Origin of the sequence: Pseudomonas sp. NPDC086251 (assembly GCF_044746405.1) — a bacterium.
Classification (GTDB): Bacteria; Pseudomonadota; Gammaproteobacteria; order Pseudomonadales; family Pseudomonadaceae; genus Aquipseudomonas.
Map to the genome: position 1 here is coordinate 115343 of NZ_JBIVBY010000015.1, position 56792 is coordinate 172134.

The 56792-nt window shown below is 58.4% G+C and carries 51 protein-coding genes and 3 pseudogenes (2 of these 54 running past the window's edge); 20 read left to right on the forward strand and 34 right to left on the reverse strand.

From position 1 onward, the window contains the following. Nucleotides 1–228 carry the start of a LysR family transcriptional regulator gene (locus tag ACIPL2_RS19075; protein WP_401358568.1) on the reverse strand. 687 nt of this gene lie to the left of the window's left edge, so 228 of the gene's 915 nt are visible here — the first part of the coding sequence; it begins with the start codon at nucleotides 226–228; the stop codon falls past the left edge of the window. A gap of 158 nt (nucleotides 229–386) precedes the next feature. On the opposite strand from ACIPL2_RS19075, the gene ACIPL2_RS19080 reads away from it, so the two are divergent. Continuing rightward, on the forward strand, nucleotides 387–1400 hold the full coding sequence (locus ACIPL2_RS19080; protein ID WP_401358570.1) for an NAD(P)-dependent alcohol dehydrogenase: 1014 nt from the start codon (nucleotides 387–389) through the stop codon (nucleotides 1398–1400). A 224-nt stretch (nucleotides 1401–1624) separates the two neighbouring features. Further along, nucleotides 1625–2425: an aspartate/glutamate racemase family protein gene (locus ACIPL2_RS19085; protein WP_401358571.1), complete on the forward strand. Its 801-nt coding sequence runs from the start codon at nucleotides 1625–1627 to the stop codon at nucleotides 2423–2425. Between the two features lie 159 nt (nucleotides 2426–2584). Here the strand turns inward: ACIPL2_RS19085 and ACIPL2_RS19090 are convergent, their stop codons facing one another. From ACIPL2_RS19090 to ACIPL2_RS19115, 6 genes are all read right to left on the reverse strand, one after another. Then, nucleotides 2585–4228: an acetolactate synthase large subunit gene (locus ACIPL2_RS19090; protein ID WP_401358572.1), complete on the reverse strand. Its 1644-nt coding sequence runs from the start codon at nucleotides 4226–4228 to the stop codon at nucleotides 2585–2587. 71 nt (nucleotides 4229–4299) lie between these two features. Beyond that, nucleotides 4300–4692, reverse strand: coding sequence for a Rid family hydrolase (locus tag ACIPL2_RS19095; RefSeq protein WP_008062571.1), 393 nt, complete (start codon nucleotides 4690–4692; stop codon nucleotides 4300–4302). An 8-nt stretch (nucleotides 4693–4700) separates the two neighbouring features. Then, on the reverse strand, nucleotides 4701–6050 hold the full coding sequence (locus ACIPL2_RS19100) for an MFS transporter (RefSeq protein WP_401358573.1): 1350 nt from the start codon (nucleotides 6048–6050) through the stop codon (nucleotides 4701–4703). An 86-nt stretch (nucleotides 6051–6136) separates the two neighbouring features. Then, nucleotides 6137–6850 (reverse strand): SDR family NAD(P)-dependent oxidoreductase, encoded by a 714-nt coding sequence (locus tag ACIPL2_RS19105; protein WP_401358575.1) that lies wholly within the window; start codon nucleotides 6848–6850, stop codon nucleotides 6137–6139. A gap of 13 nt (nucleotides 6851–6863) precedes the next feature. Continuing rightward, nucleotides 6864–8144 carry a flavin-containing monooxygenase gene (locus ACIPL2_RS19110; RefSeq protein WP_401358577.1) on the reverse strand — a complete coding sequence of 427 codons (1281 nt, stop codon included), beginning with the start codon at nucleotides 8142–8144 and terminating at the stop codon, nucleotides 6864–6866. Between the two features lie 124 nt (nucleotides 8145–8268). Next, nucleotides 8269–9195 carry a LysR family transcriptional regulator gene (locus ACIPL2_RS19115; RefSeq protein ID WP_401358578.1) on the reverse strand — a complete coding sequence of 309 codons (927 nt, stop codon included), beginning with the start codon at nucleotides 9193–9195 and terminating at the stop codon, nucleotides 8269–8271. A gap of 476 nt (nucleotides 9196–9671) precedes the next feature. Here ACIPL2_RS19115 and ACIPL2_RS19120 point away from each other — a divergent pair, with 476 nt between their 5' ends. From ACIPL2_RS19120 to ACIPL2_RS19145, 6 genes are all read left to right on the forward strand, one after another. Next, nucleotides 9672–10922: an OprD family outer membrane porin gene (locus tag ACIPL2_RS19120; RefSeq protein ID WP_401358579.1), complete on the forward strand. Its 1251-nt coding sequence runs from the start codon at nucleotides 9672–9674 to the stop codon at nucleotides 10920–10922. A 148-nt stretch (nucleotides 10923–11070) separates the two neighbouring features. Next, nucleotides 11071–12426 carry a spinster family MFS transporter gene (locus tag ACIPL2_RS19125; protein ID WP_401358581.1) on the forward strand — a complete coding sequence of 452 codons (1356 nt, stop codon included), beginning with the start codon at nucleotides 11071–11073 and terminating at the stop codon, nucleotides 12424–12426. An 84-nt stretch (nucleotides 12427–12510) separates the two neighbouring features. Next, the gene (locus ACIPL2_RS19130) at nucleotides 12511–13485 is read left to right on the forward strand and encodes a helix-turn-helix domain-containing protein (protein WP_401358583.1); all 975 of its coding nucleotides are present in this window, start codon (nucleotides 12511–12513) and stop codon (nucleotides 13483–13485) included. Between the two features lie 95 nt (nucleotides 13486–13580). Further along, nucleotides 13581–14864 (forward strand): NAD/NADP octopine/nopaline dehydrogenase family protein, encoded by a 1284-nt coding sequence (locus tag ACIPL2_RS19135; RefSeq protein WP_401358585.1) that lies wholly within the window; start codon nucleotides 13581–13583, stop codon nucleotides 14862–14864. A gap of 37 nt (nucleotides 14865–14901) precedes the next feature. Further along, nucleotides 14902–17664 carry an AAA family ATPase gene (locus ACIPL2_RS19140; RefSeq protein ID WP_401358586.1) on the forward strand — a complete coding sequence of 921 codons (2763 nt, stop codon included), beginning with the start codon at nucleotides 14902–14904 and terminating at the stop codon, nucleotides 17662–17664. A gap of 192 nt (nucleotides 17665–17856) precedes the next feature. Beyond that, nucleotides 17857–18291, forward strand: coding sequence for a phosphate-starvation-inducible PsiE family protein (locus ACIPL2_RS19145; protein ID WP_401358644.1), 435 nt, complete (start codon nucleotides 17857–17859; stop codon nucleotides 18289–18291). A 210-nt stretch (nucleotides 18292–18501) separates the two neighbouring features. Here ACIPL2_RS19145 and ACIPL2_RS19150 read toward each other — a convergent pair whose 3' ends face one another. The 4 genes and pseudogenes from ACIPL2_RS19150 to ACIPL2_RS19165 form a co-directional block, all read right to left on the reverse strand. Next, a complete protein-coding gene (locus ACIPL2_RS19150; RefSeq protein ID WP_401358587.1) occupies nucleotides 18502–19467 on the reverse strand; it encodes an LLM class oxidoreductase in 966 nt (321 codons plus the stop codon). Nucleotides 19468–19531: 64 nt separating this feature from the next. Beyond that, a pseudogene (locus ACIPL2_RS19155) lies at nucleotides 19532–19695 on the reverse strand (alkene reductase); the annotation flags it as partial. Between the two features lie 128 nt (nucleotides 19696–19823). Next, nucleotides 19824–20591, reverse strand: a complete 768-nt coding sequence (locus tag ACIPL2_RS19160; RefSeq protein WP_401358588.1) for a sulfite exporter TauE/SafE family protein — start codon at nucleotides 20589–20591, stop codon at nucleotides 19824–19826. Then, nucleotides 20573–20734 carry an FMN-binding negative transcriptional regulator gene (locus ACIPL2_RS19165; RefSeq protein WP_401358589.1) on the reverse strand — a complete coding sequence of 54 codons (162 nt, stop codon included), beginning with the start codon at nucleotides 20732–20734 and terminating at the stop codon, nucleotides 20573–20575. The genes ACIPL2_RS19160 and ACIPL2_RS19165 overlap by 19 nt, the downstream gene beginning before the upstream one ends. Nucleotides 20735–20817: 83 nt before the next feature. On the opposite strand from ACIPL2_RS19165, the gene ACIPL2_RS19170 reads away from it, so the two are divergent. After that, entirely contained in the window at nucleotides 20818–22314 is a 1497-nt protein-coding gene (locus ACIPL2_RS19170; protein ID WP_401358590.1) for a PLP-dependent aminotransferase family protein, read from the forward strand. A 155-nt stretch (nucleotides 22315–22469) separates the two neighbouring features. Here ACIPL2_RS19170 and ACIPL2_RS19175 read toward each other — a convergent pair whose 3' ends face one another. Further along, nucleotides 22470–22925, reverse strand: coding sequence for a DUF6130 family protein (locus tag ACIPL2_RS19175; RefSeq protein ID WP_401358591.1), 456 nt, complete (start codon nucleotides 22923–22925; stop codon nucleotides 22470–22472). 111 nt (nucleotides 22926–23036) lie between these two features. After that, entirely contained in the window at nucleotides 23037–23510 is a 474-nt protein-coding gene (locus ACIPL2_RS19180; protein WP_059405656.1) for an Lrp/AsnC family transcriptional regulator, read from the reverse strand. Between the two features lie 120 nt (nucleotides 23511–23630). Between ACIPL2_RS19180 and mdeB the strand changes: the two genes are divergently transcribed. Beyond that, nucleotides 23631–26339, forward strand: a complete 2709-nt coding sequence (gene mdeB, locus ACIPL2_RS19185; RefSeq protein ID WP_401358592.1) for an alpha-ketoglutarate dehydrogenase — start codon at nucleotides 23631–23633, stop codon at nucleotides 26337–26339. A gap of 323 nt (nucleotides 26340–26662) precedes the next feature. Here mdeB and ACIPL2_RS19190 read toward each other — a convergent pair whose 3' ends face one another. Further along, entirely contained in the window at nucleotides 26663–27763 is a 1101-nt protein-coding gene (locus tag ACIPL2_RS19190; protein WP_401358594.1) for a polyamine ABC transporter substrate-binding protein, read from the reverse strand. A gap of 125 nt (nucleotides 27764–27888) precedes the next feature. Next, nucleotides 27889–28704, reverse strand: coding sequence for a carbon-nitrogen hydrolase family protein (locus tag ACIPL2_RS19195; protein WP_401358596.1), 816 nt, complete (start codon nucleotides 28702–28704; stop codon nucleotides 27889–27891). 122 nt (nucleotides 28705–28826) lie between these two features. Here ACIPL2_RS19195 and ACIPL2_RS19200 point away from each other — a divergent pair, with 122 nt between their 5' ends. Further along, complete coding sequence (locus tag ACIPL2_RS19200) at nucleotides 28827–29624, forward strand: response regulator transcription factor (RefSeq protein WP_401358598.1); 798 nt, start codon at nucleotides 28827–28829, stop codon at nucleotides 29622–29624. 356 nt (nucleotides 29625–29980) lie between these two features. Here ACIPL2_RS19200 and ACIPL2_RS19205 read toward each other — a convergent pair whose 3' ends face one another. Both ACIPL2_RS19205 and ACIPL2_RS19210 read right to left on the reverse strand, forming a co-directional pair. Beyond that, nucleotides 29981–30922 carry an AEC family transporter gene (locus tag ACIPL2_RS19205; RefSeq protein ID WP_401358600.1) on the reverse strand — a complete coding sequence of 314 codons (942 nt, stop codon included), beginning with the start codon at nucleotides 30920–30922 and terminating at the stop codon, nucleotides 29981–29983. 104 nt (nucleotides 30923–31026) lie between these two features. After that, nucleotides 31027–32133, reverse strand: a complete 1107-nt coding sequence (locus ACIPL2_RS19210) for a mandelate racemase/muconate lactonizing enzyme family protein (protein ID WP_401358601.1) — start codon at nucleotides 32131–32133, stop codon at nucleotides 31027–31029. Nucleotides 32134–32395: 262 nt separating this feature from the next. On the opposite strand from ACIPL2_RS19210, the gene ACIPL2_RS19215 reads away from it, so the two are divergent. Next, a complete protein-coding gene (locus ACIPL2_RS19215; protein ID WP_401358602.1) occupies nucleotides 32396–33130 on the forward strand; it encodes a FadR/GntR family transcriptional regulator in 735 nt (244 codons plus the stop codon). Between the two features lie 84 nt (nucleotides 33131–33214). On the opposite strand, the gene ACIPL2_RS19220 is transcribed toward ACIPL2_RS19215, so the two are convergent. The 3 genes from ACIPL2_RS19220 to ACIPL2_RS19230 all read right to left on the reverse strand — a co-directional run bounded on the left by ACIPL2_RS19220 (nucleotide 33215) and on the right by ACIPL2_RS19230 (nucleotide 35702). Then, nucleotides 33215–33652 carry a hypothetical protein gene (locus ACIPL2_RS19220; protein ID WP_401358604.1) on the reverse strand — a complete coding sequence of 146 codons (438 nt, stop codon included), beginning with the start codon at nucleotides 33650–33652 and terminating at the stop codon, nucleotides 33215–33217. An 11-nt stretch (nucleotides 33653–33663) separates the two neighbouring features. Next, on the reverse strand, nucleotides 33664–34686 hold the full coding sequence (locus ACIPL2_RS19225; protein WP_401358606.1) for an LLM class flavin-dependent oxidoreductase: 1023 nt from the start codon (nucleotides 34684–34686) through the stop codon (nucleotides 33664–33666). Nucleotides 34687–34793: 107 nt separating this feature from the next. Then, nucleotides 34794–35702 (reverse strand): LysR substrate-binding domain-containing protein, encoded by a 909-nt coding sequence (locus ACIPL2_RS19230; protein WP_401358608.1) that lies wholly within the window; start codon nucleotides 35700–35702, stop codon nucleotides 34794–34796. 508 nt (nucleotides 35703–36210) lie between these two features. Between ACIPL2_RS19230 and ACIPL2_RS19235 the strand changes: the two genes are divergently transcribed. Then, the gene (locus ACIPL2_RS19235) at nucleotides 36211–37161 is read left to right on the forward strand and encodes an enoyl-CoA hydratase/isomerase family protein (RefSeq protein ID WP_401358610.1); all 951 of its coding nucleotides are present in this window, start codon (nucleotides 36211–36213) and stop codon (nucleotides 37159–37161) included. A 371-nt stretch (nucleotides 37162–37532) separates the two neighbouring features. On the opposite strand, the gene ACIPL2_RS19240 is transcribed toward ACIPL2_RS19235, so the two are convergent. The 4 genes and pseudogenes from ACIPL2_RS19240 to ACIPL2_RS19255 all read right to left on the reverse strand — a co-directional run bounded on the left by ACIPL2_RS19240 (nucleotide 37533) and on the right by ACIPL2_RS19255 (nucleotide 41756). Next, a complete protein-coding gene (locus ACIPL2_RS19240) occupies nucleotides 37533–38363 on the reverse strand; it encodes a type 1 glutamine amidotransferase domain-containing protein (RefSeq protein ID WP_401358611.1) in 831 nt (276 codons plus the stop codon). Between the two features lie 188 nt (nucleotides 38364–38551). After that, a complete protein-coding gene (locus tag ACIPL2_RS19245) occupies nucleotides 38552–39493 on the reverse strand; it encodes an AraC family transcriptional regulator N-terminal domain-containing protein (RefSeq protein WP_401358612.1) in 942 nt (313 codons plus the stop codon). A 26-nt stretch (nucleotides 39494–39519) separates the two neighbouring features. Beyond that, nucleotides 39520–40352, reverse strand: a pseudogene (locus ACIPL2_RS19250) (oxidoreductase). 270 nt (nucleotides 40353–40622) lie between these two features. Continuing rightward, complete coding sequence (locus ACIPL2_RS19255) at nucleotides 40623–41756, reverse strand: alanine--glyoxylate aminotransferase family protein (RefSeq protein ID WP_401358613.1); 1134 nt, start codon at nucleotides 41754–41756, stop codon at nucleotides 40623–40625. 123 nt (nucleotides 41757–41879) lie between these two features. Here ACIPL2_RS19255 and ACIPL2_RS19260 point away from each other — a divergent pair, with 123 nt between their 5' ends. Next, complete coding sequence (locus ACIPL2_RS19260; protein ID WP_401358614.1) at nucleotides 41880–42335, forward strand: hypothetical protein; 456 nt, start codon at nucleotides 41880–41882, stop codon at nucleotides 42333–42335. A gap of 86 nt (nucleotides 42336–42421) precedes the next feature. Here ACIPL2_RS19260 and ACIPL2_RS19265 read toward each other — a convergent pair. Beyond that, nucleotides 42422–42496, reverse strand: a pseudogene (locus ACIPL2_RS19265) (MerR family transcriptional regulator); the annotation flags it as partial. A 230-nt stretch (nucleotides 42497–42726) separates the two neighbouring features. Between ACIPL2_RS19265 and ACIPL2_RS19270 the strand changes: the two are divergent. Continuing rightward, on the forward strand, nucleotides 42727–43557 hold the full coding sequence (locus tag ACIPL2_RS19270; protein ID WP_401358615.1) for an alpha/beta fold hydrolase: 831 nt from the start codon (nucleotides 42727–42729) through the stop codon (nucleotides 43555–43557). Between the two features lie 102 nt (nucleotides 43558–43659). Here ACIPL2_RS19270 and ACIPL2_RS19275 read toward each other — a convergent pair whose 3' ends face one another. The 3 genes from ACIPL2_RS19275 to ACIPL2_RS19285 form a co-directional block, all read right to left on the reverse strand. Then, nucleotides 43660–44577 carry a GNAT family N-acetyltransferase gene (locus ACIPL2_RS19275; RefSeq protein ID WP_401358617.1) on the reverse strand — a complete coding sequence of 306 codons (918 nt, stop codon included), beginning with the start codon at nucleotides 44575–44577 and terminating at the stop codon, nucleotides 43660–43662. Between the two features lie 157 nt (nucleotides 44578–44734). Next, nucleotides 44735–45112, reverse strand: a complete 378-nt coding sequence (locus ACIPL2_RS19280) for a GFA family protein (RefSeq protein ID WP_401358645.1) — start codon at nucleotides 45110–45112, stop codon at nucleotides 44735–44737. A 115-nt stretch (nucleotides 45113–45227) separates the two neighbouring features. Further along, the gene (locus ACIPL2_RS19285) at nucleotides 45228–45512 is read right to left on the reverse strand and encodes a DUF1652 domain-containing protein (RefSeq protein WP_401358619.1); all 285 of its coding nucleotides are present in this window, start codon (nucleotides 45510–45512) and stop codon (nucleotides 45228–45230) included. A gap of 311 nt (nucleotides 45513–45823) precedes the next feature. On the opposite strand from ACIPL2_RS19285, the gene ACIPL2_RS19290 reads away from it, so the two are divergent. Then, nucleotides 45824–46135, forward strand: coding sequence for a hypothetical protein (locus ACIPL2_RS19290; RefSeq protein WP_401358621.1), 312 nt, complete (start codon nucleotides 45824–45826; stop codon nucleotides 46133–46135). Between the two features lie 138 nt (nucleotides 46136–46273). Here the strand turns inward: ACIPL2_RS19290 and ACIPL2_RS19295 are convergent, their stop codons facing one another. From ACIPL2_RS19295 to ACIPL2_RS19305, 3 genes are read right to left on the reverse strand one after another with little or no spacing between them, the layout of a single operon-like run. Next, nucleotides 46274–47197, reverse strand: coding sequence for a sugar ABC transporter substrate-binding protein (locus ACIPL2_RS19295; RefSeq protein WP_401358622.1), 924 nt, complete (start codon nucleotides 47195–47197; stop codon nucleotides 46274–46276). A gap of 49 nt (nucleotides 47198–47246) precedes the next feature. Then, on the reverse strand, nucleotides 47247–48389 hold the full coding sequence (locus tag ACIPL2_RS19300) for a phytanoyl-CoA dioxygenase family protein (RefSeq protein ID WP_401358647.1): 1143 nt from the start codon (nucleotides 48387–48389) through the stop codon (nucleotides 47247–47249). A gap of 8 nt (nucleotides 48390–48397) precedes the next feature. Next, on the reverse strand, nucleotides 48398–49246 hold the full coding sequence (locus ACIPL2_RS19305) for an SDR family oxidoreductase (protein WP_401358623.1): 849 nt from the start codon (nucleotides 49244–49246) through the stop codon (nucleotides 48398–48400). 136 nt (nucleotides 49247–49382) lie between these two features. On the opposite strand from ACIPL2_RS19305, the gene ACIPL2_RS19310 reads away from it, so the two are divergent. Beyond that, nucleotides 49383–50408, forward strand: a complete 1026-nt coding sequence (locus ACIPL2_RS19310; RefSeq protein WP_401358624.1) for a LacI family DNA-binding transcriptional regulator — start codon at nucleotides 49383–49385, stop codon at nucleotides 50406–50408. Between the two features lie 9 nt (nucleotides 50409–50417). On the opposite strand, the gene ACIPL2_RS19315 is transcribed toward ACIPL2_RS19310, so the two are convergent. Genes ACIPL2_RS19315 through ACIPL2_RS19325 form a run of 3 tightly spaced genes read right to left on the reverse strand, consistent with a single transcriptional unit; the run spans nucleotide 50418 to nucleotide 52784 of the window. Then, complete coding sequence (locus ACIPL2_RS19315) at nucleotides 50418–51485, reverse strand: maleylacetate reductase (protein ID WP_401358626.1); 1068 nt, start codon at nucleotides 51483–51485, stop codon at nucleotides 50418–50420. A 31-nt stretch (nucleotides 51486–51516) separates the two neighbouring features. Then, complete coding sequence (locus ACIPL2_RS19320; RefSeq protein ID WP_401358627.1) at nucleotides 51517–51903, reverse strand: nuclear transport factor 2 family protein; 387 nt, start codon at nucleotides 51901–51903, stop codon at nucleotides 51517–51519. 38 nt (nucleotides 51904–51941) lie between these two features. Further along, complete coding sequence (locus ACIPL2_RS19325) at nucleotides 51942–52784, reverse strand: dioxygenase (RefSeq protein ID WP_401358628.1); 843 nt, start codon at nucleotides 52782–52784, stop codon at nucleotides 51942–51944. 172 nt (nucleotides 52785–52956) lie between these two features. On the opposite strand from ACIPL2_RS19325, the gene ACIPL2_RS19330 reads away from it, so the two are divergent. The 3 genes from ACIPL2_RS19330 to ACIPL2_RS19340 all read left to right on the forward strand — a co-directional run. Continuing rightward, nucleotides 52957–53871 carry a LysR substrate-binding domain-containing protein gene (locus ACIPL2_RS19330; RefSeq protein WP_401358629.1) on the forward strand — a complete coding sequence of 305 codons (915 nt, stop codon included), beginning with the start codon at nucleotides 52957–52959 and terminating at the stop codon, nucleotides 53869–53871. Nucleotides 53872–54090: 219 nt separating this feature from the next. Then, complete coding sequence (locus ACIPL2_RS19335; protein WP_401358631.1) at nucleotides 54091–55428, forward strand: carbohydrate porin; 1338 nt, start codon at nucleotides 54091–54093, stop codon at nucleotides 55426–55428. 165 nt (nucleotides 55429–55593) lie between these two features. Further along, nucleotides 55594–56792 carry the 5' portion of a sugar porter family MFS transporter gene (locus ACIPL2_RS19340; protein WP_401358633.1) on the forward strand. The gene runs 238 nt beyond the window's last position, so the window shows 1199 of its 1437 coding nt (coding positions 1–1199); the start codon lies at nucleotides 55594–55596; the stop codon falls past the right edge of the window.

The following is a 56792-nucleotide window of genomic DNA, read 5'->3' on the forward strand; positions in this document are numbered from 1 at the left end:
GATGCTGCCGAGAATGTCCTGCACCCGTTCGTAGAATCGCTCGCCCTCCGGTGTGAGCGTCACCTTCCTGGTGGTGCGCTGGAACAAACGCACGCCCAATGACGACTCCAGTTCCTGAATGTACCGGGTGACTTGGGGGCGCCCGATGGCCAGCGATTCAGCGGCTTTAGTGAAGCTTCCGAGTTCGGCGAGCCTGGCGAAGAGTCGCATCGATTGCAGCAGTTCCATGACCTTTTCCTCTGCGTACTCAGGCGATTGTTGCCTGCTGAAACAACAATTATGTCCTTTTATACGCATTTATTGCGTCCCGCCAATCGCCAAAGATGCGTACCGGTACTGCCCAGCTTTGGACGTGCCGCCCACTTACACTGTTTTGGAGATGCGCAATGAAGGCTTGGTTACTCAAAGATTTTGGACTCGACAATCTGCAACTGGGTGAAGTACCGACCCCTGATCCGAAGCCCGGCGAGTTGCTGGTCAAGGTCGGCGCCGTCTCGCTGAACTTTCGAGACAAGGCCATCGTCGACGGCATCTACGAGCCGCACACGGTGCCGAAAAACCTGATTCCGGTCAGTGACGCCGCCGGCACGGTGGTGGCGGTCGGCGCTGGCGTCACGCGCTATAAGGTGGGTGATCGCGTCAACTCGCACCTGTATTCGCGATGGCTGGAGGGTGAGCCTGGGCCGCTTGAGCCGGATTACTGTTTCGGCTCTCCGCTGCCGGGTGGATTGGCTGAGTTCATGATCATCCACGAGGACAGCGCCGTGCGTGCGCCTGATAACATGAGTGACGAAGAGGCGGCCACATTGCCCATTGCCGCACTCACGGCGTGGTACTCGCTGGTCGATTTCGGGCAGGTCCAGCCAGGGCAAACCGTGCTGGTTCAGGGCACGGGTGGCGTCTCCATCTTCGCCGTGCAGATCGCTACGGCGCTGGGGGCGAAGGTCATTGCAACCTCCAGCAGCGACCGGAACCTGCAAACGGTAATGAGCCTGGGAGCCGTGGCAGGGATCAACTACCGAAGCACGCCGAACTGGGAGGACGAAGTGCTCAAGCTGACCGATGGCAAAGGCGTCGATCTGCTGCTGGATGTGGCAGGCGGAAATGGCATCAATCAGTCTGTCGCCGCCACCAAGGCCGCCGGGCGTATTGCACAGATTGGTTTTTTGACCGGGCAGACGGTCCAGCTGAACCTGATGCCGCTGATCTTTCGCCAGACGACCCTTCGCGGCATCGCCGTCGCTCCGCGCTCGTCGTTCGACCGGATGAATGCATTCCTGAACGAGCAGCACATTCGACCTGTCATCGATCAGGTCTATCCGTTCGAAAAGGCTCGCGAAGCCTACGAGCATCTGGCCAAGGGTGCGTTCGGGAAAGTGGTCATCAAGATCGCCGAATGAAAGGCAAGGCGCCGAAATGGCGCTTTTTTTTAACACGCGGCGACCTGACACATTCAGGTATAGGCATCGCCTATGCAACGTACTGGAAACGTCCTGTTCATCCCTGCACATGAAGAGCGCAACAATGCCCCTCGGGGCTCGGTATCCGATGCCCTGAGCATTGTTGACTCTTCCAACCGGCGACCCGTTTCGCCGGTTTTTCCGTCCAACAGGAATACCCCTCCATGAAACTTTGCTGGATTCATCCCACGGGCCGTAATCCGGTCCTTGAACCTCTGTGGAACACCATTCACGACACGGTCGGCGGCGCGTTGGCGAAGGGCACGCAGCTTGATTTTCGCTTCCTCGACAACAGCGGTGGTTTTACTCGTTCGCTGTACGCCGAACACTTGAACTCGGTGTTGATGGTGGAGGCGGCGATCAAGGCACAGGCCGACGGCTACGATGGCGTTTTCCTCGGTTGCTGGAATGACCCACTGTGGGAAACAAGGGAAATGCTCGACATCCCGGTGGCCTCGGTGGGGGAGCAGTCGATGCTGGCGGCGCTCGCCATGGGGCAGCGCTTTGCGGTCATCACCGTGTCGGATAAAACCGCCGTGGCCATCGAACGCGACATCATTGGCTATGGCTTAACCGAGCGTTGCATCCGTCAACCGGTGCGCTCGATCCAGCCGTTTTCCGATGCACAGTTGCTGCTGGAAGCCATACATTCGCCGGCCGAGCGCTTTATTCCGAGGCTGGAAGCTGTGGCGCGGCAATGCATCGCCGACGGTGCGGACGTGATTCTGGTGGGCTGTGCTTATTATGGGCCGCTGTTGCGCCGTGCCGGTTATCGGCAGGTGCAGGGCACGCTAGTTCCGGTGGTGGATTCGTCGACGGTGGCGCTCAAGTATCTGGAGGCCATGGTGGGGATTGCCCAGTGCACCGGGCTGGTGAAAAGCAGCGCAAACCTGTTTTCCGGGATCGCGCCGGCGTCGATTGACCAGGCGCGCAAGGCGTTGGGGCTGTTGCCTGCCGGGGATTAAAATGAGATCCCTGTAGGAGCGAAGCTTGCTCGCGAAAGCGCTGGGTCAGTCAATATTGATGTTGGCAGACCCGGCGCTTTCGCGAGCAAGCTTCGCTCCTACAGGTACCCGTAAATCCCTGTAGGAGCTGTCGAGTGAAGCGAGGCTGCGATCTTTTGGTCAGATGCTGGCACTCAGGGTCTTGATGTCATGCAGCAAAATGCGTTCGTTGTCCGAGTAGTCCACGGGGCAGTCGATCACATGCACGCCAGGGATCTGCAGGCACTCTGAGACCAGCGGGGCGAAACTCTCTGCGCTTTCGACCCGGTGGCCGTGGGCACCGTAGCTCTGGGCATAACGCACGAAGTCCGGGTTGCCGTAGTCCAGACCGAAGTCGTCGAAGCCCATCTGTTGCTGCTTCCAGCGGATCATGCCGTAGCCGTCGTCACGCAGGATGATGACGACCAGGTTCATGTTGAGTCGTACGGCGGTTTCGATTTCCTGGCTGTTCATCATGAATCCGCCGTCGCCGCAGACCGCCACGATCGGCGTGTCGGGATACACCAGGCGTGCGGCCATCGCCGAGGGCAGGCCGGCGCCCATGGTCGCCAGGGCGTTGTCCAACAACACGGTGTTGGGCATGTAGGCCTTGTAGTTGCGGGCAAACCATATTTTGTAGATGCCGTTGTCCAGCGCCACGATGCCTTCGGACGGCATCACGCTGCGCAGGTCTGCAACGAGGCGTTGCGGGTACACCGGGAAGCGTGCGTCGTCGCTGCCTTCAGCGACATGGGCCTCGTTGGCTTCACGAATGGTCAGCAGGCGTTCGAAGTCCCAAGTGGGCTGCACTTCGATATTTTCCTTGATTTGCCAGACCGCATTGGCGATGTCGCCGACCACTTCGATCTGCGGGAAGTACACCGGGTCGACCTCAGCGGAACGGAAGCTGATGTGCACCACTTCAGTTCCGCCGCGAACCATGAAGAAGGGTGGCTTCTCGATGACGTCGTGGCCGATGTTGACGATCAGGTCGGCGGACTCCAGCGCACGATGAACGAAGTCACCCGAGGACAGTGCGGCGTTACCCAGGAAGCGCGAATGACGCTCGTCCACCACACCTTTGCCCATCTGCGTGGTGATGAACGGGATGCCGGTTTTTTCGATCAGCTGGCGCAAGACCCGCGCGGTCATCTTGCGGTTGGCGCCGGCACCGATCACCAGCACCGGGCTGCGTGCCGCTTCGAGTTTGGCCACGGCGGCACGGATCGCCTTGTGTTCGGCCACCGGGCGGCGGCTCAGGCTTGGGGCGATGGGCGTGCTCTCGGTGTACTCGGCGGCAATGTCTTCGGGAAGCTCCAGGTGCACTGAACCCGGTTTCTCTTCTTCGGCCAGACGAATCGCTTCGCGGATGCGCGAAGGGATGTTATCTGCCGAAGCAAGCTGGTGGGTGTACTTGGTCAGCGGCGCCATCATGGCGCACACGTCGAGAATCTGGAAACGCCCCTGCTTGGATTTCTTGATCGGCTTCTGGCCGGTGATCATCATCATCGGCATGCCGCCCAGATAGGCGTAGGCACTGGCCGTCACCAGGTTGGTGGCGCCGGGGCCGAGGGTGGACAGGCACACGCCGGTCTTGCCGGTGAGGCGGCCATACGTGGCGGCCATGAAGCCCGCAGGTTGCTCGTGACGGGTCAGGACCAGCTTGATGGACGAGCGCGAAAGTGAGTCCAGCAGGTCCAGGTTTTCTTCACCGGGAATACCGAACACGTATTCCACCCCTTCGTTTTCCAGGCACTTCACAACTAACTCGGCAGCTTTGATCATGATGGGTCAGCCTTTTTACGGTCAAAAAAAGGCCGCGACAGGGTCGCGGCCTCTGTGGTGAATCGCGAACGTCAGTCTGCGACGATGGCGTAGGTTTCGATTTCGACTTTCTGCCAAGGGCGCAGCATCGAATCCACCTGGATCAGGCTGCTGGCCGGACGGATCCCGTCGAACACTTCGCTGTGCGCCTTGGCCACAATCGCGGCATCGTTGATGTCGCGCAGGTAAACCACAGTGCGTACCACGTCCTCAACGCTCATCTCGGCTTCGGCCAGGACCTTTTTCACCGTGCCGAGAATCGCTTGTGCCTGTTCATAGGCATTGCTGTGCTCGTAATCGGGCGAGGCGCACGTGCCGGAGATGTGCAGGTGGTTGCCGACGCGTACGGCACGGGAGTAACCGAACACCGATTCGTACTGGCCGCCCGAAGAAATGTTTTGCCGCGATGCAGTTTTGCTGGTCATGTCATGTCTCATTTTGGGAGGGGTTTACCGGTGGAATCCTTGACGAACAGGATCGATATCAGGCCGACCACGGCACCGGCGATCAGGTACCAGGCCGGTATCATCTGATTGCCGGTGGTGGAGATCAGCCAAGTGTTGATCAGCGGGGCGGTGCCGCCGAAGAGCGACACGGCAATGTTGTAGCTGATGGCCAGAGCGCTGTAGCGCACACGGGCACCGAACAGTGAAGTCAGGGTCGCCGGCATCGCCCCTTCAAAAAACAGTTGCGACAGGGTCAGCGTCAATAAAGCTGCGAAGAGGAAACCGACCTGTCCGGTATGCAGCAGCATGAAGCAGGGGAACGCCATCACGATCAGCAACACGCAGCCGCAAATGATCATGCGGTTGCGACCGAAACGGTCCGCCATGTGGCCGGACACCGGTATCAGCACCAGCATGAACAAGGTCGCGGCCAGACCCAGGGAAAGGCTGAAACTGTTGCTGTAGCCGAGCACGTTTTCCAGGTAGCCGGGGATGTAGCCAAGCACGATGTAGTAGGTGACGTTGAACACGGTCACCAACCCCATGCATTTGAGCATCTGAGGCCACTCGTTAATCATCAGACTGAAGAGGCTGGTTTTCTCGCCAGTGGACGATTTGTGCAGTGCTTCGTTCTTCTGGATTTCCTTGAAAACCGGCGTTTCTTCCAGGCCAAGACGCAGGTAAAGCGCAATCAGGCCAAGCAAGCCGCCGATGGCGAAAGGCACACGCCAGCCCCATTCGCTCATGGCTTGTTCACCCAGCGCGAGGGTAAACAGGCTGACCACGGCACCGCCAATCAGGAAGCCTGAAATGTTGCCGAATTCCAGCCAGCTGGTGAAATAACCACGACGTTTGTCCGGAGCGTGTTCAGCAATGAACGTGCAGGAGCCGCCGTATTCGCCACCGGTGGAAAGGCCCTGCAGCAACCTCATCAGTACCAGCAGGATGGGCGCGAATATGCCGATGCTGGCATAGCCAGGAATCAAGGCAATGGTGAAAGTCGCGATGGCCATCAGCGAAATGCTCAGGGACAACGCGGTACGACGCCCGTATTTGTCGCCAATGGGGCCAAAGATCAAGCTGCCCAGCGGGCGGATCAAAAAGCCGGCGGCGAACGTCGCGTAAATCGCCATCAATTGAGTGGCGTGATTTTCAGAGTGGAAGAACGTTTTGCCGATGATCCCTGCCAAGGAGGAGTACAGCGCAAAGTCGAACCATTCGACCATGTTGCCGAGGGTCACGCCGATGACGGCTTTTGACAGGCGTTTGCGCGATTGCTCGGCTGGCGCATCATTGCTGGAAAACTCAGGAATCGCGGTAGCGTGTAATTCGCCCATGATATTGCCCTCTGGAATAATTGTAGTGAGGCAGCAGTCAATAGGAGGAGCAGGCCCACGTCTGACGCGTGGGGCCTGCGCTCAGGTCAGCGCATGAACACACCACCGGCGATGCACAGCGATTCGCCAGTGATGTAGGAAGGTTTGGCGCTCAACTGCCAGACCCAATCGGCGATCTCTTCAACGCGTGCCGCGCGTTTCAACGGGATGGACTCGATGGCGGCTTCGATACGCCCGCCGGCACGGGTTCCTTCAGTGTCGACCCAGCCAGGTGCAAGAGCGTTCACCACAATGTTGTGGTCGGCGAGTTCGATGGCCAGCGAGCGGGTCATCGCTACCACCGCGGCTTTTGAGGCGCTGTACAGCAGCTGGTTTTTGGAGACGGTGAACGCATCGACCGAGGCGAAAAACACGATGGCGCCACCACCGGCTGCTTTCAGGTGACGGGTGCCAATGCGGGCGATGTTCAATGAGCCTAGTACGTTGATGTCGAAAATTTTCCGGTACAACGACTCGCTGTAGCTTTCCAGCGACGAGGTGGGGAAGATCCCCGCCGCGTTGACGATGGCGCGCAGCGGCGCCTTGCCGTCCAGGGCGGCGTCGATGGCACTGGTCAGCGCTTCTTCGCGAGTAATGTCGCCGACGACTGGCGAGAACACGGCGCTGGCAGCTTGCTTGCTGGGCGTCACGTCGACGGCGACGACGTGCCAGCCTTCATCCTGAAAACGTTGTGCGACGGCCTGGCCCATGCCGGAAGAGGTACCGGTCACGATGACGCTGGAGTGAGGTGCATTGTTCATAGTGGTCTTCCGATCAGGCGGTTTCAGGGAGGGAGTGGGGCAGCAGGGCAAGTTCCATGACGTCCAGTTGGCTCTGGGTGTCCTGGTAGTTGCTCAGCCATTCGCGTTTGACGATATCGATGCGCGACTCGGCCGGTTGCAGCTTGGCGAACTTGGCGGCCAGGCCTTTGATGCCGGCGGCACGCAGCTTGAGAAAGCGCATGACCAATTTGGTCTGGTCGCAGTACACCGGCCATTGCGGGCCACGCGGGGCACCCAGGCCTATGTAGAACAGACCTTCCAGGTTGGTCGGCAAGGTCATCGCCGCGGTGCGCAGCGGGACGCCGTCACGCCAGTGCAGCAGGCTCTCATCGAGGAACGGCAAGCGAGTGTTGAAACCGGTGGCCCAGACGATGGTGTCGTAGTCACCCTGGCTGCCATCGGTGAAGGTGACGGTCTTGCCTTCGATGTTCTCGATGCCCGGAGCGACCTTGATGCGGCCATGCTGAATCCAGTACAGCAACAGGGTGTTGACCACCGGTGGTTGTGCGTCCAGGTCATAGGTGTCCGGCGCGGGCATGCCGGGGTAATTCCTGTGGGTGCCAACGGTGGCCATGATCAGCATGTTCATGACCATGTTCTGCTGCTCGGGCGGGAGTTGCCCGAGGAACGGCAGCTCGCCACGGGGTACGCCGAAAATGGTCTTGGGCTGGAACAGTTGGCCGCGACGGATGACGATGGTGGTGTCCAGTCGTGCCTGCGCCGCATCCACCGCCAGGTCGCAACCGGAGTTGCCGAAGCCGACGACCAATACTTTGCCTTTCACTTGCTGGACGTTGCGGTATTCACCGGAATGAATCGACACACCGGTAAAGCGCTGACCGACTTGCGGGATCTTGCAATCCCACAAGTGGCCGTTGGCAACCAGCACGCCGGCGTAGTGCTTGCTGGTGCCGTCGGTGAGGGTGACTTGCCAACCGGCTTCGCCGTTTTCGCCCAGCGGGACAAGGCTGCGCACTTCGGTGTTGAAGGTGATTTTCTCGCGCAGGCCGAACGTGTCGGCGTAGTCGTTCATGTACGCCTTGACCTGATCGCGGCTCGGATAAACCGGATAGTCCGCAGGCATGGGGAAGCCGTCGAAGCAGGAGCTGCTTTTCGGGGTAATCAGATGCAGGGCATCGTAGTCGGTGTTCCAGTGACCGCCGATGTTCCCGGACTTCTCGAAACAGTCCACGTGGAAGCCGGCGTCGGTCATGGTCTTCAGTGCGGCAAGGCCAGCGGCCCCGGCACCAATGATGCAATAGTGATTGGACATTATGACTCCCCATTCCTCGAACGTTGGAAGCGCCTGTTGTTGGCGTCCGTGGTTTGAGTATCCGTCCGCGCAAAGCGCGGATGAATGGGCTAAGCCATGTGTGTCCTATAGGTATTGCCTATGGCTAGAGCGATTCCAGATGGGCGTACAGATTCTGGATACGGCTCAGGTGGCTGCGCATCAGGTTGATCAGCACCCGAGTGGGCGGCGATATCGGCGTGTCGTGGCGATGGATGAAGCCAAAAACCTCGAAGATCGGCGGGTTGATCGGCACCCAGCCCAGGCGGTCGTTGAAGCCCAGTTGGTGCAGGATCGGGCGGGTGGCAATCACATCGCCCAACCCGCGCGCCGCCAGCTCGAACCCGGTGATTTGGTGCTCGACCTCGATGATCGGGTCCAGCACCTCGCCGCCCTTGGCCGCCAGTTGCGCCAATAGCCGGCGAATGGGATCTCCGGTACTCCAGCGCGCCTCGGTCAATATCAATGGTGCGACAGCCAGGTCACTGATGGTTTTCGGACCCTTGAGTCGCTCCGGGTCGGCGCTGATGTATCCCACCTGGGCCGACCATACCGGTTCGCTCACGGCGAGATTCTGCTGCTTGATGGGCAGCATGACCAAGCCTGCTTCAATCTCGCCCTGGCTCACCAACTCGGCAATTTCCGAAGAGTTGTAGCCGACGATCTTGATGCGCATGTCCGGATGCTGCGTGCGGAACTGCTCGATCAGGTCAGTGAGAAAGTAGTGATGCGCCGTACCGAAGGTGCCAAAACTGGCCACGCCACCGGACAACTCCCGCACCGCCTGCACCGCTTCATAACCCTGGCGCGCCGAGGTCACCATGCCCTGGGCAAACGGCTGCAAACGCCGCCCGGCCTCGGTGAGCACCAGTCGGCGATTGGTGCGGATGAACACATGCGTGCCCAAGTGCTCTTCCAGTCGCAGGATCTGCTCGGAAAGCGAGGGTTGTGAGATGTGCAAGCTCTCGGCTGCCTTGGAAAACGTACCGTGCTCGATGGCGGCGAGAAAGTAGTGGAGTTGTTGCAGTGTCATAGAGCAGATCCATCATCAATGATGAAGTCAACATGACACAGTTTCGCTGTATCGCGAAGCCGGTCAAATCCGTGACAGCGGCTCACTCCACTTCGTTAAATCAATCAGATCGGGACAGGCGCGACTAAGAGAAACCTTTAGCCGCGTTGGAGATTTCCCCCTTTCAGATGCTGTTCGTCTTGATACCGGCGCAGCGTTTACTGACTTACCTTGAGCAGACAAGAGGCGTGTCGCCGTGGCGGACTGTTCCATTGAGTCTGCGTGGCGTTTTACCCCATAACAATAAGAGGCCTGATCATGCTCGAACCCTTTGTCCTTCGCATCTGCCCCGCAACTTCCCAGTCGTCAACTTGTAAACCGTCGACCGACGCGCCGCGCGCGTGAGCGGTCGCTCTGACGAGCGCCCAGGCGGTTTTCAGTGGTGATGCTGCTCCTATAAATACAGTGCCGGGCACTGACAGATGTGGAGATGTTGGATGTATCAGGTAAAGCAATCTTGCCGTGGGCTCGGTATGGCCAGCGTGTTGGGGATGATCTGTTCGCCCGTGGTGGCTCATGCCGATGTGATTGATGACAGTCACTTCAAAGTGGACACGCGTAACTTCTACTTGCACCGTAACTACACCAATACCAATGCAGCGGATTCTGAAGTGCACAGTTGGTCGCAGGGTTTCGATGCGCAGTTCACCTCCGGTTACACCGACACCGCCTTGGCCATCGGCCTGGATGTGGACGCGCAATATGCCGTGCGCCTGGACTCGTCGGGCAATGACGGTTCGCTGCCGTACAGCGTCCGCGACGGGCAAACGGCCGATGACTACAGTCGCGCCGGTGCAACCTTCAAGATGCGCTACAGCAAGACCGAGTTGAAGGTCGGTGACCTGCGCCCCCAATTGCCGGTGGCATTCGATGACCCCAGTCGGCAGTTGGACACCATCTATCAGGGAGCCGTGGTTGAGTCCAAGGAGATCGATGGGTTGACGCTGACCGGTGGGCGTTTCTGGTCTGCCGTGACCCGCGAGTCTTCCAACCACGAGAAGCTGTACAAGTATGGCTCCACCGATAATCTCGACAGTGACGGCCTGGACTTCGGCGGCGCCACGTACGACATCAGCAAAAACCTGCAAGCCAGCTACTTCTATGGCGTGTTGCACGATATCTATCAGCAACACTATTTCGGCCTGATGCACATGGCTGATTTGGGCAACGGCTACAAACTCAAAACCGACTTGCGCTACTTCAATAACAATGAAGATGGCAACGCGCTAAACGGTGAAATCGACAACCGTGCCTACGGTGCGTTGTTCACCTTGCTCAAGGGCGCGCACATGGTCGGCGTCAGTTACCAGCGCATGCTCGGGGACAGTGTGTTCCCGACAATGAACGGCTATATCCCGCAACCTTACCTGGTGCACTGGTCGTCCCTGGGGTTTGTCCGCCCGGGTGAAAGGTCCTGGTCGGCGCGCTACGGCTATGACTTCGCCGGGATGGGCATGCCGGGGCTGAAGTTCTACACCCGCTACACCAAAGGTACGCAATGGGACCGTGGCGCCAACCTGAGCGACAACCAGGAAAGCGAACGCTACCTGGGGCTCAACTACGTGGTGCAGAGCGGGGCGTTGCAAGGCTTGGGGCTGGACCTGCGCAACATCGATGTGAAGCAGAAGTACGGCTACGACTACAACGAATTCCGCGTCGCCACCACCTACACCTGGAAGTTCTGGTAGGCGAGTTTTCCCCCATAACAATAAGAGGTCTGACCATGTTCGAACCCTTCGTCCTTTACATCTGCCCCGCAACTTCCCAGGCGGTGTCCTGTGCACCGTCACCCGGCGCGCTGCGCGCATGAGCGGATTTCAAAAGGAGCAAACACTAGTGAATATTCAGGTCGATAACGCGGTCCTGCAGAAAAACAAAACCTACGTCTACGAGTGGTACGTGGTGGGCCTGTGCATGATTGCCTACATCTTTTCATTCGTGGATCGGCAGATCCTGGCGTTGATGATCGAGCCGATCAAAGCCGACTTGCAGATCAGCGACACCCAGTTCAGCTTGCTGCACGGGCTGGCGTTTTCGCTGTTCTACGCCTTCATGGGCATGCCCATCGCCTATCTGGCCGACCGCTTCTCCCGACCGAAGATCATCGCCGTCGGCATCGTGTTCTGGAGCCTGGCGACTGCCGCGTGCGGCATGAGCAAGAGCTTCCTGCACATGTTCCTCGCGCGCATTGGTGTCGGTGTCGGCGAAGCGGCCCTGTCGCCCTCGGCGTACTCGATGTTCAGCGACATGTTCCCCAAGGAAAAACTCGGCCGCGCAGTGGGCGTGTACTCGATCGGCTCGTTCGTGGGCGGCGGGTTGGCCTTCCTGGTGGGCGGCTATGTGATCGCCATGCTCAAGGACATGAACACCATCGAGGTCGCCTTTCTCGGGGCGATGAAGGCCTGGCAACTGGCGTTCTTCATCGTCGGGCTGCCCGGCATCCTGGTCGGCCTGCTGATCTGGCTCACCGTGCGCGACCCGGCGCGCAAAGGCCTGCAGGTCGATGCGCAGGGCCGGGCGAAGAAGGTGGCGCTGACCGATGGCCTGCGCTTCCTCGGGCGTCATCGCGGCACGTTCACCTGCCATTACCTGGGCTTTTCGTTCTACGCCATGGCCCTGTTCTGCATGATGAGCTGGAGCCCGGCGCTGTACATCCGCAAGTTCGGCCTGTCGCCGATGGAGGCGGGCTACATGCTCGGTACGGTGCTGTTGCTGGCCAACACCGCCGGGGTGCTGTGCGGTGGCTGGCTTACCGACTATCTGGCGAAAAAAGGTCATCAGGACGCCGCCATGCGCACCGGCGTCATCGGTGCCCTCGGCATGGCGGTGCCGGCGGTGCTGTTCCCGCAAGCCGATCAACTGTGGCTGTCGGTGACCCTGTTGGTGCCGGCGATGTTCTTCGCCTCGTTCCCGATGCCGGCGTCCACGGCCGCGATGCAGATCCTCGCGCCGAACCAGGTGCGCGCACAAGTTTCGGCGGTGTTTCTGCTGATCAGCAATCTGTTGGGGTTGGGCCTGGGAACTACGCTGGTCGCGCTGTTGACCGACCGCTACTTCGGATCGCCCGCAGCGGTCGGTTCGTCGATGTCGCTGGTGATGGGCGGTGCGTCGGCATTGACCGTGCTGTTGCTATGGCGTGGTTGCCGGCGTTTTTGCGAAAGCTATGCCCGGGAATATCCGACCCGGGCATGATGGGTCATCGTCCATGATCGGCGTCTCGGCCTCGCTCCTTTTGCAGGGAGTGGGGCCGAGACGCTTCAGTCCGGAGAACCGTTGATGTTGAATGATGTCTATCTGCTGGAACGGCACAGCTTGCTCAGCTCCACCGATTACCGTGAGATCAAGGACAAGGTCAGCCATTACCTGTGCCCGCACAGCTTCAATGTGCTGCGTGACGAGCCGATGTACACCCGGCTCAACGGCGTATTCTTCGGCGATTCGGCACTGCTCGACTTGCGCTATGGCGCGCCGGTGGAGATCACCATCGGCGACATGGCCGATCAGTACCTGTTTCGCATTACCTTGCAGGGGCATTGCGAAGTGGCCCACGGACGACGCAGCGCGGTGATGCAGTCGGGCTACCTGAGCGTGTCTTCGCCGTTCGCGCAAAGCCGCATTGTTACCGATGGCGAATGCCGCAATCTGATCCTGCGCGTCGACCGCGATGCCCTGGAAACGCAACTGCAACGCCTGCTCGGACGCAGCCTGCGGCAGTCGGTGATCTTTGATGTCAGCGTCGATCATCTGGGCGCCGGCGTCGTCAGCCTCTATCACACCCTGGATTACATCTGCCGGCTTTACGGCAGTGGCGTGGACGGTTCGCGCATCGCCAGCGGCCTGTCCGACTACCTGATGCAACTGCTGCTGACGCAGTTGCCGCACAACTACTCCGCCGACCTCCGGGTCGATTCGCGCGCACCGCTGCCGCACCACGTGAAGAAAGCCCGTGACTACATCGAGGCGCACCTCGACGAACCGATCAGCCTGACGACCCTGAGCGAGCTCTGTGGCGTCTCGGTGCGCACTTTGCAGAACGGCTTCAAGCAGTTTCTCCAGCAGGCACCGGTCGAGTACATCCGCGACCGGCGCCTGGCGGTGATCCACGAATCACTGAAGCAGGGCAGGGACGGTGAAACCGTCACCGATATCCTGTTGCGTCACGGCATCAACAGCTTCGGGCATTTTTCCAGTGCCTATCGGCAACGCTATGGCTGCCCGCCGTCGGACACCCTGCGCCAACACAAGCATTGAGACGGCTGCGTAATCCGTCACTCGGCTGCGCAATCGGATAAGTGCGTGGCGGTTCGGCCCGATAGCATCGAGTCTCTTACAAGAGGAGCAACTCGATGAATATTACGGTGCTGGGTGGTGGACACGGCTGTTACGCGGCGGCGGTCGAAATGGCTGAAAAGGGGCATCCGACGCACCTGTGGCGTCGTGACTCGGCAGCGCTCAAGGAGCTGCTGGCCATCGGTAGCCTGACCATCAAGGACTACCGGGGCACTCGTCAGTTGTCCGTCGGCCGGCAGGGCGACAAGCTGTCGCTGACCGACGACCTGGCCGAAGCCCTGGCCGACGCGCAACTGGTCATCATCCCGTTGCCGTCGACGTCCCACGAAGACTTGGCCAAACACGTGGCGCCGCACTTGCACGACGGTCAGGTGGTGTTCCTGCCGCCGGGCACGTTCGGCAGCTACGTGTTCGCCAAGGCCATGGCCGACGCGGGCAACCAAAGCAAGGTCGCCTTTGCCGAAACCGGTACGCTGCCGTACCTGGTCCGCAAGCATGGCGCCAGTGACCTGGTGATCAGCGGCTACGCGACTCGCCTGCCGACTGGCGTCTTTCCCAGCAAACTGTCCGGTCACGCCTTCGCGGTGTTGCGCGAGGCCTACCCGAGTGTTGAACCGATTGAAGATGCCCTGAGCGGCGCGTTGATGAACGCAGGCCCCATCATTCACCCGCCGCTGATCATGATGAACGCAGGTCCGCTGGAGCATTTCGAGGCCTGGGACATTCACAACGAAGGCACCCAACCGTCGATTCGCCGTGTGACCAACCAGCTCGATGCCGAGCGCATGGCGGTGCGCGAAGCACTGACCTATGGCGCGCCGCACTTTCCCCTGGCCGATCACTACAACACCACTGAAGGCGAGGAGTGGATGTACGGTCGCGGCGCCCATGGCAAGCTGACCGACAGCGGCGACTGGCGCGAGGACATCGACCTGCAGACACATCGCTACATGCTCGAAGACACCCGTCTGGGCCTGTCCTTGCTGGTTTCCGTCGGCCGTTGGGCCGGTGTGCCAACCCCGGTGGCGCAGGGCCTGCTGAGCATTGCCTCGGTGGTTGCCGAGCGTGATCTCTACGCCGAGGGCCGCACCCTGGAAAACCTCGGGCTGGCCACGCTGAGCCGGGCATTTTTGAGCACGAATTTATCAGACGTCGTTCGTCGGTATCCTGGGTCGCCCATAGCGTGTTTTGATGAGATCCGACTATCTTTAATGGATGGCGTCGTCTGCCGAGTCTGCCATTCCCTTCCACGTAATCGTCTTCCTGACCAAGGTCAGCGTACTGCGGATCTCATGCCCCTATTTCTTGAGCACCGTTTGCGGGTACGTAGATCCATCTGAATGAGTCCGTGTTATCCATCTTTGGAGACAACTCATCATGGCTACTCTCTGTGAAATATGTAATGCGAGACCAGCGGTCGCGCGAGTGACCGTATCGCAAAATGGCCAAGCCAGGACAATGTCCATTTGCGACCACGATTACCGTCAACTCTTACGCCATCAAAGCATGTTGAATCCATTCGACTCTCTGCTGGGCGGTGGAGTGTCCCGCTTTTTCGACAGCATGGGCGGAGCAAAGGATCAGGCGGGCGATGACTTCAGGCTCTCTGGGCAAGTGCCTCGAGAATCTGTCGATGCAACCGATGCATTCAGTTCCCAGACCCTGGAAATTCTGCAGCGCGCTGGAGAGAAAGCCCATGAGCTCAACCGTAGCGAGCTCGATACCGAGCATTTGTTGTATGTGCTTGCGGATACCGATGTGGGTACGGCATTGCTCAAGGAGCTGAAGCTTTCTGCGGACGAGATCAAAGGCTACATCGATCAACATGCTCAAAGGGGCACAGCGGAGGCCCAGTCCCCGGTGGATCAGATGAGCATTTCGCCCCGTCTAAAGAAAGTTTTCAATTTTGCGTTCCAGGCGTCTCGTGATTTGGGACACTCGTACGTTGGCCCGGAGCATTTGTTGATCGGACTTGCCTCTGTACCCGACAGTATTGCCGGGACATTGCTTAAAAAATACGGCGTAACGCCTGAAGCCTTGCGGCAGAAGGTGGTCAAGGTAGTGGGTAAGGGCGCTGAGGATGGGCGAGTCGACACCCCGACGGGAACACCGACACTCGACAAGTTCGGTCGCGACCTGACGTCACTGGCTCGTGAGGGCAAACTGGATCCCGTACTGGGGCGCGCGCAGGAAATCGAAAATACCATCGAGGTGCTGGCGCGGCGCAGAAAGAACAATCCGGTGCTTATCGGCGAACCCGGCGTCGGTAAGACAGCCATCGTTGAAGGGCTTGCACAACGAATAGTAAAGGGCGATGTCCCTGAGATTTTGCGTGGCAGACGGCTGGTTGAAGTCAATCTGAACTCAATGGTTGCGGGCTCCAAATATCGTGGTGAATTTGAGGAGCGAGCCAAGCAACTGCTTGATGAAGTCGCCGCAAAAAGCTCGGAGCTTATTCTGTTCATCGACGAGTTACATACGATCGTTGGCGCGGGGCAGGGTGGTGAGGAGGGCGGCCTGGACATTGCCAACGTGCTGAAACCCGCACTGGCACGCGGGGAACTTAGTTTGATCGGTGCGACGACACTCAATGAGTATCAAAAGCACATCGAAAAAGACGCAGCGCTTGAACGACGTTTTCAGCCTGTGCTGATATCCGAGCCCACCGTAGAACAGACCATCATTATCCTGCGTGGGCTGCGCGACAAGCTTGAGGCTCACCATCAGGTCACATTCGCCGATGAAGCATTTGTGGCGGCAGCAGAGCTGTCGGATCGTTACATCACCTCACGCTATCTGCCGGATAAAGCCATTGACCTGATCGATCAGGCAGCGGCCCGCGTTCGAATCAGTGCGTCCTCAAGGCCGGCTGGCATTCAGGAGCTGGAAGCCGAAATCACCCAACTCAAACGTGAACAGGACTATGCATCCTCCCGTAAACGTTTTGATGAATCCAAAGGCTTCGAAGAGCGCATTGGTCAAAAGCAAGCACAACTGGGAGAGGAAACAGAAGCCTGGCAGCGCAAGACAGGCTCCGAAACCCTTGAGGTGACCCTGGAGTCAATTGCCGAGGTGCTGTCCCGTCTCACCGGCATTCCTGTGACCGAGCTTACGCAGGAAGAGCGTCAAAAACTGTTGAATATGGAAGACACGTTGCGTGAGCGGCTGGTCGGGCAGGAAGATGCTGTTCTCGCGGTCAGCGATGCCGTTCGTTTGTCTCGAGCCGGCCTTGGCCAAGCCAACAGACCTATTGCCACGTTTCTCTTTCTTGGCCCTACGGGCGTCGGCAAAACTGAACTTGCCAAAGCGTTGGCGGAAACGGTGTTTGGTGACGAGCAATCGATCATTCGTATTGATATGTCGGAGTACATGGAGCGTCATGCGGTTGCCCGGTTGATCGGTGCGCCACCCGGCTATGTGGGATACGACGAAGGCGGCCAGTTGACAGAGCGTGTCCGCCGCAAGCCCTACAGTGTGATTCTGCTCGACGAGATCGAGAAGGCGCATCCCGATGTGAGCAACGTATTGCTGCAGGTATTCGACGATGGGCGTCTCACGGACGGCAAGGGACGTGTTGTGGACTTCAGCAATACGATCATCATTGCCACCAGCAACCTGGGCTCGCCCGTGATCATGGAGAATCTTGAGCGCCCCGAAGATGAACGCCTTACGGATAAAGCATTACGAGATGAATTAATGGGCGTCCTGAAAGGGCATTTTCGTCCCGAGTTCCTCAACCGTATTGATGACATCATCGTGTTCCATGCCCTGACCCGTGACAACATCCGATCGATTGTGAGCATTCAGCTTGATCGGGTCATTCGAACCGCAGCTGCACAGAACATCACAGTTAAAATTGATGGCTCACTCATCGATCATCTGGCGGATGTCGGTTATCAGCCTGAGTTTGGCGCGCGCGAGTTGAAACGTCAGATTCGCCAGGCCGTCGAAACGCGGCTTGCGAAGGAAATGCTCGCTGACAAGCTGCAAGCCGGCGACAGCGTTGAGTTGGGTTACGACAAGGAGCGTAGCGAAGTGGTCTTCAATAAGGTGGAGGTGGATGCGCCAAAGACCTCCGGAAAGAGTAGTCCGCCAGACCAGCCAGATGATCTGGCACCTACTGCGCAGACTGGGACTTAGCCTCAACACACTCACGTAACCTGGGAGCGGGCCTGTTGATCACGATGTGCAATGGTGTACTGGATCCTCAAATGCCTGGACGAGCCCGGGGGACTGAAGACGCAAGTGTGGAGGGTTATCGTGTCAAAGCCTGATTCTGAAAGGCGTGAGCGCAACTCGACGCTGAAAAATTTCAGACTTCAGTGGGCGCTGATGAATGCTTACGAACGTTTCGAACAATTGGTTGTTCTTGCGCTCAGTCTCATCATCGCGTCTGTGATTTTGATGGCGCTACTGCAGCTCTGTCGCAGGGTCGTGCCGTTGTTGATCGGTGGTGCGATTGATCCTCTGGACCACGATGTTTTCCAGGCCCTCTTTGGCTCAATTTTCACCGTTCTGATAGCCCTGGAGTTCAAGCATTCGATTGTGCGCCCCGCCCTGCGACGCAACAGCATCGTTCAGGTTCGCACGGTGCTGTTGATCGCCTTGCTGGCGCTCAGCCGGAAGTTCGTTATTCTCGATTCCGCCGCGACTCCTGCGCTCACCATTGCCGCACTGGGATTTGCCACCCTGGTGCTCGGCATCGTCTGCTGGCTCTTACGGGAGCGTGATAAGGATGACTTGCGAGAGTGTGATAAGGATGAATAGCTACAAGGGTTTCGCAATGCCGACAATTTTCCGGCGAGAGCACCCGGGATTCAAGCCATGCCTACGCGCTGGGTACAACTGAAAGGATTGTTAGCTGGCCCTTTGCGGTACGCACAGGGAGGAAACAGCGGGCGGCCTGTTTGCCGGGCGAGCGTTGGTACTGGGGAATATTGAGCGCATTGATCCGCCGAACCATGAAGCGCGGGATACTCAGTGAGGTCCGAATTGCGGAACGATGTGAGTGCCCAGCTCCTCGATGACTTGTGCAGCAGGACGCTTCCCGTATTTGAGATTCAGGATAACGTGGTCCACTCCGATTTCCTGAAGCAACTCCAGCAAGGCCCGGAGATGATCGCGTCCAAGCCTGAACCCCAAATGAATGCGAGTGGGCGGCGTGGACGGGTTCTCATCGAGGTCGATGTAAAGCGACTGAATGAAGGGCTTATAGACGGAACCACATTGCTTCATGACCTCCAGCCGCCAATCTTCCACGATCAGTCGCTGCATGTTCGGTGGGCGTGGATAGTTGATCCATCCGATGCTTTCGCGCGCGATCCAATCCAGTGACTGGCGGCTATTGCCGGTCACGAGCATCGGAATGACTTGGGTGGTGGGTTTCGGAATGAGGTCTGCGCCCCGCATCTCACCACCGCTCCAGCGGATGGGTTCAAAGCTGGTGCTGTGGGCCCGGCGAATCACCTCGTAGTGCTCTCGAAAGATCTCTGCGCGCCTTTCGGGATCGACGTAAAAGGCCGAAAACTCCACTGGGCGATCGCCGGAGGCTACCCCCAGAATCAATCGACCTGCGCTCAACTGATCGACGCTGGCTGATGCCTTGGCCGTGTGCAGGGGATGGTGTAACGGGATGGCAATGGATGCGGTGCCAAGCGCTATCTCTGACGTATGAGCGGCCATGAAGCCCAGGTAAACCCAGGGATCGAAGACTTGGCCGACATCACCGAAATCAGGGTCCCGAAGCGGCACGTCGCGAAACCAGAGCGCGGAGAAGCCCAGCGCCTCTGCTCGTTTGGCCAATTCGACCTGGTTGAGCATGCTCGGAGTGTCCCCATCGAAGGCCTCCAAGGGAAAGAACAATCCCAGGCTCAAATGACCCGGAGTGAAGGTTCGCCTGAACCCTCGATGTTCCTGATAAGGCACCGTGCTTGGTCGGTACATATTATCTTCCTCAATGGGAGATAGTGAGCCGCGTGCCTATGTTCAGAGGCGCGGCATCGTTCGCTTAGGGGCGATAAGCGGGGTAGTCCGTGTAGCCTTTACCCATTGCGCCGTACAGGCTGGTCGGTCGACCGGATTGAGGGGCCAGTTGTTGGCGATACGCGCGGGCAGGTCCGGATTGGCAATGAGCGGGCGGTCAAAGGCAACCAGATCGCTCCAGCCCGATACTCGTACCTCCGCATCGGGTTGTGGATTCATGCAAGAAGCGTAGGTGGTTTTGCAGTGAACCGCCATGTTCGTCGTCATGACAATGGGTGTGGACGCAAATGAACGGGTCCACAAGGTGCGCCCAGAACTCAGACGATGTAGCCGCAGACGCCGTCCCACAGCAGCTTCAACGCCGTAACGACGAGCAAACCATAGCAGGCGCGATACATCTGGCGCTGGTCCAGTCTCGCGTGCAGGCGCCAACCAAGCCAGACGCCGCAAGGAACGGCGAGCAGGCAGATAACCATCAGGGTCAGAACGTTGCCTGTCGGTCTGGCCAGGAGCAGCCAGGGCGCAGCCTTGAGAAGATTGCCGACCGTAAAGAACAGGCTGGTCGTTCCGGCATAGACCTGTTTGCTCAGACCGAGCGGCAGCAGGTACATCGCCAGCGGCGGCCCGCCTGAGTGCGCGACCATGGTGGTGATGCCCGATGTGACGCCAGCGGCCACCGCTTTGGGCGATGAACGCGGGCGCACCGTGACTTCTCCGCCGGCCCTGAACCAGAGTCCGACAAACGTCAGCGTGACCGCTGCCATCACGATGGCGACTGCGCGGTGATCCATCACCCGAAAGAGCAGATAGCCGACGCCGATTCCGACGACAAGACCCGGTACCAGCAAACTCAGGTCTGGTTTTGACCAGGTGGATGGCTTCCAGTAGCGCAGGCTGAACAAGTCCATGGCGATGAACAACGGCGCAAGCAGGCCACCGGCCGTGATCGGGTCCATCACCAGCGACAGAAGCGGGATACCGACAATGGCAAAGCCGCCGCCGAACGCGCCCTTCATAAAACAGATCAGAAAGACACCTGCGAAGGTGACAAGGAGGGTCGTGGTCGTCAGTTCCAGTTCCAACATGCTGACTCCTTGTACTCAAAGGGAATGGGGTCCGCATCCATGCCGGATACACCCGCCATGACGAGGATGCCCAGCGGATTGTCGCGGATGATTCTGTGCAGTTGTCCTGGGCGGTGCTCTGCGAAGTGTTCGGGAATGTACATGGGGATTTCATTCCGGATGGCTGGGAATCCATAATGTCGACCACGACCTGCATCATCGAAAGTGCCAGTTTCGAGGTTTTTCCATGGGCCAGTTTTCAATCAAGCCGGCTGCATCTTCCCGCGGTGCGCAACGTCGTATCTATGCCAGGCTGCGCGCGCAGATAGAGGACGGCACGCTAGCCGCCGGCACGCGGCTCATGTCGACGCGGGCAATGGCGGCCGAGCTTGGCGTGTCGCGAACTACGGTGACGGCGGCTTACGAGCAACTGGCGGCCGAGGGCTTTGTCGTGACATCGGCGGGTAAAGCCGCCACGGTAGCGAACGTGATCAGCCCCCCATCCCGGCATGCCCAAGGGGACTCGGCGCAGCGCAAGGGCTTGCCGACAGCGCTTTCCCTTTACGGCCAGCGCGTTGCGCTCATGAAGCCGTACAGCATGGCGTTGCCACAGGCCCGCATTGATTTCAGGTACGGCTCGGTCGCTTCCAGGGATTTTCCGGCGCTGGGTTGGCAGCGCGCCTACCGTGCCGAACTGGTCAAGCGTCAGCCGAGCCTCGCTTACGGTCACCCCGAAGTGGAAGAGCGCTTGCGCAATGCGCTGCAAGGCTATCTTCGACGCGCACGCGGTCTGGCCTGCGATGCCGAGCAAATACTCATCGTGCATGGTTCGCAGCAGGGGCTTGACCTGTGCGCCCGGCTCTTGCTGAACCCGAACGATGCGTTCGTCTTCGAGGAACCTGGCTACCGCATGGCCAGATATTGCTTTGAGGCCACGGGCGCGACGGCGTTGCCCATACCCGTTGATGTCTCTGGACTGGATACCCGCGCTCTGCCGGAAGACGATCGCGTGCGCCTGGCCTATGTCACCCCGTCGCACCAGTTTCCCATGGGGGCGGTGCTTTCAGTCGCCCGTCGCCTCGAACTGCTGAGTTGGGCGAGTCGACATCGCGCATGGATCATTGAGGACGATTACGGCGGCGAGTTTCGTTATGGCCAGCGTCCCATCGACGCGTTGCAATCCATGGACGCGCAGGCTCGCGTCATTTATGTCGGAACGTTCTCCAAAGCACTCTCACCGCAGCTCAGGCTGGGCTATCTGGTGCTTCCACGCGAGTTGATTCACGTTTTCCGCGAAGCCAAACGGCTGACCGATCGCCACTCGCCGCGCTGGGAGCAAAACGTGCTCGCCTCATTGATCGAAAGCGGTACCTATGAGCGCCACGTTCGCCGCTTGCGCCGGGAGAATGAACGGCGGCGAAGGGCGTTGCTGGAAGCTTTTGAACACCATCTGGCAGAACATGGGCGATTGGTAGGCATGGCCGCAGGCCTGCATGGCGTGCTGCTGTTGCCGAGGCTGCGCGCCCAGGATGAGCCAAGGTTGCAGGCGATAGCGCTCGAACGTGGGGTTGGCGTTTATCCGCTCTCGCCGCTGTTTGCCGAACCGGCTTCGGCAGAGTACGAGCGACCGGCAGGACTCATTCTGGGCTATGCCGGCCTGACAGCACCGCAGATCCATGAAGGGATCTGCATGCTTGGCACCGTGATTCGGGAGGTTGAAGCGCTTCGGGGGCGGGCCGGATAAGTAGAGGACGCTGTCCTCTAAAGTGCACGCTCGAACACCCCTACATTTACCAGGTATACGTAAGGCGAATTAGAAAAAACGGAGCGATGTGAAGTGACGCCAACCCAATCAAAAGCCCCGCCTCCAGTTGAAGTGCGGGGCTTTTTTTGGGTGCTTCACGGGGTGCCCGTCGGTTTCTTCTCCGGAACGATAAAACTGACTGTCGTACCGGTGAGGATGTTGTGCGTCGGGTCGGCCACTTCAAGAAGAACCTTGTGCGCGCCAGGCGTGAGTCCAACCAGGATAATCGGGTCTTCACTGGTGTGTGCCCATGTCCCTTTCCAGTCGTCGACGGTCACGTGAAGGTGACTGAGACGTGGTGAGACATCCGCCGCCGCTTTGCCAAATACCGGCAGGATCCTGGCGTGCTCTGTTCGATACTGGATGATGACAACACCGCGGGCGAGTGGCCCGGCAAGCGGCGGGTAGGCAATGAGTGTTGGCAGCGCCTCAGACTCCAACGGGAGTATCGCCGGAGGGGAATGGGTGTCTGCTACCTCGTCACCGCACGCTGCCGTGCAAAAAAGGACACCCAACGTCAGGGCCAATAGATGTCTGGGAGCTAGGGACATGGTGTTTTTCTCCCGCAGGCTTTCACTCAAGGCTAGATTAAGCCGGGCAGTTGTCTATTTATTCAGTCGACGCTGACTGGCCGCTTCTGGCTGATTGCGTTCTTGCAGCGGTTATCCGTTTTCTTTTCTCAAGGGCAGGGCGGTTTTATAGCGGACCTGTTTCAACGACAGACTGGAACGAATCTTTTCGACTTCCGGCATAGGCGACAGTCGCTCGATGATGAAATGCTCCAACGCCTGCATGTCTGCCATCACGACGCGAATCAAATAGTCGGCATCACCGGTCATCAGATAGCACTCCATGACCTCGTCGCACTCGCAGATAGTGCGTTCGAAATTCTGCAAAGACTCTCGGCCTTGCTGCTTGAGGCTGATGGAGATGAACACATTCAAACGCAAGCCCAGCGCCTCGGGCGCCAGTAGCGCCACGTACTCGCGAATGCAACCGGAGGCTTCCAGCGCCTTGACCCGAGCCAGGCACGGGGAGGGCGAAAGGTGAACCCGCTTGGCCAGTTCCACATTGGACAGGCTGCTGTCGTTTTGCAGCTCTCGAAGGATCTTCAGGTCAATACCGTCGAAGTTCATTGTGCTTCTACTTTTAGGGTGGACAGTGTTTTATGCCGCCAATGATCGAAGTGGATCTGCATAACGATCAGAAAAGCTGCGGGCCTCGGCATAGACTATTAAAAAAGCGAGGAGGTGCCTATGAGCCGTTTCCATTCCAACCAACCCGATGCAACCGCCGCCCCCCTGACCCAGAACGATCTCGACGAGCTGCGCGAATGGCGTGAGGCCCTGGAGTCGCTGGTGGCCACTCGCGGCCCCGAGCATGCGCGGCGGTTGCTCGACCAATTGGCTGAAGCGGCCCGTGATCCATCCGTTGGCTGGCAGCCGCGCCGGGGCACGTCTTACGTCAACAGCATCCCAGTGTCGCAGCAACCGCTGTTCCCGGGTGATCTCGCCACGGAAGAACGCCTTGCTTCGATCATGCGCTGGAATGCGTTGGTCATGGTGGTCCGAGCCAATCGGGCGTACGGCGAACTCGGCGGGCATATCGCCAGTTACACCAGCGCAGCGGATCTGTTCGAGGTGGGCTTCAACCATTTTTTCCGGGCGCGTAACGACGTCTTCGATGGTGACCTGGTGTTCTTCCAGCCTCATTCGGCGCCGGGCATCTATGCTCGCGCGTTCCTCGAAGGGCGATTGAGCGAAACCGATCTCGAGCACTATCGCCAGGAAATCACCGCGCGAAAATCCGGTGCCCAAGGGCTGTCGAGCTATCCGCATCCCTGGTTGATGCCGGACTTCTGGCAGTTCCCCACCGGTTCGATGGGCATCGGTCCGATCAGCTCGATTTTCCAGGCGCGCTTCATGCGCTACTTGCAGCACCGTGGCCTGCAAGACACCACTGACCGGCACGTCTGGGGGGTGTTTGGCGATGGCGAGATGGACGAGCCGGAAAGCATGTCGGCGCTGACCCTGGCCGCCCGTGAAGGCCTGGATAACCTGACGTGGGTGGTCAACTGTAACTTGCAGCGGCTTGACGGTCCGGTGCGCGGCAACGGACGGATCATCGACGAACTGGAAGCGTTGTTCAGCGGTGCTGGATGGAACGTGATCAAAGTGGTCTGGGGTTCGGACTGGGACGCGTTGCTGGCCAGGGACGAGGATGGCGCGCTGGTGCGCACGCTGTCGCAGACGGTCGATGGTCAATTCCAGACGTTCGCCGCCAAGGATGGCGCCTACAACCGCGAACATTTCTTCGGCCAAAGCGCATCCCTGGCGCGGCTGGCCCACGGCTTGAGCGATGAGCAGATCGACCGCCTCAAACGTGGCGGCCACGACATCATCAAGATCTACGCCGCGTACCTTGCCGCCAGCCAGAAAGAGGGCAAGCCGGCGGTGATTCTTGCCCAGACCAAAAAGGGCTTCGGCATGGGCGAAGCGGGGCAGGGCAAGATGACCACGCATCAGCAAAAGAAGCTCGACCGCGAAGCGTTGATCGCTTTCCGCAACCGCTTTCAGTTGCCGCTGTCGGATGAACAGGTCGAGTCATTAAGCTTTTGCAAACCGGCTGACGACAGCCGCGAAATGCGTTACCTGCATCAGCGGCGACAGTCTCTTGGTGGTTACATGCCGGTGCGCAACCGCACGGCCGCCGCCGTGCCGGTGCCTCCGATTGCGAGCTATGCCAGCTTCGCCACTCAGGCCGAGGGCAAGGAAATGTCCACCACCATGGCCTTCGTGCGGATGCTCAGCAACCTGCTGAAGGACAAGCAACTGGGCCCGCGCATTGTGCCGATTGTCGCCGACGAAGCGCGCACCTTTGGCATGGCCAACCTGTTCAAGCAGATCGGCATCTACTCCAGCGTGGGCCAACGTTATGAGCCCGAAGACATCGGCTCGATCCTCAGCTACCGCGAAGCCACCGACGGGCAGATTCTCGAAGAAGGCATCAGCGAAGCCAGCGCCATCAGCTCCTGGGTAGCCGCCGCCACCAGCTATTCGGCCCACGGCCTGCGTATGCTGCCGTTCTACATTTACTACTCGATGTTCGGCTTCCAGCGGGTCGGCGACCTGATATGGGCCGCAGCCGACCAACGTTCCCGTGGCTTCCTGCTGGGCGCCACGGCTGGGCGAACCACGCTCGGCGGTGAAGGCTTGCAGCATCAGGACGGCACCAGTCACCTGATCGCCGCCACCGTACCCAACTGTCGCGCCTACGATCCGGCGTTCGCCGGCGAGTTTGCGGTGATCCTCGACCATGGCATGCGCCAGATGCTCGAACACGACGTCGACGAGTTCTACTACGTGACCCTGATGAATGAAAACTACCCGCAACCGACCTTACCCGAGGGCGTTGAGCGGGCGATCATTCGCGGCATGTATTGCTTCAATGAGCAGCAGCCGGCGACTCCGAAAGGCAAGGTACGCTTGCTCGGCTCGGGCACTCTCCTGCGCGAAGCCCTGGCCGCTGCCGAGCTGCTGGCCAACGATTGGCAGATTGCGAGCGAGGTGTGGAGCGTCACCAGTTTCAGTGAACTGGCGCGTGATGCGCGGGACGTCGAGCGCTGGAACCGCTTGCATCCGCAAGCCGACGTCCGCACCAGCTACCTTGACGAATGCCTGCCCGGCGGCGCGCCGGTGGTGGCCGTGTCTGACTACGTGCGAGCGTTGCCGCAACTGATCGGCTCGTACCTGCAATCACGCTATACCGTACTCGGCACCGATGGGTTTGGGCGAAGCGATACCCGTGCGGCCTTGCGCGACTTTTTCGAAGTCGATCGCCATCACATCGTGTTGGCAGCCCTCGCGACCCTTGCCGATGAAGGATCGGTTGATCGACAACTCTGCGCCGAGGCGATCAAGCGCTACGGACTGGACAGCGAGAGCCAGGCTTCGTGGACCTGCTGACACACGTCTTTATTTTTCGGCGTCTGCACAGGTCGCGTTATCTTCGAGAGTGAAGGGCGGGCATTGCCCGCTCATCCTCCGGTTCTCTTTTTTCAAGCAATCGGCGCAGCGGTGTTGGCGGATTGCAGCTGTCCATGACTGACTGCTTTCGACCCATAGCTGCCGGTCAGCATTGGTTGAAATTGGCCGATCGCTGCCTGTCACTGCTGACAGAAATCGGACCAAAACAGGCACTGGTCGACCCTAAAATGGGCCGGAAGGAACATGCTGGCTTTTAGCGCATTGCGCGATGATTGCCAGCAAACACTCCCGCTATGAACCAATCAAACGCCGGTCTTGACCCTGGTCCATACTCGGGTGCGCACGCGCTCCAGTTTCAGGGGCAAAGGCTCAAGTGGGAACAGCGTTTCTAAAACCTTTTTCGTCGGATAAGCGCCAGGGTTGTCGCGAATCTTTTTTTCTACAAGTGCCGTGGCGTCATGGTTTGCGTTTGGATAGCCCAGATAGTTGGAAGACTCGGCGATGACTTCGGGGCGCAGCATGTAGTTAATGAAGGTCAATCCTTCTTGTGGATGCGGTGCATCATTGAGCAGCACCATGTTTTCAAACCAAACGGGGGCCCCTTCTCGCGGGATGCTGTAGACCAGCTTGCGTCCGTTGCCCACACGCTCGGAGGTCGTCTGAGCCTCGTATACTCCACCAGCCCATCCCAGGACTACACAGATGTTTCCGTTGGCCAAGTCAGAAATGAATTTGGAGGAATCAAAGTAGCGAATGTAGGGACGGAGCTTGAGCAGGAACGCTTCGGCTTTTTTGTAATCCTCCGGGTCTTTGCTGTTGTACGGCAATCCAAGGTAGTGCAATACGGTCGGAACAATCTCGCTGGGAGCGTCCAGCATCGCCACACCACACTGGCTCAATTTGGCCAGATTCTCCTCCTTAAAAATCAGGTCCCATGAGTTGACAGGCGCGTCCTCGCCGAGGATCGACTTTACTTTGTCCGCGTCATAGCCAATGCCTGTGGTGCCCCAGAGATAAGGGACCGCATAGCGGTTTCCAGGATCATTACTGTCAAGCTTGGCGAGGATGTCCGGGGCGAGATGGGGCCAGTTGGGCAACTTGCTGCGGTCCAGTTCCTTGAGCACGCCGGACTTGATCAAGTTCGGCAACTCGTCACCACTGGCGAACACCACGTCATAACCGCTGCGGCCAGCCATTAACTTGCTTTGCATCACTTCACTGTTGTCGTACACGTCATAGACCGTACTGATGCCTGTCTCTTTCAGAAAGTTTTTTGTAGTGTCCGGGGCGATATAGTCATACCAGTTGTAGATGTGCAATTGGGGCTCGGCTGCGTTAACACAGGTAAAGCTCAAGCTGAAAAGCGAAGCCAGGACTGGTTGTAAAAAGCGGATCGGTTTCATCTGGATACTCCAGAGCGGTAGCTTCATATCCGTAGGATTGAACGCTACGCCTGCTTATTGTGGATTGTTATGGCAGGGCCGAATTCGGCGGCAAGACGCAAGAGCGGTTTTGTCGCGATCGAGTCTCAGGGGATCAGCCACTCCCGACGGCCATCGGTGTGCTCAATCTGTTCGCCAGTCAGAAGAAGCCGGCGATCATTGAGGTAGTCATAGTCGCGGCGGGCGGTGCGCAGCAGGTCAAAGTCCAGTTCGACAACCTGGTGGCACTCTTCGCGACCTGCTTCGAAGAGCATGCGCCCGAGGGGATCAATCGCCGCACTGCCGCCGGCAAAAACGAGGCCTTCATCGCCTTCGCCCACGCGGTTCACCATTACGGCAAATGCCTGGTTCTCCTGGGCGCGGGCGGTGATCGCGGTGCGATGGACAGCGCCGTAGGGGTCCATGTTGCCGTTGGTGACCAGGATCAGCTCGGCGCCGAGTTGGCCAAGGGCGCGGGCGCTTTCTGGCAGCTCGATGTCGTAGCAGATCAGGATGCCCACGCGGATTCCCTTCCAAAGTGCAGTGACATACCGATCACCTGGCTGGAACAGGCCACGCTCCGACGGCCACAGATGAGTCTTGCGATAACTCATGGCGATCCCTTGCGGAGTCACCAGCGAGGAGGTGTTATAGAAGGTGCCTGCTGCCTTCTCGGCCATGCCGATTAGCACCGAGACGTTCCGGTCACATGCGGCGCGTTGTACGGCCTGCATGCTCGGCCCATTCAGGGGTTCGGCGACTTCAGCGAGCTGCGTTGCGTCACAGAAGCCCATCAACTGGGTCTCCGGAAATATCAACATATCGGTGCCCACTTCACAGGTAGCAATGGCCTGCAAGGTACGCTCCAGGTTATAAGCGGTATCGCCATCGCGACCGGTAATTTGTACGAGTTCAATCTTCATTGGTGATCCTTCGACGTGTAAGTGGGCTCGCAAACGCCAAACTGAACAGCACCCGCCAGGGCTGGGATGGATTATGGAGCGCCGTAGAACGGCAGGTAATTACGTCGATGGGGTAACCTCGAATGGGTAGTAGGGCGAGCATGACATTGCAGGATGTAGCCTGGCATCAATCGATTGGCCGGCTGATCGAAGTGCTGGACCGCCCTAATTTCTGGTTAGGGTTGGTGCGTCTGCTGGATCAATACATTCCGGTGGACAGCTGGGTTGTATTGGTTTTCAGTAATGACCGGCCGAGGGTGCTGGCCGAATGTCCTGGTGAGGACGGCGGACCGGACAGGCTCTTTGAGGATTACCTCAAAGGCCTTTACCTGCTCGACCCCTTTTACCTGGCCAATCGGGAAGCGCCGCAGAGCGGTTTATTTCTGCTGGCTGACGTGGCGCCGGAGTGCTTCGAGCACACCGATTACTATAAGCGCTACTTTCACTTCAACATCGTGGCCGATGAAGTGCACATCAACGTCCAACTTGATGCAGAGCATACCCTCTGCTTGTCGCTGGGAAGCGAGGTTCTCTTCAGTCCTGAGCAAATTGCGCTGCTGAGCCTTATCCAATCTTGGGTTGCCGCCCTGATGCGACAGCGTATGGCCTTCGAACATCAGGTAATGGAGCAGACCGCTACACCGACACCAAGTTGGCAAGGCCGACTGGAGTCCACCCTTCAGCATTTGGAAACACCACTTTCTGCTCGTGAACTGGAGGTTGGCCGGCTGATGCTCAGCGGCTGCTCGAACAAAGAGATCGCACGCAAGCTGTCGATTTCCACCGAAACCGTGAAGGTTCATCGCAAGCACATGTACAGCAAACTTGGCATCAGATCCCAGTCCGAGCTTTTTTCACTATTTCTTCAGGCGCAGGAATAAATCGACTGGCCGGGAGAACACTTCAGACAGACAGCTATTGGCGATTCCTACGTTTCACGGTGGGTTGTTTTTGGCCGATAGATGCCTGGGGTGAGTGACTGCTTCTGGCCGATTGTTGTCTGTCGTGAGGGTCGGCAACCGACCCAAAGCGGCCAATCACATATCCATCCAAATTGAACCTAAGCCTGGTTGGGTGTGGTCTTTTTAGCTAAAAGCGAGCATTACTCGACTACAACTTCCACAGCTTTATCTGGCCTTACGTGCGATGTGTCCCCTCAAAACCGGGGTAATTGGAACAAAATCAAGCGTGGTATTTCGACACGAGTGCCTCATACCCCGCCATCCGGATCCAGCAGTCAGGCTGCTGCAAGTCCGCCATCAATCAGGTAGATCGCGAAAGAGAACGTCACAATCGACAACACCGTACTCACCAGGATGGAGGTCGCGGCTTCACTCTGATAGGCGCCGGTCTGGTTCGCGAACATTGCCGGGATGGTCGCCGACGGAAGCGCGCAAAGCAGGATCATCTGTTGGGCGTAAAGACCATGAGTGCCCAGTACCACAGTGGCGGCGAACATCAACACCGGGTGAACGAATAGCTTGAGCCCAAGGTTGCCCCACACCTCACCCGACATTTTCAGTTTCTCGGACGACATGATCAGTCCCAGGCACAGTAGGGAGACGCCAGGCGTTGCCTTGCCGAGAAGATTGAGTGACTCCGCAGCAATCGGCGGCAGCTTGACCTGAAGCAGCGAAATCAGAATGCCAAGGGCCGGTGCCCACATCAGCGGACGGCGTACCGCTCCCGACAGACTCGACACGAACGCCTGAGTGCCACTGCCCTTGCCATCGGCGACGGTGAGTAACATGGTCGTCAGGGGGATCATCACCAGACTCGCGACCAGGTTAAGCACCAGCACCGAATAAATGCTGCCGGCTCCGTACATCGTTGCGAGGATCGGGATGCCCATGAACGCCGCGTCCGGGTAACCGTTGACAAAGCCCTTGAGCGTCGCAACCTTGAGATTACGCGTGGTAACCCAGCCAATTGCCAGCGCTATCGTGTACATGCCCATGATGCCAATGAACGTAGCCGCGACGAATTTGAAGTCGAAGAGCTGTTCACGAGGCGTGCTCGCCATTCCGACAAACAGCAGTGCCGGGAAAATCCAGCCGAGTACCAGCCGGCTGATCAGCAGGCTGTCCGAATGTGTAAGCCGTCCGCGCTTGCCAGCGATGTAGCCAAGCGCGATCACAAAGGCGACGGGCAGAATTGGCCCTACGATTCTGTCTAACATGTGCTCAATCCTCGTATTTATTTTTATCAAGAATGTCGTCGTGGCTGATCGAGGCCGATACGGCGGCCTCGATCAACGCGGCAATGGCTAGGCGGCCGTTGCGGTTAAGGTTTGAAGCGGTAGTCTCGAATGACGTCCTGGTCCGGCTCGATTCCGAGCCCCGGTCCTTGAGGTACGTCGATGCGGCCGTTACGCGGAATGATGGCGTCGCCATAGAGCTGCGCTTCGAGATCGAAGTAGCGCCATTCGACCAAGGACTTCGCGCCGCCGAGGGCGGCACTGCCATGCACGGCGGCCAACAGGCCCGGGCCGTCATAAAAGGCGTGGACCATCACGGTGACTCCATGCGCATTGGCCAGCGCGTAGACTTTTTGCAGTTCGGTAATACCGCCCATTTTTGCCGGGCTGGGCTGGATGAAATCGACCGCGCCGGCTTCAAGCAGATGCTGGAAGTCCATCAGCGTCGAAGCGTTCTCGCCGGCTGCAACCGGGATGCCGCCGTGCTGGCGCACCCTCGCCAGACCCGCATAGTCTTCCGGCGGCCACACCGGTTCTTCGATCCAGCGCAGATTCAACGGACGTAGCTTCTCGGTCATATCGAGCGCTTCCCGAACCGACCACGGGGCGTTGACGTCAAGGGTGATCTCCACGCCGGGGCCGGCGGCTTCGCAAGCGGCGCGGATGACGTCTGCATTCACCTCATGCAGCTTGAGGTGACGGAAACCGCTGTTGACCGCGCGCTGCACATTGACCCGAATCAGTTCAGGGTCGGCATAACGGATCAAGCTTGCATAGGCGGCCAGCGACGTGGCCTCGCTGCCGCCCAGCAATTGGTAGATGGGTTGACCGGCCGCTTTGCCAGCGATATCCCACAACGCGATGTCAATCGCCGACAGGCCATAAATGAACGCGCCGCTGCGACCGAAGACGTGGAATTTTTTCTGCAGGTCGCCCTGCAATTTCTCGCGCCGCGTGACATCACTACCTATCAGTTCAGGCGCGAGGATCGTGTCGATCACGACTTTCACTGCTGGTATCGCCGTGAAGCCAAAGGTTTCGCCCCAGCCGACAATACCGTCGTCGGTGGTGACTTTGACCACCAGGGAATCGACCATCTGCAGGTCTTTCGGGCCCCAGACCCCGCCGGCTGACGGACCACCCGTAGTAAAAGGAATTCGAAGCGGAATGGTTTCGATATTGGCAATTTTCATAGGACTTCGCCTCAAGCAGGTTGCATGGCTGGCGCGGCGATTTTCGGATTTCGCCCGTGGCAGGTTGAGGACAACGTACATGACGTCCTGTTGTCCTTCAACAGAACAACATCTGCTTTTTGCTAGACCTTGGTCTAAATACAGATTAACTATATGTTTTTATCGGTTTTTATTTTTATCGACTACAGTGAAATTCAGTTTTAACTGTTGGGAACAAGTCTTCTGATGTAGATTAAGAAGACAAGTGGAGGGGATGAAAAGAATGAGTGAAATGAATGTTCAACCCGTGGCGCGACGTCCTCATCTGGCTGAGCATATCGCTCGTTCGTTGAGCGACGAGATTGCGTCGGGCCGGCTACGCCCAGGAGACCGGTTGCCAACCGAGCAGTTTCTTTCGCAAAACTTCGGCGTCAGCAGGAACGTCGTGCGCGAAGGGATTGCCACGCTTCGAGCCCAGGGATTGATCCAGTCCCGCCAAGGTGTTGGCGTATTCGTCTCGGCCGCAGTCCCGTCGCCGGAGATTTCGCCCGAGCGCGATAGCGCGCCGTTTCTGGACGGTGACAATACGATTCGCAACATGTTCGAAGTGCGGGCAGTCCTGGAAAGCCAGGCTGCCGCGCTTGCGGCCACGCACATGACGCCGCACAAGCTGAAAACGATCCAGGCTGCGGTTCTGCGAATGCAATACGTGGGCGAACCGACATTGGACACTGTGAACGCCGACCTCGACTTCCATCGGGCCGTGGCCGCAGCGTCTGGCAATGACTATCTCGAGACGATGATTCGCACAGTGCTCGAACCGATGCGGGCACTGATCACCATGAACTTTGCGCGACGAGGCCCGGTGTTCAGTAATATTCCACATGCAGCACGCGGTGAGCATGAAGATCTCGTGCAGGCTTTGACCGATCAGAATGCGGCGGCGGCACGTCAGATCATGGGGCAGCATATAGTCAGTGCAGCGTCCCGATTCGGCTACGAAATTGATTTCTTCTAATATCGATTAGAGGAGGGCGGTTGTCTCGTTATCCTACAAGTGAGCTGCCTCTCCTGTCTGTACCTGATACACGCGCCCGACCTATCAAGCCTGCTGTGCGTCTTGCGACGAATAAGCAGGATAATCGATGTAGCCTTGCGAGCCGCCGCCATAAAATGCTTCTCGACCTGCATCGGCCAGCGGCCAACCATGCCGCAAACGGTCGACCAGATCAGGATTGGCAATGAATGGTCTGCCGAAAACCGCCAGGTCTGCCACCCCCTCATCAATAGCTTGTTGTGCTGTTATACGGGTGAAGCCACCCGACAGGATCAAGGTGCCGTAATAAGCTGCTCGGATGGCTTTTTGAAAATCTGGCGTCCCCAAATCACTGGCGTGCAGATAAGCAATCTCGCGTTGGGACAGCGCTCCGGCCAGTGCGAGCCACGTCGCCTGTTCTTCATCAAACGCGTGCAGATCAGCCAGGCGCGCAAAAGGAGACACACGGACTCCCACCTTCGATACGCCGATCTGCGCTCGCACAGCGTTGGGCCTCAAACGTGTGACGGGAAGTGCGGCAAGATGTGCTCGCCGATCTCGTCAAGAATCTCGCCGTAGGGCTGGCGACTGACCTTTGGGTTGAGCGCGATATGCGAAACACCGGCTGCCTGCGCTTGCTCAAGGTAGTTACGCAGGCCGTTGCGCCCGGCCCGGAAGCCACCCTGGATGCGCTGGAATGGCTGGTCCGGGTTATCACTGAGGTCGAAATAACCGCCCAACCCTAACGGCTTGAACGCGTTGCGACCTTCGAACTCGCGCACTTTGGCGTGCCAGGTCTCGCCCAACGATGCCAACCGCTCGGGGCTTTGCACCCCGGCCAGATAGCCATCAAGGTGTTCGGCCAACCATTCAATGCTTTGCTGCGCCTGGCCGACAGCGATTGAAGGGACGCGCCCATACGGCGCCTTCGGTACCAGGTCGAGATTGCCGTTTGAGCCACCGAATCGCTCGGAACGAAAGCGCGGGAAGTCCTTCTCGATCAGGGTGCGAAACACCGAAAAGGCATCACGGTAGCGGTCACCACGGGTTTCAAAATCGATGCCCAGCATCGGGTAGTCGCTGTATCGATCGCCTGAGGACAGCCCCAACACCAGGCGCCCTTCGCTCAACTGATCCAGGGACGTCGCCTGCTTGGCCAGATACATGGGCTCATGGATAGGCAGCACGATACCGGTGGTTCCCAAAACGATGCTGCGTGTGGCGGCGGCGAGGAAGCCGATGTAAACCAGGGGTTCAAAGATGTGCGCCACATCGTTGTACTCCGGGTCAAAGAAAGGAATGTCACGCATCCACAGCGCGCCAAAACCTAGCGCCTCGGCGCGTTGCGCCATTTCCACATGACCACGCATGGTCGGTGCCGCTCGGCCGGCGTGGGTTTCGAGGGGCAAAATCAGGCCAACCGTCAGCGCCTGCGGATGAAACAAGCGTTGAAAGCCAGGGTGACGTTCAAGCGCAGGATGGGCAGTCGGTAAGGCGGCAGGTTGCACTTGTGGCGAGCGTTGGGTGGCGAAAGTCATGATGGTAGTCTCGGTGAGTGACGATGACTGACATATTTATTGAATCCTCATCTCGGATAAACCACACCAACAGACCCTCACAGGGTCCACTGAGTCCCCAATATTTTTCACGCCTCCCAAGGCACTCCTGATTTCCAGCGTTCAATCAACAGGTCAATAAAGGCGCGGACGCGCGGGGACAATTGGCGCTTGCTCGGGTAGACAACCCGGATGGGGTCGGGTGGTGAACGGTAAGGTTTGAGTACTTCCACCAACGTCCCCTCGTGCAGGTCGTTTCCGGTGATATAGGTCGGTAAGTGAATCAGGCCAATGCCAGTCAGCGCCGCTTCGCGCATGGCTTCAGAGCTGTCGATGTTCAGCCGACCTGGCTGTTCGTATAAATAAAGGCCGGTGGGTGTCTGGTAACGCCAGACACTGGCCTGGCCACTGATGAAAGCGATGGTGTCACGCCCGACAAGATCATCAGGTGTTTGCGGTACGCCGCAACGGGCCAAATAAGACGGCGAGGCACACGTTGCGAACTGCTGCCAACCCACAGTGCGGGTCAATAGTTGTGAATCATCTTTTGGCGTGCCAATGCGGATGGCTATGTCGATACCTTCATCTACCAGGTCGACATAACGATCAGTAAACCAGACGTCTGCGCGAAGCTCAGGCCATTGTTTTAGATAAGCATCCAGAATCGGCAGGATATGACGCTGGCCGAAGGAAAGTGGGGCTGTGAGTTTAAACGTGCCGGTCGGTCGCCCACGGCGCAAAGCCATGGTTGCATCCACCTCATCAAGGTCCTCGAGAATTTGCTTCCAGCGTTCATAGGCGACCAGCCCTTCATCCGTCAGGCTCAGTTTGCGCGTCGTGCGATTTAACAGCCGTGCGCCCATCCGGCCTTCAAGACGAGCGATACTTTTACCTACAGCCGATCGGGTCAGACCAAGTGAGGCGGCCGCAGAGGTAAAACTTCCAGCCTTCACAGCGCAGACAAACGCAGCGATGTCACCGAATCGGTTGGCTTCCATTGGTAGCTTTACTCCAGTGCATACTTACGTTGTAGCGGGACATAAAGCCCGAAAGATTTTTTTTGCTGCTGCCGCGCGATTACACATTATTGCCCTTGCCAACGAGGGAGTGCCACACAGCTCCAGGCGCTGTCGATTCAAGTATTATCCCCTGCTGATTGCCATTGAGTGGCCGATTATTGCCGTCGGTGATCTCATCCGAATGCGTGACTTGCGAGCCAACTATTCGCTGCTACGCTTGAGCATTCGGCGCTGGCGGAATAAGGCGACACGTTTCGCCCCTGGATCTCGGTGTTTCGCGGTCCATCGAGCCACCTGCCAACTTCAGCCGCTACTGCCGATCGTGTCGGGCCGTATTTCGGTCATGCGCACGAAACCCATGCTCATGTGTTGACCCGCGACGGAACGGAGCAACGGGCGTGACTTTTCGCGACCCAATCAATTGGCAGGCCATCTGTGGCTCAACGGGAATTCGCATGCCCTCAGGCATTTCTCTGGAGACACTCTTATGAGACTTCAGTTGCTTTCGGTTGCACTGATTTTCGCCAGTATGGCGACGACAGGCGCGGCGCTCGCTGGCGAGACTTCCCCCTCAACAACCGATAAAGCCTCACCCACCAGCGCGGTCAAGCAGGAAATCAAGCTCACGCGGGTCACACCCCAGTACTGGCGGGTCACGTTTCACAACCCGCCGTACAACATCTACGGTCCCGAAACCATGCCGCAGCTGAACGAGGTGATCACTGCCATCGAGTCCGATCCGAAGCTGGTGGTCGTGGTGTTCGACAGTGATGTACCGGATTTTTTTCTCACCCACTATGACTTCGTCCCCCCGCTGACTGACACCACCAGCCTTCCTAATGGCCCCACCGGCCTGCCGCCCCTACCAGACATGCTGGTGCGATTGAGCAAGGCTCCGGTGGTCTCGATTGTGTCGATTCGCGGTCGCGCCACCGGCGTCGGCAGTGAGCTGGCACTGGCCAGTGACATGCGCTTCGCCAGTCGCGAGAAGGCCATTCTGTCTCAATGGGAGATTGGCGCCGCACTCGTGCCCGGAGGTGGCCCCATGGCTCGACTGCCAAGGTTGATGGGGCGCGGGAGGGCACTGGAAGTGCTGCTGACCGGCAACGATATCAATGGCGAGCTCGCCGAGCGCTACGGCTACGTCAACCGCGCACTGCCCGATGCCGAACTCGACAAGTTCGTTGACACCATGGCCCGGCGCATCGCGCGGTTCGACAAGCAGTCGATTGCTGATATCAAGCGACTGGTCGATGCTGCCAGCCTGCCGCCGAACGAAGCCATCGCCGCCGAATGGGATGGTTTCATCGGCTCGGTCAAACGCCCAGCAGCGCAGGCCCGTATCAAACAACTGATGGAGCTTGGGTTGCAGAAGAAAGCCGACGTCGAGAAACGCCTGGCTCACTACACCGGCACCTTGGGTGAGGAATCAAAATGATCCTGTCTCTCATTTTTCTAAAGGAGTCTGCGCCTTGGCTATTTAGTTGCTGACTTTGCAGACGGCTGGAAACGCAAAGCCCCGAAAAATCGTGGCTTTGCGTTTCGGCAGCAGGATTCGCTCTACGCATCGGAGAAAAAACCCTGTCTCCTGATGCCGGGTTGGTGGGGGCGTTTCTTGGTAAGCATATGAGGGAGTGATATCGGCAGGGCTGACTTGTTTACGAAGTCGTCCTTGGACTTGGACGGAATGTGCGGGTTCTTTCTTCCGACTCGAGTCTGCAGCGTGTCGGGATAGACGGTGGTGCTGGAGTCAAAGCAGATCGACCCGCAGCACCTACGACCCGGCGTGCCCGGAACCGCCGACCAGGATTACTTCATTTTCGCCAGCATGGCCACGGCAACTGCCTTGGCCGATTGCGGGTTCTGGCCGGAAATGACTTCACGGTCTTCGATCACGTTCTCGCTCCATGGCTTGGCTTCGGAGAAGTTGGCACCGGCTGCCGTCAGACCATCCTGCGGGAACAATTTCATATGGCCGCCGCCGAGGAAACCTTTGGCCTGCTCCTCTTCCGCGTCGGTGAACGCGGTGACTTTGTAGCCCTTGTAAATCCAATTGGCTGGCGCTACCGGATGTTTGCCCGATTCCAGCGCGGAGACAAAGCCGTGCGCGTCAGGGAGCGCCGACAACATGGCTATGGTGCCATGACAGGTGAAGCCGGTGATCTTGCCTTTTTCATGGAAGTTGGTCAGCAGCTGGCCCAGTTGCTTGTCCTTCAGCAGATCCTGCATCGGGATATGGCCGCCAGGCACGAATACGGCATCGAACTTGTCGTAGCCGATTTTCTGAACCTGCGCGAAGCTGATTGCCGGCGAGCCGCTCTTCGAGGTCAGCTTAAGCGTATCCAGCAGCGCGAGACTTTCCTGACGGGCTTTTTCATCGCCGCCCCAGAAGCTCACATCATTGGATTTCTGGTCCGCGGTTGGCGCCTTGCCGCCAGGAGTGGCAAATACGACGGTTTGACCCGCCGCGATGAAGGTCTGCACCGGTTGCATTAATTCGTTCAGGAAGAAACCTGTTTGCATGACCTTGCCATCTTTCAGGTCCAGTTGATCCTGATCCGACAGTACGACCAATACCGTACCGGCATTGGCATAGTTAGCGGCAGCGGCTAGCAGGGCAGCAAGAATAGTTTTTTTCACGCGATTCTCCAGTAGGAATGGTTTGTTGGAGCCATCTTATTACTAGAGCAGACAACGATAGAGCCCCCGAATCGAATTTCACTTATTACATTGAGTAATCAATATTTGCGACTTACGCCCTGGAAGTGCTTGGTCAGGTCGACGCAACACAACTGAATTCTGTGTTAGCAGAAATGACTGATTGCAGGTCAGTGTGATGACACGAAGAGGGACGGGGTTGTCGGTGCCGGCAACGCATAGGTCCGTTTCATCCACGCCACCTCCGCTAACGGTGTGCGGCCGAAGAAACGCTTGAAGTCGCGGCTAAATTGCGAAGCACTTTCATAGCCCACCAGAAATGCCGACTTGGCTGCTGTCAGGTCGTTACGCAGCATCAGTAATCGCGCCTGGTGCAACCGTGTCGACTTGAGGTACTGCATAGGCGAGGAATCGGTCACCTTGCGAAAGTGCAGGTGAAAGTTGGGCACGCTCATCTGCGCTTCCTGGGCCAGGGCTTCTACATTCAGGTGTTCGTGGTAACAGCTGTGAATTTTGTGAATGGCGCGCGTCACCTTGCCGAACTGGCCCTGTTGGGCGATGGCCGCGCGCAGGGTGCCGCCTTGTTCGCCGGTAAGGATGCGGTAGTAAAGTTCGCGCAGCATCGCCGGGCCGAGGATTTGCGCGTCGGTGCGGTCGCACATGACTTCCAGAAAACGCAGGGTCGACTGGCGCAGCGGTTCGTCCATGGGCGAGGCGTACATGCCCATAGGCTGAGTCGCGCTGAAACTCCATACCTCATCGACCTGCTGAATCAACTCGCCGGCCAAGGTGAAGTCCAGGCGCAGGTACACCGCCAGCATTGGCTCCGCCTCGCTAGCGTCGGTTTCCATCGTAAAGGGCACCGGCACTGACACCACCAGATAATGCTGGGCGTCATAGACGTACACTTCATCACCCAGATAGCCGCGCTTCTGCCCCTGGCAGAGGATGACGATGCCCGGCTCATACAAAACCGGCGTGCGTGTCAGCGGCCGGTTGGAGCGCAGAAAACGCACATCATCCAGCGGGCTCAGGTTGTAACCCTCCAACGGCGCAAGTTGGCCCATCAACTGCACCATACGCGCTGTGCTCGGGTCCTTGGGTTTCGCCATCGACTGCACGTTCTCCACATTTATGCTCAGCCGTCCGTAGAACAGCTAAGCGCCTCCCATTGCTTATACTCTCCGCCGTCCGATGCAGCTTGTCACGCACCAGGGCCAGGGCGTCGCTGCCCAGCAGCAGGTGAGCGGGTGGGGCGGGGCTGGCGATAATCTTCAGCATTGCGTGTGCGGCTTTCTGCGGGTCGCCCAGCTGATGGCCGCTTTTTTCCTCACGGGCTTTGCGCACCGGGTCGAAGCTCGCATCGTAGTCACTGATACTGCGCGGCGTACGCTGCATCGAGCGGCCCGCCCAATCCGTGCGAAACGACCCCGGCGCCACGGCCGTGACAAAAATATTGAAGGGTGCAAGCTCCTTGCTCAACGTGTCCGAGATGCCCTCCAGCGCAAATTTGCTGCCGCAGTAATAGGCAATGCCCGGCAGGGTGATATAGCCGCCCATGGAGGTGATATTGAGGATATGTCCCGCCCGCCGCTGGCGAAAATACGGGATAAACGCCTTGGTAACTGCCACTGCGCCAAATACATTTACGTCGAACTGGCGGCGCATTTCCGCCAACGATGACTCCTCGAAAATCCCCTCGTGACCATAACCCGCGTTGTTTACCAGCACATCCACCGGGCCGTGCTGGTCCTCAACGGCGGCGACCACTGCGTCGAGGGTCTCGAAGTGGGTAACGTCCAGCACCACGCCATGGACCCGCTCAGGCGATAGTGCCTCGAAGGTTGCCAGAGCGGTTTCATTGCGAACGGTGCCGATAACACGATGGCCCTGGGCGAGAGCTTCCTTAGCCAGGGCCTGGCCAAAGCCGCTGCTGACGCCGGTGATGAAGAGGGTTTTTTCTGTACTCATGGCCCGCACTCCTGACGATATAAGGTGAGGCCATGCTAGGGCGAGGAGGGGTGGCGGACTATGCCGGATTGGATTTGAGTATTGCCTGATCCTATCAGGCCGAACCGCTGAAGGGCGCACGTGTCAGCAAGACGCGTGCGCGGGCTTTCCCTTGTGGTTCTGACAGGACATCCAATCGTCAACGATCAGCGCCCTGGGCCGGCAGTGCCCAGGGCAGGATGCCGTCCTGGAACTCACCAGTCCGGCATGTGCTGCGGGCAAGATGAGGGCTTAGTTAACCATCACCTCGTCCAGTGCCTGCTCGAGGGTGCTGACCGTGCGCTCGATATTGTGCAGCTTTTCGAGTCCGAACAGACCGATGCGGAAGGTCTGGAAGTCGGCCGGCTCGTCGCATTGCAACGGCACTCCGGCGGCGATCTGCAGGCCGTGGCTGGCAAATTTCTTGCCGTTCTTGATGTCGGGATCATCGGTGTAGCTCACCACGACGCCAGGGGCCTGGAAGCCGGCTGCGGCCACGCTTTTGAAGCCTTTGCCGGTCAACATTGCGCGCACCCGATCGCCCAGGGCCTGTTGTTCGTCGCGGACCTTGTCAAAACCGTAGGCTTGCGTCTCTTTCATCACTTCGTTGAATCGTGCGAGGGAATCGCTGGGCATGGTCGCATGGTAGGCATGTCCGCCCTGTTCGTAGGCCTGCATGATCTGCAGCCACTTTTTCAGGTCGCAGGCGAAGCTGCTGCTTTGCGTCTGTTCGATGCGTTCGAGGGCCAAGGAACTGAGCATCACCAGGGCGCAGCAAGGGGAGGCGCTCCAGCCTTTCTGCGGTGCGCTGATCAGCAGGTCGACCGCGCATTTGTGCATATCAACCCACAGCGTGCCTGAGGCGATGCAGTCCAGCACGAACAGGCCACCCACCGCATGCACGGCGTCGCCGACGGCCCGCAGGTACTCGTCGGGCAGGATAATCCCTGATGAGGTTTCAACGTGTGGGGCGAAGACAATCTGCGGCTTCTGCGCCTGAATGGCTGCCAGTACTTCGTCCAGAGGGGGTGGGGCGTAGGCCGCCTGGCGACCCGCGTCGACCGGTCGGGCTTTCAGCACCGTGGTGGCCGCCGGGATGTTGCCCATCTCAAGGATCTGGCTCCAGCGATAACTGAACCAGCCGTTGCGTATCACCAGGCATTGCTGGTCGGTAGCAAACTGTCGCGCCACCGCTTCCATGCCGAATGTGCCGCTGCCCGGGACCACCGCAACAGCCTGGGCGTTGTAGACCTGTTTCAGGGTCCTGGAAATGTTCTTCATCACACCTTGAAATGACTGCGACATGTGGTTGAGCGAGCGGTCGGTGTAGACCACTGAGTACTCGACCAGCCCCTCGGGATCGATACTGGGATATAGCTTTGACATGGAGTGACTCCTTTGGCAGAGATGTCCGTGGTATCGACCCTGCCCTAAGCCTGGGCAAATGACAAGATTGCTCGGGGTTGAATGGCGACGCCACTGACTGCTTATGGCCGGGAGGATTTTTCCGTGGAAAACAGCGACGCTGTCTTTCGCCCCGCAAACCCAATGATAGAATCTCGTTTTGAAAAAGGAGTTTCATCTGTGGAGGCTGGAAAAAAGAGTTGTCCCTATTGCGCAGAAGTCATCATGGCTGAAGCCATTTTATGTAAACACTGCCACTCTGACCTCAGGCAAAAAATACGAATCCCGCCTGGGTGGCCAATACGGTTAGAAAAGCGAATTGGCGGGGTCGGCAAGATCGCCATCGGAATCACTATCGCAATCACCTTGTACCTAGCATTCGGCTTTTATGTCAGCAACACATCGCAAGACAAGGAAAGTATGCAGGCCCGTGATGCCTCCGAACGATGCCACGAGGAATTAAACAGCTACTCTGGCCCAGCAGTCGGAAAAAGCATAATTGCAGATATTTGTCGAAAGCTGGAGGACGAATTCCGCAAGAGCTTGAGCCACGCCTCATAAAGAAACCGATTAAAAAGCCCGCTATTGAGCGGGCTTTTTTTCGCCTTAAGCTTCGGGCAGTCATCCGGCCAGCATCAGCCAGTCGCCAGGCTGCTCGCTTCGTAAAATCGAACGCGTGAAGGCGCCATCCCGCCGATTTTCGCCAGTTGGCCTATTCTCATACTCCACCCTGGAAAACCATTGACCTTAACGTTGACTCGCGTGATTTGTCGGCGATGCAGCGCACAGGTCATGCGTTGCTCAAGCGCCATGGCATTCAGGGGAGGGCGCAAACCAAACCAGGGCCAGTCCCTCTGAACCACCTATTGGATGGGCTGCACTTTGTTCAATACGGGGCACGGTCAGCACACGATGCTGATCATGACCGCCATTTCATTCAGGAGATGCGAACATGGGGTATGTCACTACGCAGGACGGTGTCGAAATCTTTTACAAAGACTGGGGGCCACGCGATGCCCCTGTGATCTTCTTTCATCACGGATGGCCACTGAGCGCGGACGATTGGGATGCGCAAATGCTGTTTTTCCTGGCGAACGGCTACCGGGTCATTGCACACGACCGGCGCGGTCACGGGCGCTCCAGTCAGGTCTGGGACGGGCACGACATGGATCACTATGCGGATGACGTCGCGGCCGTAGTCGATCATCTTGGCGTGCAGGGCGCCGTGCATGTGGGGCACTCCACCGGCGGGGGTGAAGTCATCCATTACATTGCTCGCCACGGCGAAGACCGCGTGTCGAAGGCCGTCATCATCAGCGCCGTGCCGCCGCTGATGGTGCAGACCCCGAGCAATCCAGGCGGCTTGCCGAAGTCGGTGTTCGATGACTTGCAGGCACAGCTCAAAGCCAACCGTGCGCAGTTCTACCATGACGTTCCAGCGGGACCTTTTTACGGCTACAACCGCCCAGGTGCAAAACCGTCCGAGGGCATCATTCGCAACTGGTGGCGACAAGGCATGATGGGCTGTGCAATTGCACATTATGACGGGATCGTGGCCTTTTCTCAGACCGACTTTACCGACGATCTGAAAAGCATCACGATCCCCGTGCTGGTGATGCATGGTGATGATGATCAGATCGTGCCTTATGAAGACTCCGGGCCCTTGTCAGCCAAACTGTTGCAAAACAGCACGCTGAAAACCTACTCGGGCTATCCGCACGGCATGCCGACAACGAACGCCGATACCATCAACGCCGATTTGCTCGCTTTCGTAAGAAGTTAGGCGACGGGAGGGGCGGGTAAAATCCTGCCCCTGCCTTCACGACAGCCAACAGCTCCCAACCTGTAGATCTGTATCTTTTGCGTGACCTCGCGGTCAACGCCGCTAAAGATCCCGTGCCCACGTCTGGCTGACGAGATCTTTTCCGAAACGGTGTACCTGTTCCTCTTCGACCAACTGAAAACCGGCCTTTTGATAAAGCTTTCGAGCATCGCAAAGTACGCTGGTGGTCCAGAGCATCATCCTCTTGTAACCAGCATCCCGTGCAAATCGGAGACTTTCATCAAGCAATCGATTGCCGATGCCCATGCCTCTGGCACTCGCATCCACGTAGAGCATTCGCAGTTTGGCGGTCGTTTCGTCATGTCTGACGACAAAGACCGAACCAATGACCTTGCCATCTTTTTCCGCGATCCAGCATCGCTCGCACGACTGATCGAATTCACCAAGGTAGTTGGCGACTATTTCTGCTACCAGCGCTTCGAACTCCGAATTCCATCCGTACTCGCGGGCATAGAGTTGAGCTTGCTGCTGAACGACAATTCCCATATCACCCGCTTTAGGATCGCGCAGGAGGTAGGAAGGGTCTTGGTCGCCCAACAGTGCCTGTATTCGTTTCATGGCTTGGGTCAATTGCTCTTGCTGTGGCTCAGGCAAGCCTTGCAGCATCACCACGACTTCCTCGCGAGCGGCTTGCTCCAGCGAGGCCAGCACGGTGCGACCCGGATCGGTGAGCTGGATTTGAGATGCACGGGCATCGCTTGCCGAGCGGGTCCTGTCAATCAAGCCTTTTTTCTCGAATCCACCGATGACTCGGCTAACGTAGCCGGCATCCAGGCCGAGCATCTGACAGAGGTCTGAACTCTTCAGGCCAGCACTGGCACCCAGTTCATAAAGAATGCGAGCCTCAGTCAACGAAAATTCGGCCTTGAGCAGGTGCTCTTGCAGGGCGCCGATCTGACGGGTGTAGAACCGGTTAAAGCGGCGTACCGTTTCGGCACGCTCAAAAATGAGGCCAGTCATGGAAATGTCCATATAGTTGCTTTTGGCAATTATATGGTTGACTAAGGCATATATGTCAATGCGGGGGGCCGCTGCCTCGATCGTTTCTGGCCGATGGCTGCCTGTCATGGACGCCTGCAACCAACTGCGAAGCGGTTATTCCAGTAATGGACAGGTTTCAGTACTCATACCACGCAACCTTGGAGGCGAGATGAACATGGTGTTGCTTCTGCGGTGTGAAGGGCGTGTCCAGCGTGGCCAATGCGACTGATGTCCAATCGGCGTACTCGCCTGTCGACCTTGCCCAGAACAAGGTCGAACCGCAGTGCCTACAGAATTGGCGAAGCACCCCATCGGACGATGAGTAGGATTTGATGGCCGCAGCGCCGCTCAAGATTTGAAGATCGCTGCGTGGGACACTGCCGTAAGTGGCGAATATCGCCCCGTGGCCTTTTTTACACTGACCGCAATGGCAATGACTCACGGCTTTGGGCGTGGAACTTAACGCGTAACTGACCGCTGCACAGAGGCAGCTTCCCTGATAGACCTCTGTCATCATCTCGACCATCCATGAAAAGGGCGACAGCTTAATCACGGGGCTCGAGTTGATACAATCTCCACTCTTAATTAACGGGGAGCTGAAGCACTGACGGCCTTCAGTCTTGGAGAAGTTACCGACGCGGCAATCTCGAAGTGGGGTAACTCACTGTGTAGCCAGTGCCAGGAGTGGAGGGGACGAGTTCAAGATCTTGTCGTAACCCTGCGACGAGGCTTTCGATGGCATGCCCGGTACACAGTTGAGCCACCGAGATACCGGTGACAACCAGAACTTCCTGATTCGAAACGTCGTGGAAAAACCGGACCGTCATCGCCTCTCCCGGGTCGATGGTGCATTCACAACGAAGGGGCAGAAAACTCTCTTCCACTAAATGGCGGATTTCTAAAGTAGACAGCATAGGGCTTGTCTCGACGGAGCCAGCCAAATGACTTTTGTCTGAAGAGTAATGAGGAAGCGCCGCGAAGGTACGCGCTTGATAGGGCTTAACCTACTTACATTGGCTAGGGGCTCGCCAATGAGTGTATACCCGTGCTCTCAGGTGCTTTAGATCCTTTTGGTCTCTGGTGGTGGGCCAGCCGACTCTGGCGCCGCAACAGTGGGGGAAATATGATACCCATTGACCGTTACCATCGGCCTGTTCATCGGTGCGCAATGCGTGGTGAACGAGGATAACGTGCCGCGCGACGGCCACCTGCGGAGGCAACCATCATGCACCTGATCGAGATATTTTTGCCGCTCAACACGAACGATGGCACACCTCAGCCCGTCGAGCTTTTTCGCCATGCACGGGAGCAGTTGGCCGAGCAGTTCGGCGGCGTGACGGCGTTCACCCGCAACCCGGCGAAAGGGATTGAGCTGCTGGAAGGCAACGAACGATCAGAGGACGACGTCATCGTTTATGAGGTCATGGTTGAAGCCGTTAACCGGCTGTGGTGGCAACGCTACAAGCGCGATCTTGAAGCGCGTTTTCAACAGGAAGACATTCTGATCCGTGTGACCGCCGTGAGCCTCATTCGCTAGCCAAAGCAGCAGGGCTTTTGTGATGGGATGTCGATGTCGAGCCGCTAAAAATACACACAAACGCCACTCGATCGAGTGGCGTTCGTGTGTGTGCTTTTTGTCATCCCCATTGACGACAGAGACTGCGGCCCAGCTCATTCAAGGAGTGAGGAAGTCTTGATAGTTGGCTTTGGTAATCAACTGATAGGGAATGGTCAACTCAGCGGCAAAGGGTTCTTTCCTGATCATCTTCAGCGCCAGATCGATGGCCCCGACGGCCTGGCCTTTATTGTCCTGATAGACCGTCACCAAGAGTTGATCCTTTTTGATCGCGTCCAGGCCGGCGGGGCCCCCGTCGCTGCCGCCGACCAGGATGTCCTTGCCTGGGTGCATGCCCGCCTGGCTGATGGCCATGGCCGCGCCAATGGCCATTTCATCGGCGTTGGCGGCCACCGCATCGATTTTTTTGCCTGAGAGAATCCAGTTGTTCATCAGGTCCATGGCTTTACTGCGCTGCCACTCGGCGCTCTGTTCTTCGACCACGTGGATGTCCGGATAGCTTTTGAGCACTTGCTTCACACCTTGGGTGCGGTTGTGGGTGGCGTTGTTGGAGAGCAGGCCAAGCATGATCGCCAGGTTGCCCTTGCCACCCATTTTTTCCGCTAGGTAGCGCATTTGCATTTCGCCGGCCTTGATCTCGTCCGAACCCACGTAGCCGACGCCCGGCGGCAGTTCGGGCTGGTCGGGGCGGCGGTTGACGTAGACCAGCGGAACGCCGGCCTTCTGCGCGTCGTTGGTCATCCTTTGCGTGGCTGCGGTATCCACCGGGTTGACGATGATCGCGTCCATGCTCTGAGCGGTGAAGTTCTGCACCTGGTTGAGCTGGCGCACCACATCGCCCTGGGCGTCTTCGAATTGCAGCGTCACCCCCGGCAGCTCCTTGGCGTGGGCGGCCATGTAGTCGCGCATTTGCGCCAGGAACACATCGTCCACCTGGGCGATGCTGACGCCGATGCGGGTATCGGCGAGTGCGAAGGAGGTGAAGAGGGCGGCGACGAAGCAGGTCAGGAGTCGTTTTTTCATGGTTTCAGTCCGGTTTTGTTGTTGTTTTTTGAACACGTTTGAAATCGGCTCATGCCTGGCGTTTGGCACTCATCTGCGCTACGCGCTCGGCAAAAGACGCGTAGGTCCAGCGTTCCGTCAGCGCTTGCAGCATCAGTTGCTGCCCGGTCTGCGGGGCGAGGCCGTGCAGGGGCGGATCGGTGTCGAGGTTGGTGGGAAAGGCGTAGCCGTCGGCGGTGCAGGCGATCACTGCATCCAGCTCTTGAGCGCTCAGCACCTGATCCGCCAGGCGCTGGAGCAGGCAAGGGTAGAGCGCCAGCATCATGCGTTCGCGGTTCACCGTTTCCATCGGCTTGCCGAAGGCCGAGGAGATTTGCAGCAGGTTGGCCATGCGCTGGCGATCAGGCGTGTGATTGGTGCCCGCGGCGTGAAACAGCGCCGGGTTGAAGAACAGCAGGTCGCCCTTGTTCAACGGCAACTGCACGGCGTGCTGCTGGAAGTAGTCGATGAACTCTGGACGGCGCCAGGCCAGGTAACCCAGCGCGTATTGCTGGGAAAACGGCAACAGCAGAGTGGGGCCGGTTTCCAGCGGCATATCGGAGTGGGCCACGGCCCCTTGCAATGTCAGGTATTGCGACAACGCATGCAGGGGCAACGGGAAGCGCTCGACCACGTCCTCTGTCTGAAAACCCAGGTGATAGTCACGATGGGGTTGTTGCGCCTGGCCGCCCGGGTGCACCACGTTGACCTGCGCCGTGACTTGAAAGTTTGGGCCCAGCCAGGCCTCGGCGATCAGCCCCAACAGTGGGTTGGCGTAGTACTCGACAAATGACGACGGCGATTGCAGCGCGGCCTTTTGCAACGAATTCCAGATGCGCCCGTTGGTGCCGGCCTTGGCGAAGTGATCGGCGGTGAGGCCCTGGGCGGCTTCCTTGGCGAAGATGGCTTCGAACACCTGACTGTGGCGATCGACCACGTCCAGGTCTGCATAACCCTGGCGCACCACCATGACCCCGGGGCCGTCGCGAAACAGCCGGTGCAGTTCGTCCAGCACCTCCACGCGATAGCCATCGCGCAAGGTCTGCGCATGATAGATCGGCACATTGTTTTGCACGTCGCTGCAGTGGGGATATGCCTCGGCATTGACCTGTTGTTCGCAGAGTCGGGCGAAGTCCTGCAACTGCACTGAATCGGCCCGCACAAACGCTGACAGCGGCTGATTCAAAGCGCGTCTCCCATCAGGCTCAGTGGGCTGGCGGGGCGCGGGGCGGTGTCATCGCCGCAGCCGATCACGCCTTGTTCCAGGTCGATGACGGTGCCGGTCATCATTCCCGATTCGCGCGACAGCAGGAACGCTACGCTCTGCGCCACTTCCTCGGGTTTGAGCAAGCGGCCAAAAGGTTGCGCGCGCTCGACCGTCGCCAGCCAGCCATCCTCGGCACCGTGGTAGCGGCGCTGGATTTCGTCTTCATGGGGCGTGTCCATCCAGCCGATGTTCAAGCCGTTGACCCGAATGCGATTGTGCAGAGCGCTGAAGGCCACGTTTTTGGTCAGGATCGCCAGGGCACCCTTGGACGCCGAGTATGCGGTCAGATACGCCGGCCCGCCGTGGCTGACGATGCTCTGGATGTTGACGATGGCACCTTCCACGCCTTGGCTGATCATCAGTTTCAGCGCTTCCTGCATGAGGAAAAACGGGGCTCGCACGTTGACCGCGAACAGTCGATCGAACAGCTCAGGGGAGGTGTCGAGGATGCTGCCGCGATCAGACATGCCGGCGCAGTTGACCAGACCATGGAGGGTGCCGAAACGGGCGCGGGCGGCGTCGATCACTGCACGGCAATCCTCGACGCTTTCCAGGTCCGCCTCGACGAAAAATGCCTGGCAATCGAGTTCCGCCAACTGGCGCACCTGGGCCTGGCCCTGGTCTGCGCGGCGTCCGCAAATGATCAGGCCGGCGGCGCCCCGGCGCGCCAGCGTGTGGGCTACCGCTGCACCGAGGCCTTGGGTGCTGCCGGTAACGACAAAGTACCGGCCATTGAATGAGGTGTTGAGGTCGGTTTGAGACATGCGGTTCTCCTGGCTTCTTGTTGTTATGAGCGTTGTTGTCCTGGCGCCGGCTCGACGCCTGGCGAAACAGAGACTAGCATTGACAAAACCTCAGCAACGCCCAAAAAGACCTCAAGAAAACCTCAGGTTCCAATCGATGCTCGAACGTGCCAAACACTTTTCCATCAAGCAGATCGCCACCCAGGCGGGCGTCAGCAAGGCGACGGTCGATCGCGTGCTGCACCAGCGCGGCAGCGTGCATTACCAGACCCATCGCCGCATCGAGCAGGCGCTGAACGAATTGGAGGCTCAGGAAAAGAATGGCCTGGCGGCGGGGCGTACGTTTCATGTCGATGTAATCATGCACACGCCGCAACGCTTCAGTGCGGCGGTGCAGGCGGCGATGACCGCGCAATTGAGCAGTCTGGCGCCGTTTCGCATCGCGCCAAGGTTTCACTTGTTTGAAGAAATCGAGCCACAGGCGATGCACGACCAATTGCTCCGTTGCGCAAGCACCGGCAGCCAGGGCGTGGTGCTCAAGGCCGCCGACGAGCCGGCGGTCAACCTGGCGATCAAGCAACTGGCCGCCGTCGGTATTCCGGTGGTCACGCTGGTCACGGACCTGCCGCACAGTGAGCGCATCGGCTATGTCGGCATGGACAACCGCACGGCCGGGCAGACCGCCGCGTACTTGCTGTCGCGTTGGTTGGCGCCACAGCCGCAGGACGTCGCCGTGGTCATCGGCAGCGAGCTGTTTCGCGGTGAAGAAGAACGGGAGATGGGCTTTCGCATGTGGCTGCGCAGCCGTGCCGCGCATTTGCGCGTGCTGGACATCAGCGGTGGCTACGGCGTTTACGAGCGCACCTTCGAGCGCGTGATCGAAGCGCTGAAACAGCACCCCGACCTCAAGGCGGTCTATAGCGTGGGCGGGGGCAATCGGGCGATCGTCGACGCGTTCGCCGCACTGGATCGCCCGCTTGAGGTGTTTATCGGCCACGACCTCGACGAGGAAAACCGCCAACTGCTGGCCGAGGAAAAAATCGCCGCGATCATCGATCACAACCTGCAGATCGATGCTCGCCACGTGTTCTTGCATATCCTGCAATTTCATCGCCTGTGGAAGGCGGGGCCGATTGCGTCGTCGCAAGTGCAGATTGTCACGCCGTTCAATCTGCCTTACTGAGTCAGCCTTTTACGCCGGGCGGACGCCTTCGTACGCATCTTGCAGCAGCTGCCGGATGGCCTTTGCTTCGATCGGCCTTGGGTTCCAGTAGGGGTTGGACAAGGCAATGTCAGTCGCTCGATCAAGGTCGGCTTCGGTCAAGCCCAAGTCCTTCAGCCGGGTCGGTGCACCCAGTGAACTGGACAGGTCGAACAGTGCCGCCGCCGGGCTGCAATCCTCAACGTTCAACGCCCGGCAAATGCGCGACAGGGCCGGAGCAGCAGACTGGTTATAGGCAATGGCGTGCGGCAGCACGATGGTATGAGTTTGTGCATGAGGCAAGTTGAAACTGCCGCCCAGGGTGTGGCAAAGCTTGTGATGCAACGCCATGCCGACGTTGCCGAGCACGGTACCGCAGAGCCAGGCGCCATACAGGCAGTCATCGCGAGCATCGAGATCGCTTGGGTTGTGACGGATGGTTTTCATGCCGGCGGCGAGCGCCCGAATGCCTTCCTCGGCCATCAACGACATCACCGGATTGCCGTCCTGGGCATACAAACCTTCGGCGGCATGGGCGATGGCGTTCATGCCACTGGTGATGGACATGTCGATGGGCAGGCTGACAGAAAGCTGCGAATCGTAGATCACGGTTTTCGGTAGCACGCGCGGATCTTTGCCGGTGCGCTTGAGGCCGTTTTCGGTCAGGCCGAATACCGGCGTCATCTCAGAGCCGGCATAGGTGGTCGGGATCGCCAGGATAGGCAAGCCGGAATCCATCGCGATGGCCTTGCCGAGCCCTGTGGTTGAGCCGCCGCCAATCGCCACTGCGCAATCGGCGCCCAGCTTGCGTGCCAGTTCGCGGGCTTCGCGGGCGGTTTCGATGGGCACGTGCATGACGGCCTTGTCGAAAATCTCGGCTGCACGGCTGCCGAGCAGTTGGGCGATGTGTTCGGCTTGGGCGCGTTGTTCTGGCGTGCAGAGGACTAGCGCACGCTTGGCGCCCAGCCGATCGATTTCCGCTTCCAACTGTTGCAGCGAACCCTGGCCGAAGATCACGCGCGACGGTTGACCGTTATAAATAAAAGGGGACGTGGACATACGTCTATTCTCCGCAAACTGGTAGGGATGATTAATGGGTGGCGATGGGGGTCGGTTGATAGGCAAACAATTGCCAATTAACACCTGTCCTTAGCCAGACATTTAACGTTCGGTTCTGGATTGTCTTAGCCACGCCATGGGAAGTGATATCGGCGACCATTTCGCCGAAGACAATGGCGGTGTCTCCTGATTGATGGACGTTATGAACAACGTGTTGAATGCGGTGATAGATCGAACGTCCATCACGCAAGTTCTTCATAAAGCTGTCGCGGTTATCCACTTTGCCGCTGGAGTGGACATAACTGAGTTCGGGATGAAGTAGACGCTGAACGTTCTCCAGGTCATGACGTTGCATCGCTTGATAACGTTGTTCTTCCAGCGCTGAAATCAACGCAGTGATGGACGGCTCGTTGCTCATGGGGCCCTCGAGATTGGCATTGAAAATGGGATCGATGACTACGCCTTCGCCAGGACGAAATCGAATTCGAGGGTATAAAACGGATCGCTGCTGAGAGTCCCGTCGGGTGTCTCGCCGGGAGGTTGTTGAGCCCAGTGGGTAATCAACGAAGGACGCACGCCGAACACAGCGTCGGAATCCAGGTAGGGATCCCCTTCGCGGAAAACCTGGGTGACTAACCGTTTGTATCCGGGTGCACTGATCACGAACTCCAGGTGCGCCGGGCGCCAGGCGTGGCGATTGAGTGCGGTGAGCATCGTGCCGACAGGACCATCATGGCGTACGCGGTGGCTCTGCGGCACGACGGTGGAAAAGAAGTATCGCCCGTGCAGGTCGGCTTGTAGCAGGGCGCGGTCGGTGTCGCTTGCCACAGGATTCAAGTCGCCACCGACCTGGCTGACCTGAAGGGTCGCGGACGGCAGCGGGTTGCCTTTGGCGTCACGAATGGTGCCACGCATGTACCCTTTGGCGCCGTGGAGCCCGGCACTGATGTCGGCGCCCAGGTCATACACCGTGGCGTTGTGAATCTGCGGCACGTCGAAGGCGGTCGCCTCGGTGCAGCCCGACGGCTTCCTGTCATTCTGAGCCAGCACCAGCGTTGACAGCCCCAACGTGTGTGACAGCAGCACAAACTCCTGGCGATCGGACGAGCAGGCTTTGCCCACTTGTTCGAGAAAATCAACGCCGCTTCGCCACTCTTTTTCCGTCAGTTTGATATCGCGAGCAAAGGCATGCAGATGTTGCACGAGGCTGGTCATTACCTCGCACAAGCGCGCATCAGCGGTGCTGCTATTACGCGCCAATACGGCTTGTGTAATGGTCGCTTCGTCCAGATTTCGCATCTTGACTCCTTGGTTTTTCTTAAGCCCAAGCGCGCTCGTCGATTGGCGAGATACGGAGTGGGCCGCTCTTTTCAGGTCATAGCGCTGCACGTTATAGTTCCGCACAGCGTTGAAAAAGGCCGCCTACGAAATTCTTTATTTCATATATGAAAGAATAAAAACGGAGCACTGAATGGATCGGCTGACCGAACTGGAACTTTTTGTAACGACGGCAGAAGTCGGCACCCTGACCAAAGCGGCGGAAATACTCGGGCTGTCGAATGCCGCTGCAAGTCGGCACTTAGTCGCGTTGGAGCAGCGACTGAATGTCAGATTGATTGACCGCAATACGCGGCGCCTGGCCCTGACCAACTCCGGTCATCAATTTTATGCGAGCTGCAAGAGCTTGCTCGGCGAGTTGAAGGAAGCCGAGGCCTCGCTCAGTGAATCGCTGGTGCAGCCGGTCGGCACGCTGACGATTACCTCATCTATCTCCTTTTGCATGCTGCATATCGCGCCGCTGATCCCGGCGTTTCGCAAGAAGTACCCGCACATCACGGTCAAAGTGCTGGGTGAAAACCGCTATTACGACATCATCGACAGCGAAATCGACTTGGCGATCAGGACCAAGGAATACGAGCCGGATTCCAACATCACCATTCGCCGCCTCGCCGAAACGCGTCGGGTGCTGGCCGCTTCACCCGGTTACCTGCAACGCAAGGGCACGCCGCAGACCATCGACGATCTGGCCCATCACGATCTGTTGATCTACAGCCACGCCAACCAGCCCCGGGTCATGCGCTTTACCAAAGGCGATGAAGAGCGCGTGGTCAAGGTCGACCCTATCCTGGAAACCAACGACGGCCAGATTGTCCGCGCAGCGGCCCTGGCCCATGGCGGCATCCTGGTGCAACCGAAGTACATCATCAATGCCGACCTGGTGGCGGGGCGACTGATCCCGGTGCTGGATGATTGGGACTTGCCGCGCCTGACCATCAACATGGCTTTTCAAAGCCGTCGCTACATGCCAACCAAGTTGCGCGTGTTCATCGATTTTCTGCTCGCGGACTTCGCCGAGCACGAATACGAACGCTACTGGACGCGTTAACGCAGTTTCTCGCTGAACGGAATACACATTTATTTTTTTGATGGTATTCAGTGCGGCGAGTGCCAACTATGCTCCGCTCCGCTTGAACAGCTGAACTTCTCTTTTTTAAAGAGAAGTTGCTCCCTGCGTTTCAATACTGCTCACCAATACGACAATAAAGGCGTCTGCGTTCGCCTGCGCGTTTAAAAATAAATCTAATAATAAGGACACGTTAAGCCCATGAAAAACTTTGCCAAGTGCACGGTTGCGGTCAGCTTTTGCCTGCTGATTCCCAATGCATCAAATGCCGCCAATGAAGCCTTTTCCAGCGATTCGCGCTGGATGACCGGTGACTGGGATGGCGTACGCAGTAACTGGCTGGACCAGGGTGTTGATGTCGAACTGGGTTACACCGGGGAAATGGCCGCCAACGTGCGCGGCGGTTATGACAAAGATCATACGGCGCGCTGGACCGAGCAATATGCGCTGGGCTTCAAGGCCGACCTGCAAAGAATCCTTGGTTGGGAACACTCGACGTTCCAGTTCACCGTCACCGAGCGTGACGGGCGCAACCTGACCAACGATCGCATCGCTGATCCGCGAGTAGGCGGTTACTCCTCGAGCCAGGAAGTTTACGGTCGCGGGCAAACCTGGCGCCTGACGCAAATGTGGCTCAGTAAAGGCTGGCTGGACGGCGCGCTGGACCTGAAATTTGGCCGCTTCGACGAAGGCTCGGACTTCAACAGCTTCCCCTGCGATTTTCAGAGCACGCCGTTCTGCGGTGCCCAGGCGGCGAACTGGATTGGTGACATTTGGTACAACTGGCCGGTCAGCCAATGGGCCCTGCGCGCACGCTACCAGTTTGCTCCCGAGTGGTATGCACAGGTCGGGTTGTTCGAGCAGAACCCCTCGTACCTGGAAACCGGTAACGGCTTCAAGCTCAGCGGCAGTGGCGCCAAAGGCGCGTTGATACCGGTTGAGCTGGTCTGGAGTCCCACGGTCAACGCGCTGCCTGGTGAATATCGGCTGGGCTATTACAAGAGCACGGCCAACGCGGATGACGTACTCGAAGATCGCAATGGTAATCCCCAGCCCGCGACCGGCGATCAGTTCAAACAGCACTCCAGTCGACACGGTTACTGGTTTGTCGCCCAGCAGCAATTGACCGCTCGCGACGGTGACAGCCAGCGCGGACTGTCGGTGTTCGCCAACTTCACCGCACACGACAAGGCCACCAGCCGCGTCGATCATTTCGTTCAGGCGGGCATCGTCTACAAGGGGCCGTTCGATGGCCGGCCCAAGGATGATCTGGGTGTGGGCATCGCACAGGTCCACACCAACTCGGATTTCCGCCAGCGTGCCCGCTTGCAGAATGAACAGAACGGCATTGCCGATTACGAAGATCCCGCCTATCTGCCCCTGCAGTACAACGAAGTCAGCAGCGAGGTCTATTACGGGTTCCACGTCACCCACTGGCTCACCGTGCGGCCCAATCTGCAGTACGTGAAATACCCCGGTGGTGTGCGTGAAATCGACGCTGCGTTGATCGCCGGTCTCAAGGTACAAGCGAAGTTCTAGCCCGGTAATGACCCGCCACGATCAATGGACCCGAACCGTGGCGGGGTGACTACAGTTTTCCACTAGCCGGAAAACACATTTGCCGTAGAGGCATTTTTTTTCCGTTTCAATGGCAGTAGTCTCAATTCCACTGAGCGTACAAATAATTTCAATAAGGTTGACCTCATGTCCAACAATCAAAATGCCTCCCGTGCTTCGTCAAAGATTCTTTGGCGTATCGCAGCCATCACCACCATGGGATCGCTGGGATTTGGTTACGACACCGGCGTGATCTCCGGGGCGCTGCCGTTCTTGACGGTGGGTGCCAGCCAGGGTGGCCTTGGCTTGACGCCCATGACGGAAGGGCTGGTGGCTTCCTCGCTGATATTTGGTGGCGCGTTCGGCGCACTGTTCGCCGGTCAATTATCCGACCGCTATGGTCGCCTCGGTGTACTCAAGGCCCTGGCCATTTTGTTTGCATTGGGGGCGCTGGGTACCGCCGTAGCGCCGGATATCTGGACCATGGTCATCACCCGTTTCATCCTGGGCATTGCCGTTGGCGGTGCGTCATCCACCGTTCCGGTGCTGATCGCCGAGTTGGCAGCGCCCAAACATCGCGGTCGGCTGGTGTGTCAGAGCGAGTTGATGATCGTCTCTGGACAGTGCCTGGCCTACATCACCAGCGCCGGCCTGGCGCACCTGTTCGACAGTCCGTTCATCTGGCGCTACATGCTCGCCATCGCCCTGATCCCGGCGGTGCTGCTGTACGTCGGAATGCATTTTGTGCCGACCTCACCCCGTTGGCTGGTCAGCAAAGGGCGTATTGCCGAAGCAAAAACGACCTTGGCCGGTATCCGTGATACCCAGCGCGAGGCGGACCGCGAGCTGAAGGAGATCATTGCCCAGTGCAACGTCGAAAAGCACCACAGCGGCGTGCTCGGCAAGCTCAACGAACCCTGGTTGCTCAAGCTGCTGGCCATCGGTATCGGCCTGGGTTTCGTGATCCAGTTCACCGGCGTCAATGCATTCATGTACTACACACCGATGATTCTCAAAGAGACTGGCATGGGCACGAATGCCGCACTGGTCGCCACCATCGGCAATGGCGTGGTTTCGGTGATCGCCACTTTGATCGGCATGTGGGTGATCAACCGCATGGGCCGTCGTTCGATGCTGTTGTTGGGGCTGACTGTTGTGGTGCTGGCGCAAATCTTCCTCGGTGTCGTGCTCAACTTCATGCCGCATTCGCTGGTGCAAAGTTACCTGGCACTGTCCGGCGTGCTGGTGTTCCTGTTCTTCATGCAGATGTGCATCGGCCCGGTGTATTGGCTGTTGATGTCGGAGCTGTTTCCGACCCACGCCCGGGGCTTGATGAATGGCATTTC

Coding starts and splice junctions, on each gene's coding strand:
- ACIPL2_RS19080 (WP_401358570.1), top strand. CDS start 387: ATGAAGGCTTGGTTACTCAAAGATTTTGGACTCGACAATCTGCAACTG.
- ACIPL2_RS19085 (WP_401358571.1), top strand. CDS start 1,625: ATGAAACTTTGCTGGATTCATCCCACGGGCCGTAATCCGGTCCTTGAA.
- ACIPL2_RS19090 (WP_401358572.1), bottom strand. CDS start 4,228: ATGATCAAAGCTGCCGAGTTAGTTGTGAAGTGCCTGGAAAACGAAGGG.
- ACIPL2_RS19095 (WP_008062571.1), bottom strand. CDS start 4,692: ATGACCAGCAAAACTGCATCGCGGCAAAACATTTCTTCGGGCGGCCAG.
- ACIPL2_RS19100 (WP_401358573.1), bottom strand. CDS start 6,050: ATGGGCGAATTACACGCTACCGCGATTCCTGAGTTTTCCAGCAATGAT.
- ACIPL2_RS19105 (WP_401358575.1), bottom strand. CDS start 6,850: ATGAACAATGCACCTCACTCCAGCGTCATCGTGACCGGTACCTCTTCC.
- ACIPL2_RS19110 (WP_401358577.1), bottom strand. CDS start 8,144: ATGTCCAATCACTATTGCATCATTGGTGCCGGGGCCGCTGGCCTTGCC.
- ACIPL2_RS19115 (WP_401358578.1), bottom strand. CDS start 9,195: ATGACACTGCAACAACTCCACTACTTTCTCGCCGCCATCGAGCACGGT.
- ACIPL2_RS19120 (WP_401358579.1), top strand. CDS start 9,672: ATGTATCAGGTAAAGCAATCTTGCCGTGGGCTCGGTATGGCCAGCGTG.
- ACIPL2_RS19130 (WP_401358583.1), top strand. CDS start 12,511: ATGTTGAATGATGTCTATCTGCTGGAACGGCACAGCTTGCTCAGCTCC.
- ACIPL2_RS19135 (WP_401358585.1), top strand. CDS start 13,581: ATGAATATTACGGTGCTGGGTGGTGGACACGGCTGTTACGCGGCGGCG.
- ACIPL2_RS19140 (WP_401358586.1), top strand. CDS start 14,902: ATGGCTACTCTCTGTGAAATATGTAATGCGAGACCAGCGGTCGCGCGA.
- ACIPL2_RS19145 (WP_401358644.1), top strand. CDS start 17,857: ATGAATGCTTACGAACGTTTCGAACAATTGGTTGTTCTTGCGCTCAGT.
- ACIPL2_RS19150 (WP_401358587.1), bottom strand. CDS start 19,467: ATGTACCGACCAAGCACGGTGCCTTATCAGGAACATCGAGGGTTCAGG.
- ACIPL2_RS19160 (WP_401358588.1), bottom strand. CDS start 20,591: ATGTTGGAACTGGAACTGACGACCACGACCCTCCTTGTCACCTTCGCA.
- ACIPL2_RS19165 (WP_401358589.1), bottom strand. CDS start 20,734: ATGTACATTCCCGAACACTTCGCAGAGCACCGCCCAGGACAACTGCAC.
- ACIPL2_RS19170 (WP_401358590.1), top strand. CDS start 20,818: ATGGGCCAGTTTTCAATCAAGCCGGCTGCATCTTCCCGCGGTGCGCAA.
- ACIPL2_RS19175 (WP_401358591.1), bottom strand. CDS start 22,925: ATGTCCCTAGCTCCCAGACATCTATTGGCCCTGACGTTGGGTGTCCTT.
- ACIPL2_RS19180 (WP_059405656.1), bottom strand. CDS start 23,510: ATGAACTTCGACGGTATTGACCTGAAGATCCTTCGAGAGCTGCAAAAC.
- mdeB (WP_401358592.1), top strand. CDS start 23,631: ATGAGCCGTTTCCATTCCAACCAACCCGATGCAACCGCCGCCCCCCTG.
- ACIPL2_RS19190 (WP_401358594.1), bottom strand. CDS start 27,763: ATGAAACCGATCCGCTTTTTACAACCAGTCCTGGCTTCGCTTTTCAGC.
- ACIPL2_RS19195 (WP_401358596.1), bottom strand. CDS start 28,704: ATGAAGATTGAACTCGTACAAATTACCGGTCGCGATGGCGATACCGCT.
- ACIPL2_RS19200 (WP_401358598.1), top strand. CDS start 28,827: ATGGGTAGTAGGGCGAGCATGACATTGCAGGATGTAGCCTGGCATCAA.
- ACIPL2_RS19205 (WP_401358600.1), bottom strand. CDS start 30,922: ATGTTAGACAGAATCGTAGGGCCAATTCTGCCCGTCGCCTTTGTGATC.
- ACIPL2_RS19210 (WP_401358601.1), bottom strand. CDS start 32,133: ATGAAAATTGCCAATATCGAAACCATTCCGCTTCGAATTCCTTTTACT.
- ACIPL2_RS19215 (WP_401358602.1), top strand. CDS start 32,396: ATGAGTGAAATGAATGTTCAACCCGTGGCGCGACGTCCTCATCTGGCT.
- ACIPL2_RS19225 (WP_401358606.1), bottom strand. CDS start 34,686: ATGACTTTCGCCACCCAACGCTCGCCACAAGTGCAACCTGCCGCCTTA.
- ACIPL2_RS19230 (WP_401358608.1), bottom strand. CDS start 35,702: ATGGAAGCCAACCGATTCGGTGACATCGCTGCGTTTGTCTGCGCTGTG.
- ACIPL2_RS19235 (WP_401358610.1), top strand. CDS start 36,211: ATGAGACTTCAGTTGCTTTCGGTTGCACTGATTTTCGCCAGTATGGCG.
- ACIPL2_RS19245 (WP_401358612.1), bottom strand. CDS start 39,493: ATGGCGAAACCCAAGGACCCGAGCACAGCGCGTATGGTGCAGTTGATG.
- ACIPL2_RS19255 (WP_401358613.1), bottom strand. CDS start 41,756: ATGTCAAAGCTATATCCCAGTATCGATCCCGAGGGGCTGGTCGAGTAC.
- ACIPL2_RS19270 (WP_401358615.1), top strand. CDS start 42,727: ATGGGGTATGTCACTACGCAGGACGGTGTCGAAATCTTTTACAAAGAC.
- ACIPL2_RS19275 (WP_401358617.1), bottom strand. CDS start 44,577: ATGACTGGCCTCATTTTTGAGCGTGCCGAAACGGTACGCCGCTTTAAC.
- ACIPL2_RS19280 (WP_401358645.1), bottom strand. CDS start 45,112: ATGACAGAGGTCTATCAGGGAAGCTGCCTCTGTGCAGCGGTCAGTTAC.
- ACIPL2_RS19285 (WP_401358619.1), bottom strand. CDS start 45,512: ATGCTGTCTACTTTAGAAATCCGCCATTTAGTGGAAGAGAGTTTTCTG.
- ACIPL2_RS19290 (WP_401358621.1), top strand. CDS start 45,824: ATGCACCTGATCGAGATATTTTTGCCGCTCAACACGAACGATGGCACA.
- ACIPL2_RS19295 (WP_401358622.1), bottom strand. CDS start 47,197: ATGAAAAAACGACTCCTGACCTGCTTCGTCGCCGCCCTCTTCACCTCC.
- ACIPL2_RS19305 (WP_401358623.1), bottom strand. CDS start 49,246: ATGTCTCAAACCGACCTCAACACCTCATTCAATGGCCGGTACTTTGTC.
- ACIPL2_RS19310 (WP_401358624.1), top strand. CDS start 49,383: ATGCTCGAACGTGCCAAACACTTTTCCATCAAGCAGATCGCCACCCAG.
- ACIPL2_RS19315 (WP_401358626.1), bottom strand. CDS start 51,485: ATGTCCACGTCCCCTTTTATTTATAACGGTCAACCGTCGCGCGTGATC.
- ACIPL2_RS19320 (WP_401358627.1), bottom strand. CDS start 51,903: ATGAGCAACGAGCCGTCCATCACTGCGTTGATTTCAGCGCTGGAAGAA.
- ACIPL2_RS19325 (WP_401358628.1), bottom strand. CDS start 52,784: ATGCGAAATCTGGACGAAGCGACCATTACACAAGCCGTATTGGCGCGT.
- ACIPL2_RS19330 (WP_401358629.1), top strand. CDS start 52,957: ATGGATCGGCTGACCGAACTGGAACTTTTTGTAACGACGGCAGAAGTC.
- ACIPL2_RS19335 (WP_401358631.1), top strand. CDS start 54,091: ATGAAAAACTTTGCCAAGTGCACGGTTGCGGTCAGCTTTTGCCTGCTG.